Genomic DNA, 57,671 nt, shown 5'->3' with positions numbered 1-57,671 from the left:
ATGACCGTAAAATATAAGCTTAATACCATGGCAAGTGAACCCTCAGTTCTTCTAAATTTTAAATGGCAGGCTTATGATCCAGACAATGATAATTGCTTATCTAAAGAAGCTTTTGAAATGTTCATTGAAGTACAGGTGGATGGTAAATATGTTTATATACCAACAATTGGCGTTTTAGGGGCAACACCTAAAGGAAATAATACTTGGGGATATAACCCTTTTGCGTCTTCACCTACTTGGGATAAACTTTTTCTATTATCGGTAAACGGAATTAAAGCAGGAAGCACCGAAGGCAGGGTGTATGTTGAAAGAGATATTGCAAAAAACTATTGGAGCTCGGGTATTATGGAAGTAACCAGTATTCTAATAATAGATCGATCCGGAAAGAAAAAATCTATACAATAAAGAGATTAACCACAAAGTAAGTTAACGTCTCAAGAAGTAATTTACTCCACGCAACACTGAGCGAACTCGTCAAATCTCCCGCTCCTTAAATTACAGCTAGAAGTAACCATCCTAGTCCCCCTATCTGCCTGCAGTCATACCGTACGGGCCTGGCTAGGCTGTGATTCCTAACGGGACACAGCATGAGTTTGCTTTGATGAGTGTGAGTTGAATGACTGTTTGGATGGTCGATATCTGATTCTTAATCTGTGAATTATGTAAGATTTTACTGTCAAGGTGTAATATAAGCCGACTTTGGAACCTCATCTTTGGCTTAGTGAAAATTGGTTCACTATTTAAATTTACACTCAAATATGAATACCAATCAAAATGACAACAATAGCCAAAACACTGGCCGTCAATCAAATCAAAACAGCACAGAGGAGACTCTACAACAGCAACGAGCTCAAGGCAATTCAAACGAAGAACAGCCTAATCCGGGTACTACCCGTGAAAGAGGTCAGTTTCCAAACGAAGAACGTAAAGACCAAGGTCAAAGAGGACATCAAACCGATCCAAATAAACAACAGCCTAATCAGGATACTACCCGTGAAAGAGGTCAATTCCCAAACGAAGATCGTAAAGACCAAAGTCAAAGAAGTTATCAAACAGGTCCAAATGAAGATAAGCACCATTCTAATATTCCACAACAGGATGAAGAGCGAAATGATGTAGATCAACAGGATCAACCATTTGATGAACAAACAAACGATAAACGTGAGGTTGAAGTAGAAGAAAGTCAAGAGGTTCAGCACGAAGAAAAATCAAATCGTCAAGGATTCGAACCTCACAATAAAAATTAAGGAGAGCAATTATGCAAAATATAACAAACGGCAATTCTCAAACTGCGAATGCAAAGGGAACCGCTAAAGGAGGAATGAAATCTTCCCAACTTATGCAATTGTTTGAAGATGAATTGAAAGATATTTATTGGGCAGAAAAAGCTTTAACAAGTGCAATACCCAAAATGATTAAAAATGCAACTTCAGCAGAGCTTGTAAAGGCGTTAGAAAAACATCTGCTGGAAACTAAGGAACAGGTTACCCGTGTGGAACAAGTATTTGAAGCAATTGGAAAAAAAGCAGTTGCTAAAAAATGTGAGGCCATGGAAGGACTGATAAAAGAGGCCCAGGAAATCATGGACTCTTGTGAACCCGGTGCAATGTGTGATGCAGGTATAATTTCAGCCGGACAAAAAGTTGAGCATTATGAAATAGCCTCATATGGTACGCTTAGTCAGTTTGCAAGCACCTTAGGCTTATCAGCCGCAGCAAAATTACTTGGCGCTACTTTAGTTGAAGAAAAAGCAGCGGATGAAAAATTATCGCAGGTAGCCATGAGTGCTGTAAATATTGAAGCAGCAGAAAAAGTAAATTAACCCCGGAAAAGAGTGGAGCTAATTAACAAGTTAAGATGTTTAAACGCTTAGGGCTAACATACGGCAATTGGATTGTTAAATTAATAAACACCTCTTTTTTTTTAAATAAAGTAATATGAATAAAGATCCGAAAAAAGCTCAAGCTGATCGTAAATCAGTTTCGCATATAAAAGAAGATAGCAAATCAAAATCTGACAATAAATCAGAAGATAAAAAGGATACTGCAAAAAAAGAAAGCAAAAGGTAATCTAATACATGGTATCGTTTTCATTTTAAAGAAGCGTAACGGAGAAATTCAGTACGCTTCTTTTGCTATGTAAGGGCTCCTTATTTTGGTAAGAAAAATTGATTCTAATAAAACCACAAATGTTAGGAGGCGAAAAGGGAAGGGATCCAAAGGTGTAATTCCTGGAATTATGCCTGCGTTTATTAAAATCCACTATCCTAAACACACAACATGAAGAAGGATGTATGGACCGCTGCCTGCAAAAGTCGTTACCCCGCCGGCCAAATGCTCGGCTGTAGAACGACTTTGGACGGTTTCTTTTTCCAAATCCAGGATCGTATCTATGTTTTTTTGAACTGGAACTGCCGCGTATGTAAGGGAGTTTTTTGATGCTTCTTTCTCATTCACATCCAATTTTTTTATTACAATAGGGGTAGGCCTAATGAAATGGATATTTAACAGTATGTCATCAAAGGTTGGCTGGTATAAGATCTATTTAAAGGAAAAAGAAAAAGGACTTACTAATAGTAAATCCCTTTTTATGTTAACCATCATTTATGGCATTATTTCATCTGACTCAATTTATCGCTGAAATCTTTAGTTTTTGAGGAGTAACTATTTATCAACGGACTGATTTCTGTAGCCCATTTCTTTATTTCAGGATCGGAAACTTTACTTGAAAGCGTTGTTAACGCGTTGCTTAGGTCTGTCTGCGTAGCGTCTACTGTTTTCGCATATTGTTTATCATAGTCACTACCTGATAATTTAGTTAAATCAGTATTCATGCTTATCATTTCAGTGGTTAGATCTTCATTCAGGGTGATATTTTTTTGCTTAGCAAATTTTCTGAATTCTTCTCTAAGAGTCCCATAATCAGCTTTTAAATCTTTTGAATATGCCTTAACCTCTGTGGAAGTAGAGTTAGTAAGAGCATTTGTTGCTGATTGCTCATTTATAATTAGATAGCTATACGCTTTGTTGTATAATTCAGCATCTGACATACTAACACTATCTGTTTTACTGATTGATTTAGAGGTAGACTGAGCCGGTTTGCAGCTCATCTGGGAAAATATTGTAATGCAAACTGCTACAGCTGCAAAACCTTTTATAATTTTTTTCATGTTACTGATTATTTGACATCTAACCACAAGGGAAAGATTATGCCACAACCTCCATAATCATTTGAAGCGGTTAGGATTTGTATATAAATCATTCTTTATGCTGTAATTAACTGATATGTAATGATTTAAATATTATTTACCGGTTGGAATATATTGTAGATAAACTGACGTTTAATGAGATTAATAGAGCGTTTAATACGCTATTTCAGGCATCAAGCGTGGTTGAGAGAAGCAGGCCCAGCGCATTTAATGAACATTAACCAATTTTTTGGTTTACAGTCTAATTGTAGATTAAGTAAGTAAGTTCTTGTTTTTCAGGTTTTTGTGTGCGTATTCCATTGCCTATGATGTGCACTAAAATGCTGTAAAAGGGATTTGTTAAATGTTAAAAATGTTTAAAACCGGTTGTGGGCACTGGCATCATTTTTCTACTATATGACTTAAAATCAACAAAATGGATAATTCAAATGGAAATGAACTTACCATGAAAATACCTTCAGGGAATTATAAAAAAGGAAGGGACAACTCCAATTCCTTCAATAGTTTATTAGGTGTGCCTAAAGCTACCATTTTCAATGAGATGCTAAAAAAAAGTTTAGTGATCAAAAAATTGCTTTTAAAACTTAAACAAAATTTAGCCTAATGGTTTATCTAAGATCTGTGTTATTCCGGTTCCATTATAGGTGCTATTCAACCATTGAAAAGTATTGGGATTGTTATGAAATAATTGAGGGAGATCTAAGAAAGGGGATTATTCGATGAAACTTTTTATAAGAAATATGGTGAGTTTGCGTTGCAAACTGTTGGTGAAACAAGAGTTGGATAATCTTAATATTTCCTATTCTAAAGTTGATCTGGGGGAAATTCAACTATTGAAGAGTCTTCCAGATAAAAAAATGAATCTTCTCAAGGACGTGTTGTTAAAATCGGGACTGGAATTGATAGAGGATAAAAAAGTAATGCTCATTGAAAAAATTAAAAACATTATTGTTGAAATGATTCATTATGCCGAAGAGTTACCCAAATCTACATTTTCAGCATATCTGAGTGAGAAATTGAAATATAACTATACCTATATGTCTAATATTTTTTCAGAAATAAAAGGTATTACCATTGAGCAATTCATAATGCTGCATAAAATTGAAAGAGTAAAAGAATTAATTATTTATAATGAATTGACCTTAACGCAAATTGCCTATAAACTTCATTATAGTAGTGCCGCCCATCTCTCAAATCAATTTAAAAAGATGACCGGATCAACTCCCTCATTTTTTAAGTCGCTTAAACATCAACTACGCATACCTCTCGAAGATGTGTAAACAAATCATGTATATCTTGCCTCAATTATTGGCATAGATAACTACTTGTAAGTTTTTATTTTATTGATTATTAATTAATTAAGTGATTGTTTGGCTTAGTAGTGGTATGTGTTTTGACTTTATTAATATATGAGTCAACCTTCAACTAATAAAATAACAGCTGCGGAAATAATAGCGGAATATTTGCCGACTTCCTTTCAAAATTTTCTTATTGAGTTAGGATCAATGCTTCAGTTTTTTATAGATTTTTTTAAGAATCTATTTAAAAGAGGATTTGAATGGAATGCATTTATAAGGCAATGCTTTGAAGTGGGATATCGTTCCATTGGGCTGGTTTCATTAACAGCATTTATAATGGGCTTGGTAATGACGTTGCAATCTCAACCCACCTTAGCCAACTTTGGGGCAGAGTCGTGGTTACCTGGAATGGTTTCCATTTCCATCGTTCGAGAAATCGGTCCAGTAATAACTTCATTATTGTGTGCTGGTAAAATTGCCTCGAGTATTGGTGCCGAGTTAGGGAGCATGAAAGTAACAGAACAAATTGATGCGATGGAAGTATCAGGTTCAAACCCAATGAAATATTTAGTAGTAACACGCATTTTAGCTACTACCCTCACAATTCCACTTTTGGTCATACTCTCAGATGCTGTTTCGTTTTGCGGAAGTTGGGTGGCCGTAAATATAAACTCTACGATGAGCGCAATGCTTTTTTTTAACAAAATATTTGCGACGATAGAATATGAAGATCTGATTCCCTCCTTTATCAAAAGCATTCTATTCGGATTTGCTGTTGGTTTTATAGGCTGTTATAAGGGATATAATTCAAATAAGGGAACGGAAAGCGTTGGAGTGGCCGCCAACTCTGCTGTTGTTACCTCTTCCATTTCTATTTTCTTAATAGATATGTTGGTTGTTCAAATCACTAATTTATTGTATTAACAAATGGATAGCGCGATTAAAACTGGGAATAAAACCCTTGAAAATAATGTTAATTCGCCCGAATACGTTCTCGAAATTGAACATTTAAAGAAGTCATTCGATGATAAGCAAGTGCTGAATGATATCAGTTTAAAACTGAAAAAGGGTGAGAACTTGGTGGTGCTGGGGAAATCTGGCCATGGTAAGTCGGTATTAATTAAGTGTATAGTAGGATTATTAACCCCAGACGCAGGGATCTTGAAAGTTTTCAATAAAGAAATTACTGACCTAAATAAGGATGAATTAACTGAATTACGTAGACGGATAGGCTTCTTGTTTCAGAACTCGGCATTATATGATTCGATGTCGGTTAGAGAAAACCTTGAATTTCCTTTACAACGTCAGGATGAACCACTAAGTAAAGAAGAATTAATCCCATTAATTGAAGAGGTTTTGGAGGCTGTTGGATTGCTGGATGCTATTGATAAGATGCCATCCGATCTTTCGGGCGGGATGCGGAAAAGAATAGGCTTGGCTCGCACCTTAATATTGAAGCCAGCAATAATGTTGTATGACGAGCCTACAACCGGGTTAGACCCCATTACATCCAGTGAGATCAGTTTGCTGATTCTCGATATTCAAAAGAAGTATAATACCTCATCTATCATTATTACTCATGACATGGCTTGTGCTAAGGTTACTAATGACAGGATAATGGTGTTGAAAGAGGGTGAATTTATAGCGGAAGGTTCTTATGAAGCGCTTGAAAATTCAGAGGATGAATTTGTAAGATCCTTTTTTGAGAGTACTAATTAAAAAAATATGGAAACCATTAAGAAAATAAAACTAGGTGCTTTTGTATTAGTCACCTTGGTCTTGACAATAATCGCGGTGTTTCTGATCGGGCGGAAAAAGAAACTATTTAGCAATACCTTTTATGTATCAGCTTATTATAAAAATATTGGTGGATTGCAGGTTGGGAATAATGTGCGCTTTTCGGGAATATTTGTGGGAATAGTAGAAAAAATAGAGCTGGTAACTGATAGTACGGTTCGGGTAGATATGCAAATAGAAGAAGGTGTGAGAAAGTTCATAAAGAAAGATGCGCTTGCCAGTATAGGTTCTGAAGGTTTGATGGGTGATAAATTAGTGATTATCAGCCCCGGTAAGAATTCACTACAACCTATTGAGTCGGGTGGGAAAATTGCAACTTCTGAACCCATGGATATGGATAAGGTAATTAACCAGTTAGGAAACATTACCGCCAGCGCCACAGCTATTACCACAGACCTTGCTAAAATTACCAATCATATAAATACGGGGAAAGGTTCTTTGGGCCGATTGATATATGATAATCAAATTGCTAATAACCTGGAGGGAACAGCTAAAAATGTTGAGAAGGGAACTAAGGGGTTTGCAGAAAATATGAACGCTTTAAAAAGTAATTTCTTGTTCAGAGGTTATTACAAAAAACAAGAGAAAGAAGCGGAGAAGCGCAAGGAAGAAAAAGCTGATAGTATAAAAAAGGCCAAAAAGAAAAGTTAATAAAGTGTATAGATGAAAACCGGCTCTTTTCTTTGTTTATTCCTTTGTTGGGTCAATTTTTTAAATGCTCAATCAAAGCAGGGTGATACACACGATACCACTTATTATACTTCGTTTACGGATAAATTGGTGAGTCGTGGTTTCCTTGATCAGCGTTATACCAAGCTTCGGCTTTCAGATAGCGAGGACGGTTCTAATTTAACGTATAAACCCGATAATGTTTTAAGTTTAGGAACAGGGGTGAGCTACGGTTGGTTTACCTTCAATCTGTCATATGGATTTGGGTTCTTAAACTCTTCAAAAGATAAAGGAACTAAGTATTTCAATCTTCAATCACATAGTTATTCTCAAAAAAATATAGTCGATTTGTTTGCTCAGTTTTATTCAGTCAAACCAAGTTTCAAAACACAATTTTTCGGCGGATCTTACCAATATGTATTTAACAATAAGCGCTTTTCTTATCGAGCGGCTTTTTTGCAAAATGAATGGCAAAAGAAATCCAGTGGAACATTTTTACTTGGAGCAGAAACTTATTTTGGAACGGTGAAGGGAGATAGTACTATAATTCCTGTCTCCAATCCGGGGTCGGCCGGCGAATTAAAGAACCATACGGTACGTTTTTATGAATTTGGCCCCAACATAGGTTATACTTATACCCTTGTTATAAAGCAGCATTTTTCTGTAACCGGCTCTTTATCGGTAAGTATGGACTATGGAAGAATCATCTTTGAAAGTGATGTGGGAAAAAACCATAAGGATGGATTTAACCCTAACTTTTTCACCAGGGTTTCGGGAGGATATACCACCAATAAGTGGGCCCTTAACGCTATTTGGTTAAATGATAATATTCGAATGAAGGGTAAGGATAATAGCAGGAAGTTGAATATTGATAATGGCAACGTCCGAATCGTTTATACCTACCGTTTCAACACAGGGCCAAAATTCAAAAAGAAATTAAGGTTTTTAAACTAAAGAAGGTCTTTATGCTTACTGTTTTCTACCCATAAACATTCTTAAAATAAATATTAATACCCCAATAATTACAGCCACCATCAATACTCCCGCCCAAACTCCAGCTTTAAAAATACTTTCAATGACTTGACAGCCTGTTAATAATGCTGATAAACAAACGGTTAACAGCAGATAAATCTTAGATAGTTTCATAATAATATGATTTTAAATCGTGTAATCACTAGTTAATTATTCACTTTGTTAGTTTTTTATTGTTGGGGGTTGAAGAAGTTAAAGACTGCTTAGGTCTACTTGTTGATTTGATTGAATCTTTTTCCGTAAGAGGTTTTTTATCTTTTATTACTTCTGATTTCTTCATCTTTGATTGATGATTTTGCATTGCTTCGTCTATCGAGTGAGAAAGATGGACTCCATTCTCTTTTTTTGCCATTTCAGCCAGTTTCCCATAGTATTTTTCAAGGATCCTTAATTCATCTTCACTCAAATCCTCCGCCGCAATAACCCTATTGCTGGTTAATTCATTGGCTGCCACCAACTCATTTAGTTTAATATGGATGGCCAACGAATCTTTATTCTGCGTTTTTTGAATAAGGAAAACCATTAAAAAAGTGATGATCGTTGTACCTGTGTTTATAACCAATTGCCACGTATCGGAATATCCGAAGATTGGTCCCGTAATAATCCAAATTAGTATTGTTCCAAAAGCCAGTAAAAATGCTGCAGTACTACCTGTAGCTTGAGTAGCCTTAGAAGCCATTCGCTCAAAAACTGATTGTTTATTTTTCATATTCATCAATCTTATTTGTTTCAATAACTCATTGATTATGAATATGCAAACAACTGGCCAAAGGGGTGAGTAATGATTTTCCCAATGGCTAAACTCGACTGCCGTTTTCAGGCATAATAAATGAAATGAGAAAAATGAAGGAAACAAATTACCAATGCATTAAATTAGAACTCTAGCACCTATTTTGCCTATATATATACTTATGTATTAACAACAGTTGAAGAATACGTTAAGGCTTGTTTTAAAGATCATGCTATGGATATTTTCTGTAGTTGCCTTTTTATTGCTTTTAGTTTCCCTGGTGCTATACGTTCCACCTGTACAGAATTTTGTTAAGGATAAATTAGTAAGCTATCTTAAAAAGAAAACCCAAACCGAGATCCAGCTAGCAAGCATTCATTTAAAATTCCCCAAAGCAATTGAATTACAGGGATTGTATATCGAAGATCAACAGAAAGACACCTTGCTATATGCGGGAAAGCTTTATGTAGATATCAGTATGCTGCAATTGTTCAATAATAAAATAGATGTGCAGCATGCTGAACTGGAGAATGTTACTGCTCATATTTACCGGAAACTGCCAGACACTGTTTACAATTTTGCTTTTATACCGAAAGCATTTAGTTCACCGGCAGATACCATTGCAGATACAACTAAAAGTGAGTCCCTATCATTTAGTTTAGGAAAAATGGAGCTGCGTAAAATATACCTTACCTATTTTGATGAGGTTAGTGGCGATAGCGCCTTACTTTCATTAGGTGAGTTGCAAACAACGATTGATAAGTTCGACCTGGCTAACCCAACCTATAAGATTGATCAATTTAAACTCTCCAATGTTAAAGGTTACTACTATGAGCGTGAAGGTTTAATAAAAGCATCGGCTGAACCCATTAAAGAAAAAGAAGCGGCTAGTAAATTACCGGATATCGGCCTTCATTCAATCGCCCTTGAGCATATTGATCTGCTCTATAAAAATGCCATAAACGGCACTTATGCAGCTTTAAAGCTTAATGATTTTAATGCGAAGGTTAAATCAGTTGATTTGAACACACAAGCTGTTGAAATTAAAAGCCTTCAATGGGATGGGCTTTCAGCAATAGTTGCTTTAGATAAATCTGCCTCAAAACCTGATACAGCTACTATAGCTGATACCACGCAAAATAACTGGCATATTTCCCTCCATCAGTTGAATGTAAATAACACATCCATTAAGTACGATAACAATTTGATAAAGCCTCTTCTTAGTGGTATCGACTATAACCACTTAGCCCTAGAAAACGTGTTGATAACTGCAAGTGATATACTTTATTCACCCAAAGGTACCTCTGCCAATGTTGCCAACCTGCGTTTTAAGGAAAAATCAGGGTTCGAACTTAAAAAGTTAAAGGGTTTATTGACATATGATGATAAAGGCGCAAGCTTAAAAGAGTTCGAATTGATAACCAACCATAGCGCAATTAATAGTGAATTGGAAGTTACTTACCCTTCATTAGCGGTCGTATCAAAAGACATTGGTTTACTGGGGATCAATGCTCAAATAAAACAATTAGATCTGGGAACAGAGGACCTGGCCTATTTTCAACCTGAATTATTAACGAATGTATATGTTAAGAAACTGAGGGGTAAAACGTTTCATCTGCAAGGTGATATTAATGGCCGGGTAAATGATCTTAAAATTGAAAATCTGTTATTAACCACCTCTGCTACCAAATTATATGTAAGTGGCTCATTAAAAGGTTTACCCAATGTAGAGAAAGGAATTTATGATATTCAGTTGCATGAACTCTCTACCACCAATAACGATATTGCTTCATTGGTCCCTCCGAATCTGTTGCCTCCATCCATTAATTTACCTGGCCGGTTGCTATTAAAAGGTGATTTTAAGGGCTCTGTTAAGAACTTTAAAACAAATGCTACTTTAGCCAGTACGCTGGGAACTGTGCAACTTAATGCCCAAATGATTGAGGGAAATAAACCTGGGTATGAGCAGTATCAGGCTTTAGTAAACGTAAAGGAATTAAATGTGGGGAAATTACTTAAGCAGGAGCAGCACCTTGGAAAAGTTAGCCTAACAGCTGCCGTTAAAGGTAGGGGAACTAAAGTTTCTACTGCAAATGCATGGGCAAAGGGCTTGATCAGATACATAGATTATAAGGGTTACCGTTATTCAAACCTTAATCTCCGGGGATCTCTCCATTCGCAGCTGGCCGAACTACAAGCAGAAATGACCGATCCAAATTTGAGTTTTACTTTAAATGGCGCCGCCAACCTTGGTCAAAAATATCCTTCGGTGAATTTATCCCTGGTGGTTGATAGTGCTAACCTAACTGCACTAAACTTAACAACCGATCATATAAAGTTTAGGGGAGAACTTAAGGCAAATCTGCCAACCGCTGACCCTGATTATTTGAATGGCCGTGTTGATCTCTTCAATTTTCTTATTACAAAAGAGAAACTGCAATTTCCCATCGACTCGGTACAAATGGTGGCCATCACCACGGCCGACAGCAGTAGTTTATTTTTAAAGTCACCGATAGTTAATGCTTCTTTAAAGGGGAAATACCAATTATCGAATATAGGATCAGCACTCAATCAGATTATTAACAGCTATTATAAAAACGAATTAGTGAAGAAAAATGCATTTCCACCTCAGCAAATGGAGCTGAAAGCGACCATCAGTTCCCCTAAATTTGTACAGGAATTTTTTCCGGAACTCAAGCGTTTTGAAACAGCCACCGTTAACGGAACGCTCAATAGTGCCTCGAATCAGTTTTCTTTAAAAGCCAGTTTGCCTTCTATCGTTTATCAGCAAATGGAGGTTGATAGCCTGCAATTAGCTATTAATACTGACTCTTCTAAACTGGCCTACAGGTTATCTTTCGACAAATTCGTTCATCCGGAGCTGACCATGTATGCCACCCAGTTAAAAGGTAAAGCTTTCGATAACCAGTTGACACTTGACTTTAGCGTGGACGATAATGATCATAAGGAAAAATACTTTTTAGAAGGAAACCTGAAATCAGAGAATAATGTAACCGAGTTTAGACTCGGCAAACACCTGCTATTGAACTATGAGGATTGGCAGGTTCCGGATGATAATTACTTAAAATATAGTGCTAAAGGGATAATAATAAATAAGCTGGAAATTTCGGATGGTCATCAGCAGCTTAAGATCAACAGTAAAACCCTTAATGAAAAAGCGCCAGTTGTTGTGCTGCTTAAAGATTTTAATCTCGAAACACTGACCAAATTTGCAGAGCAGGATAGCGCTTTTGTAGGAGGTACCATTAATGGAACTGCTACCATTGAAAATGTAACCACTAATGCACTTTTTGTTACGGATCTTTCGGTTGATCGCTTTCGTTTTAAAACAAGTGTGGTAGGTGATATACGGATTAAGGTAGACAACCGGCAGACTAATGCTTATAATGCCGATGTCTCCATTTCGGGAATGGATAATGATGTTAAGCTGAATGGAGTTTATTTTACCAAGCCTCAAAGCGCCTTCGATCTGAACTTAGTGATCAATAAGTTGAACCTTAAATCCATTGAGAGCTTCACTTTTGGCCAGATCAAAAACTCCACCGGGTTCATCAATGGTAAAACTGCCATAAAAGGAACCGTTGACAAACCAGATATTAACGGTGAGATAAATTTCAACCAGGCAGGATTCCTGCTCAGTTATCTCAACTCTTATTTCTCGCTGCAAAATGAAAAAATTAGTATCAATCAGGAGGGAATTCATTTTAATGAGTTCACTATTCAGGATTCAGCAAAGAACGAGGCGGTTATAAATGGTTCCATTTACACCAAAGCATTTACCGATTATAGTTTTGGGTTAACAGTTACCACCGATAATTTCAGAGCCTTAAATACCAAGCAGAACAATAATGATTTGTACTACGGTCCGGTTTATATCGACAGTGATATAAAAATTACCGGAACCCTTGATCAGCCTAAGGCAAATATCAATGCCAAGCTGAGGGAAAAATCAGTATTTACAGTGGTGCTTCCAACAGCAACGGCTAGTGTTGTTGACAGGGAAGGGGTAATTGAATTTGTTGACATGGATTTGGTAAGGAAGGGAATTACGCTTACCTACGAGGATATGCCATCTGCCACGTCAAAAACAACATTTAAGGGTTTTGAACTCAGCGCAACCATTGAGATTGATAAAGACGCCGAACTGCACATCATTGTTGATCAGCAAAGTGGCGATAATTTGCGGGTGAAGGGTGCTGCTCTAATGAATGCTACTATGGACTTAAGCGGTAAACTAAGTTTGACCGGAACCTACCTGATTAGTGAAGGGTCCTATGAATTATCCATGTCGGGACTGATACGACGAAAGTTTAACATCAAAGAAGGTAGCAGCATTACCTGGACGGGTGAGCCTACTTCTGCCAATGTTGATATTACCGCTGTTTACAGCCTGGAAACTTCCGCTATGGAACTTTTCGAAAACCAGGTAAACAGTGCCAGCGCAACCGACCGGAATAAGTATAAGCAGAAACTTCCTTTTGAAGTGAACCTGATCATTAAAAACGAACTGCTGCATCCTGAAATATCATTTCAATTGGATATGCCTGAGGAGGAGAGAAGCCGGTATGAGATCAGCAGCAATGTCTACAACCGAATCAAACAAATTAATACTGATGAGTCGGAATTAAATAAACAGGTGTTGGGCTTGCTGGTGATGAATCGGTTTATTGCGAGCGATCCGTTTAGCAGCCTGCAATCATCAGGTGGAGGTGGAGTTGAAAGCCTTGCAAGACAAAGCGCCAGTAAGTTGCTCAGCGAGCAATTGAATAACCTTGCCGGCGATCTTATCAAAGGTGTTGATCTTTCATTCGATTTGGCCAGTGAAGAAGACTATTCAAGTGGAAAATTGGAGAATCGTACCGATTTAAATGTGGGGGTTTCGAAAGAATTATTTGGTGGACGAACATCGGTTTACGTGGGTAGCAATTTTGAATTAGAAGGGCAGGATACACCTAATAAAAAAAGCACAAATATCGCTGGAGATGTGGCCATTGAATATAAACTTTCGAGAGATGGAAGGTATAAACTAAGGGCTTACCGGAAAGATGAATATCAAAGTATTATTGAAGGCCAGGTCATTGAAACGGGATTGAGCTTTATCTTAACCATGGATTATGATCATTTTAAAGAGTTATTTCATAAGAGCAAGGATAGATCACTTATCAAATCAAAAAAGAAAAATAAAAAAGCTGCTAATTCAACAGCAGATACCGGTGTTAAACAATAGCTGAACTATGCAAAAAAATGCCCCACATAAGGTTTTTAGTTTGGTATCCATTTTTCATAAGCTGAGCTTAATGGTGGTATTGTATGTTTTGTCGGTTTCTTGCAGCAATACCAAATACCTACCCAAAGGTGAAAAGTTATATACCGGTGCTGAAGTGAAATTTGATAAACATTATAAAAGCAAGATTAAAGCATCAGCCCTCGAAAAGATGATCAGGCCGTTACCTAACAGTAAGTTATTAGGATTAAGAGTAAAGCTGTATGCCTATAATATTGCCAAAGAACCCAAAGGGAAAGGCTTGAATTATTTTCTAAAACGGAAATTTGGAGAACCTCCGGTGCTTTTCAGTACGATGAATATAAATAGGAATATTGATCTATTGACAAACTACCTGGAGAATCAGGGTTATTTCAATGCCACAGTTAGTGCGGATACCATTGATAAAAACCGTCGGGTTAAAGCCATGTTTAAGGTGAATGTTGGCAATCGCTATCGTATCAACAACATTGTTTTTCCTTCCGATTCCGACTCTTTGAATACCTACATTCGGTCGACCAGTAAGGAAACGCTTTTAAAGAAAAATCAACCATTTATTTTTGAAACAATCAAAGAGGAACGGATAAGAATTGATGCCGCGTTGAAAGAATTAGGTTATTTCTATTTCAATCCTGATTATTTGATCATGCAACTGGATAGTACTAACAAGAACAATACGGTTGATATCTACATAAAACTTAAAAAAGACGCCCCCGATAAAGCCTTGCATGTATACCGCTTAAACAATATCAATGTTTATCCGAATTATTCCCTTGAAAAAGATAGTACCTACAACCTGTCAATGGCCGTTAAATACCATGATTACTCAATTGTTGATGTAGACAATTTGTTTAAGCCTATCACTTTCGACCGGGCCATCTTCTTCGAGAAGGATAAAGTTTATACCCGAACAAATCATAACCTTTCGCTGAACAGGCTGGTGAATTTAGGCGCATTTAAATTCGTTAAACTTCAGTTAACAGACGCAGACAGCCTTTCGAGGCATTTGAATGCTGATTTTTATTTAACGCCTTATCCCAAACATTCTTTAAGGTTTGAAGCCACCGGTACGTCTAAGTCGAATAATTTTGTTGGGTCGGAGTTAAAGGTTCTCGACCGTAACCGTAATTTTTTGCGGGGAGCAGAGCAGTTTATCTTAAGTGTAGCCGCAGGTTTTGAAACCCAGTTGAATGGCAGCGCACCGGCATTGAATTCTTATTCATTAACTCCGGAAGTCAGCTTAACATTTCCTCGGTTTGTTACCCCTATCTCAAGGATCAATAAAGCAGGAGCACTGGCGCCCAAAACCAAAATAACGGCCAACTACCAAATTTTAACCCGTAGCGACTATTATACCCTTAATTCGGCAGGGTTGTTTTATGGTTATAGCTGGAAAGAGTCACTACGGAAAGACCATGTCTTTAATTTGGTGGCTATTAATTTTGTTAAGCCCACCAACACCACCGCAAAGTTCGACAGTATGTTAGTTGCTGATCCAACCTTAAAAGCCAGCTTTCAGCAACAGTTTATTATCGGAACCAATTACAATTTTGTCTATACCAATCAGTTGGAATCAAAACGGCCGAACAATTTTTACATTAATGCGAATATTGATTTTTCAGGAAATTTCATAGGCTTATTAATGCCGGGTAAAGAATCGGTGGATAATCCTTCAAAGATCTTCGGAACACCTTTCTCTCAATATGCCCGTGGTTATGTAGATGGGCGCCATTATTGGAACTTTAATCGCAATACCACCTGGGCAAACCGCCTGTTTATGGGAATTGGCTACGCTTACGGCAATTCTTCTGCCTTGCCTTACTTAAAACAGTTTTATGTAGGTGGCAGCAATAGTGTTCGTGGTTTCAGGGCACGCAGTTTGGGGCCGGGAACTTATCCTCCGGTTACGGATAATACAACCTTCCCTGATCAGGCAGGCGATGTGAAGTTTGAATTCAATACTGAACTTAGGGCCAAACTGGTGGGTATTGTTAAAGGGGCCGTATTTATGGATGCGGGTAACATTTGGTTAATTCGTGAAAATCCGCTATTACCCGGTGGTAAATTCAGGTTCGGGCAAGTGTTTAATGAATTGGCGGTAAGTACCGGTGCGGGCATCCGTATTGATGCCTCTGTATTTGTTATTCGTTTTGATGCGGCATTTCCTGTTCGTAAACCCTGGTTGCCTAATGGCGACCGTTGGGTTGTTGATCAAGTTGACTTCGGCAGCAAGCAATGGCGAAAACATAATCTTATCTTAAATATTGCTATCGGTTATCCATTCTAATCAGCCTGTTTAAGCATAAAATTGGCATGGTATGTTTTTTGAAACCATATGTATATATGAAAAATTTCGCTCCTGCTTTTACAGAAACGGTTTTGCATATCCCCCAGACAGTATTAAGTAACTGAAAAGGAAAAAAGTGAAAGCATGTGATAAAACTAATTATGGAAGATGATAAAATCCCCCGGTTAAATTACCTAATTGAGCGACTGAAGGTTCAAATGGAATTAAAGATTGAGCTTTTGATGCTGAAAATAGCTGAAAGCTGTGGCCGGACAATTGGCAATGTGATAACTAATCTGGCTGTGTTGATAATGGTTGTCATAGGTATAATTCTTATTTCAGTTGGCGCGGCTTATCTGCTGGTTCCCTATTTGGGGGCATTGTGGAAAGGCTTTTTGGCAGTAGCAGGCGTCTATCTTTTATTAGCAATAGTGCTTTACTTAATCAAGGACAGCGTTATAGAAAAGCCGTTGCTAAACGCATTTACCAAAATAATTTTAAAGAAAGAAGATCATGGTAAGGAAGAAGATTGAAAGTTTGGATGATCTGTTATTGGAAAGAGCTCGGCTCGAGTCATTAAAGGAGCAAAATGAACTGTTAATAAAACAGGAAATAGCTATTTACAAGGAACGGCTTAGGCCAGTGACCGAAATTATCAGCTTGTTTTCTAAAGCAAAATCAGAGGAAGAAAAGAAAACTAAAAGAGCTTTAATCCGAAGCTATTTTAAATCAACCGTACCCTATTTATTACCTTTAATTGGAGGACCTAAAGTGGGTATTTTAAGTTCCATCTTTTCGACTGTTAGAGGGATTTTAAAGAAATAAATTTGGATGTTTTGATATATTATTAGAAGTGACATTACGTTGAACAATGTAGACTCAATAATTTAACTTAAATTTGAATTTATGCGTCTGAAAAATGGATGACACTTCTCCCATCAAAGTCTTACTTGCCGATGACGATAAGGACGATTGTTTTCTTTTCAAAGAAGCATTAGAAGAAGTTTCGTTAGCTACTCAACTTAAAGTAGTGAATAATGGCGAGCAACTTATGCACTATCTTACAAAAGAAGCAGTTGAGTTTCCAAACGTTCTATTTCTCGACCTTAACATGCCGCGCAAAAATGGCTTTGCTTGTTTAGAAGAAATAAAGTCTAGTGAGAATTTAATGCATATCCCCGTAATTATTTTTTCTACCTCTTATGATGAGAATATTGCTGACCGGCTTTTCAAAAAAGGGGCACAACATTACATTTGCAAACCTGCTGAATTTTCACAACTGATAAAAATAATTGAATGTTCCCTTAAACTTATTTTAAAGGAGAAGACTTCATCACCATTAAAAGAAAACTTTTTGCTCAGTACTCTGAAATTAACAACATGAAACAATCTTCTTCCTATAAAAAAGAGTTCCATCCTTTGAATTTGCCTAAAAATGATTTTCCCATTGTTGCAATTGGTGCCTCGGCTGGAGGATTAGAGGCCGTAAGCGAATTACTGAAAAATCTTCCTCCTGATACAGGTATGGTTTTTTTGTATGTACAACATCTCAGTCCCGACCATAAAAGTATTCTCAGCTCGCTTCTTGCAAAAACTACTTCAATGAAAGTACAGGAAGCAACCAACAAAGAGTTGATGCATCCCAATAATGTGTATGTAATTCCGCCAGATAAGGAAATGAACATTGTAGACGGTGAGATTAGAATCACACCGCGCCCCGAAACTCCTAAAGTCAATTTACCGATCGATATTTTATTTGCTTCTTTGGCCGAAACACACAAAGAAAATGTGATAGGAGTAATTCTTTCAGGCAGTGCAACTGACGGTACTCGTGGAATGAAAGCTATTAAGCGCGAAGGCGGTTTAACTTTTGCTCAGGACGACACGGCAAAATTCTCCAGCATGCCCAAAAGTGCCATTGCAGCGGGGGTAGTTGATTTTGTTTTGTCACCCCAAAAAATTGCACAGGAAATATCGCATCTCAGCAAACATCCATTCATCAATTCTAATGGCAACAAAATAGGAGAGAATCTACATAAGGCAGATAGCGCAGCTGAAATCGAAAACACTAACCCCGACCTGAAAACCATTCTTCAGCTGCTGCATAAAACACAAGGTGTCGATTTCAGTCAGTATAAAATGACCACTATTAAGAGGCGCATCTTGCGGAGGATGCTTCTTTACAAAATAAAATCACTGCATGAATATGTAACACTGCTTAGGGAAAAAAATGAGGAAGTTAATATTCTCTACCAGGATCTGCTTATTAATGTCACTTCTTTTTTTCGCGAGACCGAAACGCATCAGTATTTAAAAACTACGCTGCTGCCAAGGTTGCTCAAAAGCAAAAATCCCGATGAACCTTTGCGTATATGGGTGGTTGCATGTGCTACTGGCGAAGAAGCCTATTCTATAGCTATCACCCTGCTTGAAATTCAGAGCAGCAAATTCACTAACATACCTATTCAGATATTTGCGACTGACCTTGACGCAAATGCAATTGCCAAAGCCCGCATTGGAGAATATTCTATAAACGAATTGGAAGAAGTTTCTCCGAAACGACTACAACGTTTTTACACCAAGTCTCCAAACGGTTATCGAGTGGCAAAGTCAGTTCGCGATATGTGTGTATTTGCACAGCATAACGTGTTGAATGATCCTCCATTTGCACGTGTTGATTTTATCAGTTGTTGCAATCTGCTCATTTATCTCGATACGGCAGCTCAGAAAAGATCAATCGCTACTTTTCACTATGCTTTAAATGAAAGCGGTTTCCTAATGTTGGGAAAGGCAGAAACCGTTGGTCAATCTACACAGCTTTTTTCCAGCTTCAATAAAAAGTATAAAATCTATGCACGAAGAAATCACTCAGGAACGCGATCGTTACCATCTTTAACCCCGCGTTTTGCAAAGCAAGCCCAAGTTGAAGGCAATTATTTCAACGAGCGGAAAATTCAAAAAAGTAGTTTGGCCGACAACGCAGGTCTCGATAAAGCTATTGATACGGTCTTACTTTCGCGTTTCATGCCTGCAAGTGTAGTTATTAACGAGCAGCTGGATATTTTACAATTTCGCGGAACGACAGACCTATACATTTCTCCCAGCACAGGCAAAGCTTCGCTCAATATCCTAAAAATGACAAGACCCGAAATTGCTTTCGAGCTGCGTTCTGCAATTTCAAAAGCAATTAAATCGAAGCAAAGCGTACGTAAAGTAGGCATTGAAATAAACATGAATGAAGTGATGCGTAGCATCAGCATTGAAGTAGTGCCACTTAAAATTGAATGGGAGGAGCCTGTGCTTCTGATCCTATTCACCGAGCAGCAGGTGGTAGAAACCATTACAGATCGTAGTAAAGATTCAAAAAGCAGTTCGGCAAAAGACCGTAGAATTAAAAAACTGGAAGAAGAACTGGCGACAGCCCGGGCTGATATGCTTGTTCTTATTCATGAACAGGAAGCATTTAGCCAGGAATTGCAAATGGTGAATGAAGAAGTGGTCTCGAGCAATGAAGAATTGCAGGCCATTAATGAAGAATTGGAAACTTCAAAAGAAGAGATTGAAAGTGCAAACGAAGAACTTACCACCACCAATCAGGAACTGCAAACCCGCAATGAATTGTTAAATGAGAGCTATGAATATTCGGAAGCCATAGCCGCAACCATTCATGAGTCTATGATTGTGCTCGATAAGGACCTTCGTGTGAAGACGGCCAACAAATCGTTTTATAAAACTTTTGCCGTTCGCCCTGAACAGACCGAAGGAGCGCTGTTGTATGAATTAGGAAACAGGCAGTGGGATATTCAAAAGCTCCGCCAACAGCTTGAAGAAATCATCTCCGGGAATTCCCAATTCTACGATTTTGAAGTAGAGCATGAGTTTGAAACGATCGGCCCTAAAGTAATGCTGCTTAATGCCAGTCGCATTACTCAGAAAGCTCACCGCGAACAATTAATTCTTCTTTCGATTGCCGACATCACCGAAATAAAAAAACTTCAGCAGCAGCTTCAGCAAATGGAAATAGAAAAAGAAAAAACTAAATCCACGCTTCTGGAAGCAACTGTGAGGAAACGCACCACAGATTTGATAGAATCTAACACTGCCCTTGAAAAAATGAACAAAGAGCTCGAAGCCTTCACCTACCTTTCAAGTCACGATTTGCAGGAGCCGCTTCGAAAGATTCAAACCTTTACGCAAAGAATTTTAGAAAAGGAAAGTCAAAACCTATCTGATACCGGTAGAGACTATTTCTACCGTATGCAAAATTCAGTAGAACGCATGCGAACGCTCATTCAGGATTTGCTAACCTTCTCAAGAATAAGTACAGCTGATCGGGAATTTGAATTAACCGATCTCAATAAAATTATTGAAGATGTAAGGAAAGATCAGAAGGAAGTGATTGAGGAAAAAAATGCCACCATCGAAGTTAAAGAACTATGCGAATTAACTATTATCCCTTTTCAGTTTCATCAGTTATTTCAAAACCTTATCAGCAACGCACTCAAATTTTCAGTTCCCGGTATTCCACCGCACGTAATAATAAAAAGTGAGATATTATCTGCAGCTCACTCACCTTTGGCTCATAAAAACGTCTGTCATCTTACCATAAGTGATAATGGCATTGGTTTCGAACAACATTACGCTGAGCAAATTTTTGAGGTATTTCAAAAGCTTCACGGAAAAGATGAATACGAAGGCACTGGTATCGGGCTTGCCATTGTAAAAAAAATTGTAGAGAACCACAATGGCCTCATTACTGCCACAAGTGAACTCGGCAAAGGGGCCACGTTTGATATTTACCTGCCAGTAAGATAGCTGAAGTTTTAACATCTGCTAAATAAATACTGCAGCAGACAGGAAAGGATGTCTAAAATGCCATTTACGAATCGGAAGAATTTCCGGTTATGTGTTATGTTGTTGATTTAATTAGTTAAATATCAGCATATTGTAGAGTATATTCCTTTTCTTACTCCCGAAATCTATTGTAAGCCGCATAAACTTATGGCATGGTAATTCGACTCTTTATTTCACTAAATTAATTGTTATGAGATCGATATTATATGTTCTGGCAGTTATCCTGGTTGTAGGATGGTTGTTAGGTTTAACCGTATGGCATGCAGGAGGTATAATCCACATTTTATTGGTATTGGCCGTTATCTCTATACTATTTACCCTGATAAGGTCAAATACAAATGCTTAAACATTATTTTAACTAGTAGATCAGATCACCCATGCAGCAAAGGATAGAATGCTCGCAAAATATAAGGAAATGGTCAATGAGGATAAAAAACCATCGCTGATTAAGCGATGGTTTTTTGGGTTTTAGTTCTGTTTAAATTGTTTCGCTGCTTTGCTTAAATCATATCAGAAAGGAGAGCACTTCTCCATCACCGAACACCATTAAAACAATCAATTATCCTTCTTAGTTGATTCTTTCTTTTTAGAGACTTTAGCACCGGCTGCTCGCGCTTCCGATAAGCCTATTGCAATGGCTTGTTTTCGACTTGTTACTTTTTTACCTGTACCAGTTTTTAGCTTACCTTCATTCATTTCCTTTACAGCCTTTTCAACTTTTTCCTGACTTTTTTCTGAGTACTTCGTCATAGTATTATGTGTTTGATTAGTATTTAATAGCTCAAAATGCAAGCCAAGGGGATAAAGAAAATGCGATGAATAATTGGAGATAAATATGTGTAATTAGCCTGTTTAAAGGTTTTACTCCACAAACTCTAAATTAACATAAGTAAAACGATCAAGGGTTGGCCTCAGTCGTTTTTACTTATATTATGAATTTAATACCAATGGTTGAATGGAATTGAGAAGCTCCTGAATTTCGAGATAGGTTTTGCTGATTGTGCTTTTCTGATTTTCCAATATTTTTAAACAGTTGGTATTGAGCATTTTAATATCCTCATTCTGCAAGAAATCTTCGTATAGAGCCAGTGTTTTTTTTTCGGCTATTTCGCACATTCTTAAAATACTTTGTAAGTCAGAATGAAGAAGCCCGTAATGTAATCCAACCCATACCCGATAAGCTTTCACTAATAAATTAGACTTGTTGATCTGACCACCCATCGTTTTAATGATTGATGATAATTGAACAATAAATCTTAAGCTCTTCCGACTGCATTTTGTAAAGTAACGCTTTAGATAGTTGTCGTCAATTTTATTGGAGGCATTTTTAAAGCCCTCGTACCTGTCGTGGCAAATTTCAATTAAACTATTTAACAGTGAAATCTGCTGGTGATACATGTTATCCATTTTCATTAATTCTTACTTCTGAAACAAGTGAAAAAGTAATACCATGATATTGATTGATAATTACAAAATTATAAAGTAGGATGATGAATTTCAATTACTTAAGAGTAAAACAAAAGGGGAGTTTTTACCATGATTTCCCCCTTTTGTCATTATATAACCACTAAGCTATTGCATTTTACTTGTCATTGGAATAACTATTCATTAGCGGTGTAAGACCCTTAGCCCATTTTCTGATTTCAGATGGTGAAAGCCTCAAAACATTTAACAAGCTTTTTCATGTTATTATTTTGATTGATCTAACTTATTCTACTGAAAGATGTGTGCCATACTTCTATTTGAATGAATAGGTCATAAAGGCTTTAATAAGAGGAAAGTACACATGATTCATGAATGACGGTATGTTGTGAGAATTTTTGTAGAGATACTTACTGTTAATGGGGCGGAAGGGGGAAAAACGCTTTTCTACGTAATCAATTAACTTAAGAATGTGCGCTAAGAAACGTTTCTTATGGCAGTCTTTTTGGAAAGCCTAACAAGTGATTGTTATACACTTAGACTTGTTTTCTCATGGAAAATGCAAAGAATAAAAAAGAGGGTAAGGGGAAAGTTAATGCATTGATTAACGATACTGAAAATGCTGAACAACAGCAATTATCCACTAATCAGGGCTTATTGATCAATGATAATCAGAATTCATTAAAAGCAGGTGATCGAGGCCCTACGTTGTTGGAAGATTTCATATTCAGGGAAAAGATCATGCATTTTGACCATGAACGTATTCCCGAACGAATTGTACATGCAAGAGGAGCCGGGGCGCATGGTTATTTCGAACTGTTTGAATCATTACAGCAATATACTAAAGCAAATTTTTTAACGAATACAGCACTGAAAACGCCTGTATTTGTAAGGTTTTCTACTGTTGCCGGGTCTCGTGGTTCATCTGACTTAGCAAGGGATGTAAGAGGCTTTGCCGTTAAATTTTATACCGAAGAGGGTAATTTTGATTTGGTTGGCAACAATATGCCAGTCTTTTTTATACAAGATGCTATTAAGTTTCCAGATCTGATACATGCAGCTAAGGGTGAACCGGATAATGAAATACCTCAGGCTGCCACTGCTCACGATACCTTTTGGGATTTCATTTCTTTAATGCCCGAATCAATGCATATGATCATGTGGGCAATGAGTGACAGAGCTCTTCCGCGAAGTTTCAGTCGTATGGAAGGTTTTGGTGTGCACACTTTCAGATTGATAAACGAAAACGGGGCTTCTACCTTTGTGAAATTTCATTGGAAACCAAAATTGGGAGTGCATTCGGTTATGTGGGATGAGGCGCAGAAAATTTCGGGAAAGGATCCTGATTTTCATCGACGCGATCTATGGGATTCAATAGAGGAGGGGTTGTTTCCGGAATGGGAGTTTGGCGTACAGCTAATACCGGAAAATAAAGAATTTGATTTCGATTTTGATTTGCTCGATCCCACAAAGCTAATACCTGAAGAACTGGTGCCTGTTAAAATTATTGGAAAATTAACACTCAACAAAAATCCGGATAATTTTTTCGCAGAAACTGAACAAATTGCCTTTCATCCGGGGCATTTGGTACCGGGCATTGATTTTACCAACGATCCCTTGTTGCAGGGCCGACTATTTTCTTATACCGATACGCAGCTATCTCGCTTAGGAAGTCCAAATTTTCATGAAATACCTATAAACAGACCATTAGCACCTGTACATAATAACCAGCGCGATGGACATATGCGCCAAACTATTAATTCGGGTAAAACCAGCTATCAGCCTAATAGCCTCAGGGGAGGCTGTCCTTTTCAAACCAGCATTGAGCAAGGTGGCTTTGCCAGTTACGCCGAACGTATTGATTCAACCAAAATAAGAGAACGCAGCAAAAGCTTTTTTGATCACTTTAGCCAGGCTGCTTTGTTTTTCAATAGCCAGTCGCAAGCCGAAAAAGCGCATATTATTAATGCCTTGCGTTTTGAACTGGGAAAAGTGCTCAGTGCCGAAGTTAAAACAAGAATGCTTGGGCTTTTGTCCTGCATTAGCATGGACCTGGCAAGCGCAGTAGCTGAGGGACTAGGAATGGTGGTTCCGGAAAAACCTTTATACCCTGTGAATGAGAGTATTCCGGCCGACGGGGTGGTTGAAGATTATCAGCCGATAATCGTTACCCCTGATCTGCAAAAATCGAAAGCCCTGAGCATGGAGTTTACTGTAAAAGACAACATTAAAGGGAGAAAGATAGCTTTACTGGTTAGTAACGGTGTTAATGGTGAAGCTTTTAATTCTATTAAAACCCGACTCGTCAATGAACAAGCACTCGTAAAAACGGTTTCGTTTAACTTGGGGTTTGTATACAGCAACGATAATCAATCAATTAAGGTAGACGAGAGTTATTTAACCAGCTCGTCGGTTTTGTTTGATGCAGTAATGGTGCTGGAGGGTGAAAATTCATCACATTTATCAACATTATCAACCATTGATTTTGTAAAAGAAGCCTATTTGCATTGCAAGCCGATAGCTATACCTATTCTTATGCTCGAACAACCGGAACTGCTTAATATTAAGGTGTTTTCAGAAAATGGATTTGGTGTAATTTTAATTAAAGACGGAGATTTTGATGGTATTACAGAAGAGTTTATAAAAGCTATTGCACAACATCGATTTTGGGAACGGGAGATTTCTTAATTAAAAGTGAAAAGCGGCGAGAGCCGCTTTTTTTAATGGTAAATGTAAGCCTGAATACTTTGTTACTGAAAGCCATTTACTGTCTTCCATGCTTAAAAAATAAATACCTTTTTTTATCCAGGTAATTCAGCATAGGTAATGATGTTTAGTTCATAGAAGTCAGATAATGGAGTCAATGGAACTAAAAATCGCGGAAAAGTACCTTTTCATAATAAACCAATTAGTTGAAGGGAGTTTAGATGAAAAGTGCATTTGGGAAGTTTTTCAAATAAATAAAGCCGGAAATACCGGCTTTATTTACATCAATTACATTTTATCAGTTCTTTCTTTTATTACATCGGCCTTGGTTTTATGAGCCGTTAGTACCGGAATAGTCGCTACTGCAAAATTCTGGATGTCGGTATTATTCGCATCCTTAGTTTTCTTCTCAAAAGCATCAATGGCGTCTTTGTGGCAACTTACCATTTCTTTTATATATTTTTTATCAAACTCCAAACCTGTTAAGGCCGCCAAATCATTATAAGTACTTTGTTTCTTCTCGGGAACTGAACTAGGCAATGAGATGTTGTTTTTACTCGCCAATGCCATTATTTGCTCATTCGCTTTAATATGATCGCTCTCTATTTTTTGAGCAAGTGTTTTAACATCCGCCGAGGATGCATTTTTTTGAGCAAGCTTTGCTGCTTCAATTTCAAATAATCCATCACCATAAGCTGTTGCTAAAAAATCAGCATCATCTTTCATTTTATTATTGTCAATTGAGTTATTCAGCGTGTCGTCTCTGTCATTATGAGTCATGGAGTCTTCATGGGAGGTAACATACCCAGCAGAGTCAACGGTGCTGTCAGTAGTTTTCGAGGTTTTAGACTGGCATCCAGTAAAGGCTATTCCAACTGCTACAGTGGCAATAATCCAATGTTTAGTTTTCATAATTTATCTAGTTGTATGTTATTGATCGGTTATAAATTCAATAACGTTTGATTTAATAGTTATGAAATGTTTATGCCAGTAGTTTTTTGTTCGTAAACATTTAGCCCAGGAATGTTTAAACCTGATTTTTATGAAGGATAGAAGACGGTTGTTCAATTATTGTGTTGAGAACGGAGTTCCCTGTATTGAGTAGATACTTGCTTAGTAATTAATAGTATATACACTTAATTGAAAGTGCTTTCGGATTAAATTGGCATGCGATTTTCCTTATAGAAGCCAAAGTATTTAGCGCCAGAAAATACTTGAAAGAGAACATTTAGAATAGGCTGCGGCACACCTATCTAAATGCTCTCTTTAAAGCATCGTAGTATCCAGGTGTTTTTTGAACTAGTGACAACACTAACCTCAGAATGTTGGCGATAATAACTGCTTCTTGTAAGCTTTTTTAATAAATCAAATTTTAATTGTGTTTAACATGAGATCAACACGTTATCTAATAGCTGCAATCCTGGTAATAGGGTGGTTATTAGGATTAACCCTGTGGCAGCAGGGAATATTATTCATGTATTGCTGGTATTTGCCCTTATTTCAGTTTTACTAACTTTTTTCAATCAACTACCCGGGCTTAATAAATTTTTAGTACCAATCAATTAATTACTATGGAAACTTCAGGGAATATAACGCATGCTCAACAGGTTATTGATATTAAATTAAAATCTACTGACTTACACGATCTTTTAACAGATCATTTAAAATCGCTGTACTGGACCGAACAGTTTTTAAGCAGGAACCTGGTTCCGATAATAGCAGTGGTGTCATCTGAGGAACTGCAACATATGTTAGATGGTATTTTAAAAGAAACGGAGTTGCATATTAAAAACCTGGAGGAAGTATTTGCTGCTATTGGTGAGAAAACAGCTGTTCAAACCTCTCATGCTGTTACAGGTTTACGTCATGAAGCATTTGAAATGATCCAGAATACCGACAGGCAAAGTTTTGTACGTGATGTATCTATTGTTGCTTCAGTTCAAAAAATAACTCATTATAAGATTGCTGTTTATGGTACTCTTAGAGCCACTTGTGTTGTATTGGGTTATCTGGCAGCAGCTGATTTATTGGAGCAGGCGTTAAGAGATGAAAAGAAAATGGATGAGGAATTAACAAGAGTGGCTGAAATTTTTGTTTATAAATGTGCTGCCTCTGAATAGCAATATGTTTCATGTTTTTCAAACCCGCATTTATTTAGCTAAATGCGGGTTTTTTTGTGAATTTTATCCTAATGGATTTTCAGATGAGGTTTTAGAACTGAAGCCACTTACTTCTTTAATACCATCTTTAACAGAGTCGAGTACATCTTCCCCCGTTTGTTTTAGTTTATCAACTACTCTGTTTCTAAAGTCAGTTCCCTTTTCTGATGTAAATAATGCTCCTATTGCAACTCCAACACATAAGCCTGTGAAAAAAGCAGCGATTGATCTTGTTTCGTTCATAATTATTTGATTTTAAGATAATTGAGAAAGTAATTGCCCGTTGTGAGATTAGCAAAGAGGTGTGAATTATACGTGTATCTAAATCCACACCTTTTATCAACATTATTCTTGGCTCGCCTCATCATTTATAAAACTTTCAGCAATTACCGTTAATGCTACATCGGTAGCTTTTTCATTTTCGAGAGTTTGTTCTAACATATTAGCGACTTCTGTATGCCCCATGTTTTCGGCAAAGGTTTTTAAAGTACCGTAGGTAGCAATTTCATAATGTTCAACTTTTTGAGCTGCTAAAATCAACCCTGCATCCCTTATCATTGAGCCACTAGCGGTATCTTCAATAATAGATTCCGCTTCTGCCATCAATCCTTCCATTGCTTCACATTTCTTGGCTACAGCTTTTTCACCTAATAGTTCAAAAACTTGTTCAAGCGTGTCAATATGCATTTTCGTTTCTTCTGAATGCTTTTCAAAGGCTTTTGCCAGCTCTGGTGAAGTGGACGCCTTTTTCATTTTAGATAATGCCTGTACCAGGTGTTTTTCGGCCCAGTAAATGTCTTTTAATTCATCAGTGAAAAATGAATGGAATTCAGGGTTTTCCATTTTGCCGGTTTTGCCTCCGGGTTTTGCTTTCTTTTGCGAAGCAACCTTTGTGCTTGCAGTTTGTGACATTGCCATAGTTTTAAATTTTTAAGTTCTACTTTTAGCCGGCTAAAAACATACCTTATACTCCAATCATTAAATAAGCTTGATAGAGCTTGTTTGATGCGTTTAAATGCTGATTTTTAATTAATTAAGATGTGTTAGGCTATGAAAAGTATTGCACTTTACGGGGAAGCTATGGCAACTTTTACTAGTGAGGTTAGCGATTCCCAGCTAACAGTATAGGAAGTTAAATAGGAAAAGAACAGAAATGATAAAACTACTCAAGGGGGTGCTTTTCTTTTAGGTACAATTCTTTTAACTCGTGTGGAATTAACGTAATGGTAAAGGTAGTCCCCGTTTCAGTATCACTTTCTACGAAAATAGCTCCATTGTGATTCAATATAATATTTTGAGAGGTAGTAAGTCCTAATCCTGTACCGGTATCTTTTCCGTTTGTATAAAAGGCCTCAAATATCTGGTTGATATTTTCCGGAGGAATGCCTTTACCATTATCATTTATTGAAACCATTACTCTATTGTTTTCTGTATAACTACCAATAGATATTTCGCCGTTGGCATTATCAATGGCTTCGATACCGTTAATGATGATGTTCATCAAGGCTACTTTTATCTTTTCTCCGTCAATAAAAAAGGGCTCGATAGGAGAAAGGGCACTTTGTATTTTAACATTTTTTTGGGAAGCAAAATCCTGGGCACCTTTTATTGCTTCGCGTATTGCATTATTAATATCCTGCCTAGCTAAATTGAGATGTGAAAAACGCGTGGAATTCAGTAACTCCGTAATCAGGCTGTTTATTCGTTGACAATTACGCTCAATAATATCGATTACAACTTTTTTCTCAGGATCTTTATTATCATCCTTTAACTCATTTATGGCAAAATTCACATTGGTAAGCGGATTTTTAACCTCATGAGCAATTACTCTGGCTATACGGCCTGTGGCTGCAAATTTTTCTTCTTCCCTTCGCTCAGTTTCTTTAATCGTAATTTTAGTAACATCGTGAATGATAAATTGATAATTAAAATCATCTTGTTCAATAAAACTTACCAGGCCCGATATTTTTTTGGTCATCGGAACAGAGAAGAAAGTAAAAATCTCTCCTTCCAATTGCTTGGTAATTACTGCTTCCCAAAACTTCAATTGTTCTTTTTCGTCGACTAAATGCAGAATTTTCAGATTTAACATCTCTGGTAAACTCTTTTCGAACCTATTGATCGCCGCCGGATTGGCATCGAGTATTTTACCCGATTGATTGGTTAGCAAAATAATTTCACCCGATTTTTCGAAGATATCTTTATACTGTTTTTCCTTATTTTCAATGATTTTAAACTGATTGAAACGTTCAATACTATAACGAACCGATCGCTCAAGGATATCAGTAGAAAGTTCATCTTTAATTAAATAATCATAAGCCCCGGCACGCATTACTTCTTTATCAATGTTTAAATTTCCCTTACCGGTTACAATAATAAAAGGAGCGTTTACATCGTACACTTTGGCAATATTCAATATTTCAATACCCTTATATTTGCCCAGTTTATAATCTACCAAAAACACATCTATTCCCGGTTCATTAAAAAAAACCAGGGCTTCATCATAATTAGCAGCTCTTTTAATTAAGTATTTTTGATTGGGAACCTGCTCTAAATAATGTTTTATAAGTATAAAATCTTCTTCATCATCGTCAATAATCACTATAGTAATATAATTGATCATCAGTATGCGGTTAAAATAAATGAATAAAAATAAATGGTTGACCTTCTATGAATTTAATGGCAGAATTATGCTAAAAGAAGCTCCTATATTTAATTTTCCATGAGCTTTGATATAACCTTTATGATTTTCTACCACTCTTTTGCAAATGGCTAAACCAATGCCGGTACCATCGTACTCATTACGTCCGTGTAGACGATTAAATATTTTGAATATTTCTTTTTCATCCTTCTCTTCAAACCCAATCCCATTATCAGAAATTTCAATTTGGCAATAATCTATTCCAGCAACCGGATTAAAAGTGTCATCAACTATGGTATTTACAGGGCTATTAAAAATATGGATTTCGGGAGATCGATCTGCTGATGCGTATTTTAACGAATTGGATATTAAATTAAGGAATAATTGATTTAATTGAAATTTAATTCCAATTATAGTTGGCAGATCATCAATAGTAATTTTCGCATTCTTTTCTTTAAACGTTAATTCAAGATCTTTGAGCACAGTGCTAACGGTTTCATTTAAATTTACTTGTTCTGTTACCGAATTGCTTGTCGGAATTAATCTTGAATAATTAAGGAGATCTTCAATTAAACGTTTCATTCGTAATGACGCATTTGAAATAATGCCCAGATACACTTTGCTATCATTATTTAGCTCTTTTGGATGGTTTTTAACTAAAGTTTCACTAAAAGAAATGATTTTCCGGAGAGGTTCCTGTAAATCATGAGAGGCAATATATGCAAAACGATCCAGCTCATCATTTGATTCGTTTAACTGTTCGATTTTAGCCTCCAATTCATTTTTTAACTTGTCTAATTGCAGAAAGTTATCTTGTTTATTTGTTATTTCTTTTTGTAAACCCATGTATGCTATCACTGATATTAATATCCCTACTAATGAGGTTATTAAAATGATAGGGATTAGAATCTCAGCATTTTTAACATATAAGCGGTTACGAGCCTGCAATAATTTCTTTTGCTGATAAATGATGGTAGAAAAATCCATTTCCAAATCATTTGCCTGTTTACTGCTTTCTTTAAAACAATCTTTCTGTATAAAGCATGATGGATCATCAGCAATCTTTTGCCAAAATTCAAACCGTCCCTGTATTTTTATAATTAATAACTTAAGGTTGCTTTGATTCATATCCTGTAGCATCAGATCGTTGGATAGGATTTGTAGAATAGATTGGGTCTTTGCTTTTTGTTCATGTAGTGAAGGAATTAGGAAAATAGAGTCTCGGGATAGGGCATAAGCGCGAATATTAGATTCAGTTTCTTTTAATATTAATTTTAGTTCCTGTATATGGTTAATGGTTTCCTGCGATCGGTTTACCAGGTTAACATTGCGAAGAAATGAAGTACAGATAATAAAGGATAGGACCGATGTACAAATCAGTAGAAAAATAGATACAAAAAAACCCACCCTGATTTTATGCAAGGTATTTAGGAAATTGAACATGTTAAATTATAATTTACTATGTGCAAATGATGCTTTGCTAATAATTGAATGAGCCGAGTAATAATTTACACAATTAATTAAACTCAATTAGTAATGCACGTTATTTTATAGTGTCCTTAAGAGTGGCATAATTTTCCATTATTATCCTCCTCGAAATGAGTTATTACCTATTGAATAACTCAACTTATGTACCACATAAAAGTTGAAATAATGAGCAATCCCAAAAAGAGTGAACCGAAAGGAAGGAAACAATCAATTAAGCGATTGCAGCCTCCAATATATCCTGAAAGAAGACTACTACCAGCAAATGAGGAATAGTTACCCTTATTGTTTACCATTAATTCGAAACTCATTATAAATTCCTGTGGCATAATAATTTCATTCTTATTGATTGCACAAATCAAATCGTTGAAGTATTATGAGAATAGCTCAAATAGCCCCCCTTTATGAATCCACTCCGCCACAGTTTTATGGAGGAACCGAAAGAGTGGTTTCTTATTTAACAGAAGAATTCGTTAAACAAGGTCATGATGTAACCTTGTTCGCATCGGGAGATTCGATTACCAATGCGAAACTTATTAAAGGAAGCCCGAAAGCATTAAGGCTCGATATCGGATGCATTGATCCATTGGCGCATCACTTTGTGATGCTTCAAAAAGTATTTGAAATGGCCGATCAATTCGATGTTTTGCACTTTCATATCGACTATTTACATTTTCCCTTTTCAATAAGAAGTGATTACTGCCATATTACTACCTTGCATGGTCGTTTGGATTTGCCTGATCTTCAACCGCTTTATAGTACTTTTGATAAAGTGCCGGTGGTGTCAATTTCCAATCATCAACGTAAGCCACTTTTACAGGCTAACTGGGTGGATACTGTATATCATGGTATTCCGCATGATTTATATTCATTAAACAGTGGAGAAGGCCATTATTTGGCTTTTTTAGGTCGTGTTTCTCCTGAAAAACGGTTGGATAAGGCCATCGAAATTGCTAAAGCGGTGGGAATGCGCCTTAAAATAGCAGCAAAAATAGATAAGGTTGATATTGAGTATTTTAATCATCACATACGACATATGCTTGATCATCCGTTAATAGAGTTTATAGGAGAAATTGGAGAGACTGAGAAAAAGATTTTTTTGGGAAACGCTGCAGCTCTATTATTTCCAATTGACTGGCCCGAACCGTTTGGAATGGTAATGATCGAAGCCATGGCTAATGGAACACCAATAATAGCTTTTAATAAAGGGTCGGTTCCGGAGATAATAGACCACGGAGTAACAGGTTTTATTGTGAGCAATGAACAAGAAGCAATTGAGGCTGTTTATAATTTACCTTTAATTGACAGGGCCGAATGCCGACGTGTTTTCGAACATAGGTTTGGTGCCGATGTAATGGCGCGGAACTATATTAAAGTGTATGAGCGGGTGGCTGAAGATCATTGCACCCAAAAAAATAGAGCGAGAAAAACATCCATTAAAGAAATAATTTAGTTCCTTTTGATACCATCTATTAATACATGGTAACCGCTAATAAGTGCAACAAATGAAATAGAAATGTTGTTTGATTCTAAATAGCTCTCTTATGCCTGATGCAATTATCCAACTTGAGAATAAGTTTTATATCTCAGCAACCTCTTCATATGCTGATGATAGAATTAAGATCTTAAACCAAACCGATACCTTCGGAATATTTGATAGATGGGGAGATATAAAGCAGTTGGGAGAAGAAGTACAGGGAATCTATCATCAGGGAACCCGTTTTATCAGTGATCTTGAGTTTAAGATCAATAACAATCGTCCTTTGCTGCTAAGCTCGGCGATTAAAGAAGAGAACGAACTTCTTTCAGTTGACCTTACCAATCCATTAATTCAATTTCAGGAAAAGGAGAATAAAACGGATGTTCCGAAAGGGGTAATTTATATAGGTCGTAGTAAATTTATTCGTAATGGAATGTGTTATGAATCTATTACCCTTATTAATTACGGAGCAGAAAAATACGATTTCAATATTTCAATAAAATTTAAAGCCGATTTTAAAGATATTTTTGAAGTCAGAGGTATTAAACGGGAAAAAAGAGGTGAGATCTTTGAAATTACCCATACTCCCCAAAATGAGATCATTATTAAATACAAGGGCCTGGATGAGATTATCCGCACGGCTATTATTACCTTATATGAAAAACCCGATGACTGGGAAGATCAAACCAATGCTATTTTCCATATCTCATTAGATCCACATCAGTCAAAAGCAATACAGTATGCTGTTAAATTTATAGTAGGTGATGCGGATGACTACACCATTTCACCCTATAATAAAGCGCAGGATCAACTGATAAGTGATATAGGAAAGTCGAGAACCCTATTTGCAAATGTTTTAACTTCTAATGAACAGTTTACTCATTGGTTAAACCGTTCTCAAATGGATTTGATGTCGTTATTAGCTCAGACTCAATACGGATTGTATCCCTATGCCGGTGTACCCTGGTATAATACGGCCTTTGGTCGAGACGGCATTATAACGGCTTTGGAAACACTTTGGATAGCACCTGACCTTGCACGTGATACCATTTGTTTCCTTGCTAAAAACCAGGCATTAGTAGAAAATGCATACCAGGATGCCGAACCGGGAAAAATACTGCATGAAACCAGGGGAGGAGAACTAGTGGAGTGTAATGAAATTCCATTTAAACAGTATTATGGATCAATAGACTCAACGCCTTTGTTTGTGGTATTATGTGGAGCCTATTATAAGCGCACGGCTAATCTCAAGTTCATCAAAGAAATGTGGCCCCATATTGAGAAAGCTCTCGATTGGATAGATAAATATGGCGACGTAGATGGTGATGGTTTTGTTGAGTATCAGCATAAAAGCATTAACGGGTTGTTTAACCAGGGATGGAAAGATTCGCATGATTCTATTTCCCATTCTTCAGGCGAACTTGCTGAACCTCCTATTGCTTTATGTGAAGTTCAGGGGTATGTTTATGATGCTAAATATAAAGCGGCCGAACTAGCCGATGCGCTCGATAAAAAGGAGTTGGCCACTAAGCTCAGAAAACAGGCACAGCAATTAAAGGAACTCTTTAACCAACAATTTTGGGACGATGAAACCGGCTGGTACGTCCTTGCTCTTGACGGTCAAAAGAAAGCTTGCATGGTTAAATCATCGAATGCAGGACACGTACTTTATTCGGGTATAGCTGATAAAGAGAAAGCCATGAGAATGAAGGAGAATTTAATGAAGGATGATATGTTTAGCGGATGGGGGATAAGAACCTTGAGTGTTGAGGAAAAAAGGTATAATCCTATGTCGTATCATAACGGTTCGGTATGGCCTCATGATGTGGCTATTATTGCCTCCGGCTTTTCTAAATATTTCTTTCAGCAAGAGGTTATTAAATTGACCGGGGCATTATTTGATGCTTCAATTTTTATAGAGTTACAGCGTTTGCCTGAACTGTTCTGCGGTTTTTATAGAAGAAAAGGTGAAGGACCTACCGCTTATCCGGTAGCCTGTTCTCCACAGGCTTGGGCTGTTGGTGCGGTATTCATGCTTATGGAAGCGTGTTTAAGAATGGAAATAAATGCCATTGAAAAGAAGATTGTTTTTAAGCAACCTGTACTTCCAGATTTTCTTAATAACATCATTATCGAAGATTTAGTAGTTGGTAAAGGAAAGGCTTCGTTTGAGTTGCATAAGTATAAAAATGATACGGGTTTGATTGTTAAATCCAAACCAGCAGATTGGGAGATTTACGTTATTAAATGAAAATTGGAACGTTATTATTACTTAAAGCGATCGGTCAAGTATGTTTTTGGCCGATCGCTTTTTAAAGCTAGCTTTTCAGACTATCTGCAGCCTGATGCATTTTATCGGCTAACTGATTTTTCCCACTTTCCAGATGACCTTTGAATTTATCCATTAAGTCATCAGACGTACGTTTAAGGTTTTCTTTGGCTTTTCTTTTAAATTCCAAGCCTTTTTCGGAATTAAGCATAGCGTTCAAAGCAGCACCTGCTGCAATACCTACAACAAGAGCCATTAGTGATCTTGAGTTATTCATAACCTTGTTTATTTAAATTTATGTATGTGTTATATGCTGTATTTGGGCAATGAATTTATCAAAGCTGTCGTCCTCATAATTCGAATAAACTCCATATGCGTCGAGGGCATATCCTATTAAGCCATTATTTGCTTCAATGATATAGATGACCGCATTGTCAGATGGATCAGAATTACCTTCAAACCGATAGGTCTTACTAATATGCAGTTCATCGGGTTTAAATACCTGGTTGCTTTGAATAGCTTTAAATCCTTCATCCGTCATTCTAAACTCAGCATCCTTCTTTTCCAGTCTCAATTTTTCGAGTATTTCACTAACTGTTTTCATTTCATGAGGCGATTCCATATCTAAATACTTTAGATTAAAAAATTATGTGAGTATCTACCTATCTATTGAAATCATTGTGCCATAGCATTAAATGGGCTGCTTTTAATATATAAGAGTTTGTTTGCTGATTTTTTAAAGGGACATAAATTGCCTGATAGTCAGCTATTAGGGTAGTATGTTCCACCATCTTGTTATTTATTATGGCTTTAAGGGAACGGCCAAGAATGGTATTGTTTTTTCACACTTATAAGTAAAACCAGTTAAATAAAAATTATGATTGAAGAAAATCAAGGAATTAATACCGGCCAGGCCGGAACTAATTCACCGCAACAACCCAACATGCCTAATCCTAATCGTCCGGATACCAGACCTGAACAGGAGCCATGGAAAAATGATCCTACTCACCCGGATAGAAGAAATCCGAATGAGAACGATCCAACCAGAGAAGACCCAAAATGGAATGAGCCAATAGGAGAGGAAGATGAAGGAGCGGGTGAGGAGGAAGAAGAGGATGATGAACACAATAATCCTCAAGATCAACGAGAGGTAAATGAATTTCCTTCTAAAAAAGATCCAGCAACAATGCCGGATGTAAATCAAAATAGAGGGGATATTGAAAACGTTGATCCCGATCGAAATGAACGCACATTTTAATTTCGGGCACCACATTAAAAAAGCCACCAGGAGAATTTCCGGTGGCTTTTACTTAATTCTCATAATTTTCGTTTTTAAATTAAGCTGCCTGATCGCGTAGCTGTTTTATGGTATTATGCCCTTCAATTACGCGTTGTTTCTGCATATTTAAAACATTGAGGGTGGCATTATCCCATAAAATGTCTTTATCAGCTTCTGCTTTTCTATATGCATCGAGCGCCATATCTTCACCATGTTCACAATCTGATAAAATCTGATGCCTGCTACCACCCGTAAATAATGATTTAATATCCATCCATGCCCTGTAAAATTTACCACCAACTGACGTTGACTCAGCCGGATGCCCGTTAATTTGAAATATATGGTCCGATAATTCATTGATGTTTTTTGAACTATCCAGGGCCAATTTCTGAAACAGTTTTTTTAGTTCATTATCATTAGTAAGTTCGATAGCTTTTTGGTATCCCTGAACACGATCATTGTTAACTTTTAACAAATCGTTGAGTGCTGAAATTACATGATTTTGATTTTCCATAATTCTAGTTATTAGTGTTAAGCGAATGATTTTTAATTAACCAGAGAAGAGTAATGGAAATATCGTGCCTTTGACTTTCTATGACCGACAATAAGGTTTTTGCAAAACTGAATGTTTATAAATTTCTATAAATCAAGTGGTTACTTGCTCAATGTGTGGAATTTTTAGGAGAGTTAAAGTGCCTTGGTAGTGGTTTATTTAGATGGTTTATCAATCTTTCTTAAGAATGACAATAAAATTTTTTCGCTGATTGCTAAAGAGTTTGATTTGTTGTTGGTTTGGTGGATTAGTTTTTTTGTAAAGGGATAGAGAGAGCCATTTTCATAAGCGAGTAAAAGTTCTGGATGAACGTAGTATTTTCTACAAACTGTGCGAGTGTTTCCTAATTGACTGGCAACATAATCAAGCGTAGCATTTATATTTCGTTTTGCTTCGGTTATTGTAGAAAATTTTTCTAAACCGGACAAGAATTTCAAGGCATTTAAAGTCCCTGACCAGGTTCTGAAATCTTTGGCAGTAAAATCTTTACCGGTGTATTGCCTGATATACTCATTGATCATTCCTGAATCGATGGTCCTTTTTTCTCCCCATTGTTCATAATATTGAAACAGTTCCTGTCCAGGTAAATCCTTTAGTTTTTTAACAAGATTTACAAGATTTTTTTGCGATAGATCAACCTCATGGAAAATACCTTTTTTCCCTTTAAAACTAATTTTCAAGTGACTCCCGTTCACTTTAATATGTTTGTTCTTTAAGGTTGTTAAGCCGAAACTTCCATATTGCTTAGTATAAAAAGTATTACCAATTCTAATTAGTGTATTTTCAAGCATCTTTAACGCTAATGCAACTACTTTTTCTTTTGTGAAGGTTTTCTTTCTGAGGTCTTTTTCTATTTGCTTTCTTAAAGATGGTATAGCTTCTCCAAACTCCAGCATTCTATTGTGCTTTCTCTCATTTCTTTTCAACGACCAACTACTGTGATACCGATATTGTTTTCTGCCCTTTTGATCAATTCCGATAGCTTGCAAATGACCATTAGCTTGTGTGCAAATCCATAGGTTTGTCCATGCAGGAGGTAGCACTAGTCCATGGAGCCTATTCAGTATTTCTGGGTCTTTAATCACTTTGTTGTTAGTGTCGTAAAATAATGTTGATTTGCCTTTAATTACACGGCTATAACCCGGCAGATCGCTGCTTACATACACCAATTGCATGGAACGAGCTTCAGCCTTTAGCTCTTTTAGATCCTTGTTCATCTTTCCCAAAACATTAATACGCTACTCCAATTTGGCCCCAATTGATTTTAGGTTTACCGATGTTTTAGCAAGCTCAGACCAGGGATCGGTGTAATTTTTCAGTAAATCAGGTACATTAAAAATGGTATAGTCGTTCATTTTTAATTTGTGATTTACCTGTTTCCATTTTAATGGCCATGAAACTGTTGCTTCAGGTTTCGGTCTCAAACTAAAAGGTGCAGCGATAGTTTGACCTTTTCTATTTTGTAAAAAATCAATGTATACTTTCTTTTGCCGTTTTTGGGGGCTGCGTTCAATGCTTGTAAATGAAGGAATTCGTTGATGAATGGAGTTGGCCAACCATTCGGCAAAAATTCGGGAAGAATCAAAGCTATATTTTGCTCCTAAGTGAAGGAAAATATGCAATCCAGTAGACCCCGATGTTTTCACAAATGATTTAAGGCCTAGCTGTATGCAAAGTTCATTTGTTGCTAAAGCAGTATCAATAACATACTTAAAATCAATATTCTCAGGATCGAGGTCTATGACCAAATAATCCGGATTATCGGGTTTTGAAATTTTAGATAACCATGGGTTTATTTCAATGCAACCCAAATTAGCCATGTAGAGTAAAGAGGCCTTATTGTTACAAACCAGGTAGTCAATTTGTTTATCATTGCTTTCAGAATAAATTGGCGTTGTTTTAAGCCATGCAGGCGACGATTCAGGGGTGTCTTTTTGGTAAAAACTTTCTCCATGAATGCCATTTGGATGTCGATTGAGGGAAAGCGCCCGGTTTTTTAAGTGGGGTAGTATATGATCACTTACCTGGTCATAATAGTTTATTACATCTCCCTTACTTAGGTTTAACTCAGGGAAGTAAACTTTTCCCAAATTAGTAAACTTTAAAGTTACAGAACCTATTTTTTGGGTTTTATCTTGAGCGTGTGTTTTGGTTTCCATTTTATCATATCTTATATCCTTTAAAACAGGATGCCGTAATCGACCTTCGGGGGTTAGTTCGGTAAATTTTACCGTACACATAATTTGAGGGTTTACATAATGAATTTTCGTTCTATTCGAAAACGACTCTTTAAAGGGCTTTATTGAAACTTCAAGTGGTTGTAATAATGACCGCATTTCTTGGGCCATTTCATTATTCCATCCTGTACCGCATTTTCCCCGAAATGTTATTTCATTTCCTTTTTTCTCTACCAATAACAACGCACCTATAAAATCATTTTTATTTTGAGGTTCAGTGTATCCAGCAATCAAAAATTCATCGTCGTTTTCGTTTTTAATCTTTAACCATTCTGAACTTCGTTTACCCAGATAGTACTTGCTGTTAATTTGCTTGGCCAAATATCCTTCGGTACTGATATGCATTTCCTTTTCCAGTTCTTTTAAACTTTTTGCAAATGGTGTGAAGACAATCTGAGGGTTATTAAGTTGATCAATAAAGGTTTTTAAGAGTTCTTTTCGTTGCAGTAGCGATAGTTCGGTTAAAAAGTGACCATTCAAGTAAATGAGGTCAAAAACATAATAGTAAATTTTGCCGGTGGGCTTTTTGTTGAAATTTTGGAGTGCATTAAAATCAACCACTCCTTTTGCATTTAGTTTTACTATTTCTCCATCAAGTATAGCTGTGTGACCTACTTCTCTTAATACATCTGCTATTTGTCCATATTTAACAGTATAATTTTGAGCATTTCTACTGAACAATTCTGTTTCTCCATTTTTTATAACCGATATAATTCGATACCCATCGAGCTTAGGCTCATAAATCCATTCATCCTTTTCATTAATAGCATCCGCCGAAGTGGCAAGCATGGGTTTTTGAAAACCTATTTTATGCGTTTCTTTTGTTTTAGGTTTTGTTGTGGAAGAGGAGCTGGTCACGTTCTTCTTTTTCTTGATGGAAGCAGGTACTTCGTCTTCACTATTATAAGCTTTATTAACAGCGAATTTGTCTTTATGCTTAATTAGCAGCCAGGCATTTTCTTCAGCATTCTGGAATTTAACCAATGCAAATTCGCCCTTTAACTTTGAGCCTTTAAGTACAATTTTAAGATCTCCATTATGTAGCTCCCGCTTAATTTCTTTTTGAACATCGGCCGAAGGTAATAAGGGTTCATAGTAACCTTTGTCCCAAATCAGCACGTTACCTGCCCCATAATTTCCTTTTGGGATTTCTCCTTCAAAACGCTGATAATCCAAGGGATGGTCCTCAACCATAATGGCCAGTCGTTTATCAAGGGGATTTAATGAAGGCCCTTTGGGAATTGCCCAGCTTTTTAATACACCATCCAGTTCAAGCCTGAAATCATAGTGCAACCTTGAGGCATGATGCCGCTGAACAACAAAGGTTAGTTTCTTACCAGTTTCTTTTCCTCCCTTAGGTTCTGAGGTATGGGAGAAATCTCTTTTTTGGTAATATTTCTCCAGTTTGCCCATTTTATGTTATGAGGTTTGTTTTTTCTTGGTTGACAAACTTTCCATTAGCTGCGACATCAGATCTTCGGATTTTTTAGAAACCACCTTAAGTTTTCTTATAGAAGGTCTTTTGCCAGTAGCCTTCGCTTTAATAATTTTCAGCAATGACTCGGAATAAGAGTCATGATAGTTAGAAATATCAAAAGGGCTGGAGTATTGTTTTATTAATGCCACCGCCATGTCTAATTCTTTTTTCGAAATAGCCGTGGTTTCTACATTAAGTTCTGATGGATCCCTGATTTCTTCAGAAAATCTTATTTTTTGGATTATAATAGTATTGTCAACAGCTCTGATAAGACATAAGTTTTCAGAAGTGCGCAATACAAATCGGGCTAACCCAGCTTTTTTGGTTTTTTCAAGAGCTTCGTAAAGTAAGGAATAAGCTTTAATGCCACCTTTTTCGGGTTGTGTGTAATAGGGCATTTCATAATAAATGGCATCTACTTCATTCAAATCCAAAAAGTTTTCAATTTGAATAATTTTATTTTTTTCAGGAGCTGCTTCTTCAAAGTCGCTTTCTTCTAAAAGTACATAGTCATCATTATACTTGTAACCTTTAACAATATCACCCCAATTAACCTCTTTGCCGCTATGTTCATTAACTCGCATATACTTTATATGCGCATGATCTTTTCTGTCGAGCATATCAAGATCGAGTGAACTGGATTGTGTGGCACTAAAAAGTTTAATTGGAATGTTTACCAATCCGAAACTTATACTTCCTTTCCAAATTGCTTTCATAACCTACAGAATTGATGAGTGAAAAATGCCATTGTTATGCCATTTTAAAATAAACAGTATTGGTTTTCAGTTGATTACAAATTTTGGAAATATTTATTAAACAAACAGGGAAATAGTTAATTAATCATTTCCCTGTTACAGTATATTAATTGGTAAATAAATAATATTGATATATCTCAGGGTCTTCTATGGTTAGGAGGAGAATAGGAACCTTGCTTTTATAAAGTATTCGTAGTCTTACCTTAAACAACTTTGACTTTAGTATCGGAAACCCACCTTCATTTTTCGAACCTGGTTCCTTAAATGACTTTTTCTTGTTATACATTTCATTGTCTTTTTTGTTGCTGTTTTATATAGTTAGAAAATTATACCATTTTATAAAATCTGTATTATTGATACTTGTAGTTAAAATAAGGTGGCGTTTCAAGGTTTTAGAAGTTATGTATTGGGGAAATAGATGCTCATTCTATAAAAGATTCTGATGAGGTATTGAATAAATTCGCCCTCCTTTTTTATAAACTTAATTAATTCTTGTTGTTTCTTTCTTTGCATTCTACTACCTCAAATAAGTTGAATTGATATTGTTGCTTTGTTTAACTAACTTAGTTACAGTTGTTTATGGTTTTCAGGTAAACGGCTAAACTAATAACCCGTCTTCGGGACTTATATGTGGCGCACTATATTATTTCTCGCCTTTTTACTAATCTACCCTCTACTACTTGATGCTCAAAAAGTAATTGTTTTAAGCATTGATGAAACAATCAATCCAGTTGCTGCTGGATTTATTCATAAAGGAATCAATAAAGCAAAAGAAGAAAGGGCCGAATGCCTTGTTGTTCAGTTGAATACTCCTGGAGGATTACTGAAATCAACACGGGCTATTGTTAGTGACATATTGGAATCGCCGGTTCCAGTAGTGGTATTTGTTTCACCTGCCGGAGCTCATGCTGGTTCAGCCGGTGTTTTTATTACCATGGCAGCACATATTGCCGCTATGGCACCGGGAACCAATATCGGAGCGGCTCATCCGGTAGATATGCAAGGAAAGGTTGATTCTGTAATGAATGAAAAAGCCACTAATGATGCGGCTGCCTTTATTCGTTCTATTGCTGAAAAACGAAATAGAAACTTTCAGTGGGCCGATGAAGCAGTGCGAAAAAGTTCCTCTATTACCGAATCTGAAGCACTGAAAAAGAATATTGTTGATTTAGTAGCGATTAATCTCAACGATTTACTCGGAAAAATTGATAACAAAAAAGTAGAAACAGGTACCGGGAACAAGGTGCTTCATACCAAAAACGCCAGCATTGAATCATTGGAGATGAGCAGTTTTGAAAAAATGCTGAACATGGTAAGTGATCCCAATGTAGCCTATATAATTTTAATGCTTGGTTTCTATGGGATATTGTTTGAGTTTTATAATCCCGGTGCTATTCTGCCCGGAATTATAGGTGTCATCAGCTTGATCCTTGCTTTTTATGCTATGCATACATTGCCTATTAATTATGCAGGGCTGGCCCTGATCATTTTTGCAATTATTCTTTTTTTGCTGGAGATCAAAATTGTTAGTCATGGGGTTTTGGCAATAGGAGGAGGGGTTTCACTATTGCTAGGGTCGATGATGCTTATTCGAAGCGATTCATCCCTGGAACTCGCTAAAAAATCGTGGAGTGTTATCTTTTCATCAGTGGGTGTTACTACGCTCTTTTTTCTTTTTGTAATTGGTTTGGGATTGAAGGCACAACGGCTGAAGCCAGTAACGGGTATTGAAGGAATGATAGGCGAAACTGGAGTTTCTCTCGAAACGCTTGATCCGGTTGGCAATGTAAGAATGCATGGTGAGATCTGGAAGGCTGAATCAGTGAGTGGAAGAATTGATGTAAACAGTAAGGTGAGGGTGGTAGCACTTGAAAAAATGCGATTACGAGTTGAGCGTTGTTAAAATTTCTATCGGCATTAAATAAATAATTATGATAGCAGTACCTGTTTTTTTTGCTGTTCTTGTTCTTTTTGTAGTGGTTATATTAGCCAATGCAATTCGTATTCTGCGTGAATATGAACGGGGTGTTATATTTCGGTTAGGACGCTTAATCGGAGCCCATGGTGTTAAAGGTCCGGGAATTATCTTTTTGATTCCAATTATTGATAAAATGGTGCGGGTAAGTTTACGCACTGTTGTTATGGATGTACCTCCCCAGGATATCATTACAGAAGATAACGTTTCCCTTAAGGTAAATGCAGTGATCTATTTTCGTGTTATTGAGCCTCAAAAGGCTGTTGTGGAGGTTGAGAATTATCTTTTTGCTACCTCCCAGCTATCTCAAACTACCTTAAGAAGTGTTTTAGGACAATCCGAGTTGGATGATCTCCTTTCACAGCGTGAAAAGATCAATCAAAAGCTACAACAGATCATTGATGCACATACCGAACCCTGGGGAATAAAAGTGTCGAATGTTGAAGTAAAGCAAATTGATTTGCCACAGGAAATGCAGCGTGCAATGGCCAAGCAGGCCGAAGCAGAGCGCGAGCGGCGATCGAAGATCATTGCTGCAGAAGGTGAATTTCAAGCATCGCAGCGTTTAGCCGATGCAGCCAAAATATTGAGTGATCAGCCAAGTGCATTAACTTTGCGTTACCTTCAAACCCTGCGTGAAATTGCTACAGAGAATAATTCAACAACCATTTTCCCTGTACCAATTGATTTACTTAAACCTTTTTTAAAAGCAGGATTTAAAGAAGGTGATTCCTATTGAAAGCAATATCCCAAGAAATAATTCTGGTTATGCCTAGTAAAGCTTAATTATGCCAATTAAATTTTGGCCGGTTTAAAAGTTTTAATTTGAATTAAACTTTTTTAATGTAACCTTTAAGTAAGTATTTACGTCAAAAATTACAAAACCTAAAAAATGAAATTCAAAAGTTACTTTGTTTTACTTGCTCTTCTTGTAGTTGTTTTCTCATCATGTAAAAGAATGTGCATTGTTGGTTCAGGCAATGTGATCACTAAAGAACGTGTGTTAACCCATTTTACCGGTTTGGATGTGAGTGGAGCATATTCGGTTGAGCTTACTCAAGATTCAGTTCAGAAAGTGGAGATTATTGCCGATGATAATTTGCATCCTCAGATTTTAACATCGGTTAATGGAAATGTTCTTAAGATCCATAATAAAAAGGATTTTTGTGTCACACATTCTATCGTAGTTAAAATTCACATGAAAGATTTAAGTAAAGTTGATGCATCAGGAGCTGTTAATGTGAAAATGATGAATCAATTTAAGATAAATGAACTCCTGTTTACTTCATCCGGAGCAACTGAATCGGAACTAAATTTAAATGCGAATAAATTGGTAACAAAAATCAGTGGAGCCGGAAAAGTATCTTTTTCCGGACAAGCTGCAGAACATTCAATTGACATATCTGGAGCCGGAAAAATTCGTGCATACGATATGGTTACCAATAAATGTACAATTGATGTTAGTGGAGCATCTGATTCAGAAGTAAATGTTCTTTCTGAACTAATTGTTTCGGCAAGTGGTGCTAGTAAAGTACGTTATAAAGGTACACCTGCTAAAGTGGTTGATAATGCCAGCGGTGCTTCGTCAGTAGAAAAGGCTAACTAGAAGATACTTTCAGTACAAATCATTGATAAGTACACATAAATGGGGATAAGTGCTTAATTGCATCTTATCCCCATTTAAATTATAAATGTTTCTATTTCTCCCGAACACTAACCGAAACCCGTCTGTCTTTTATCCGGTCTTCTTCAGGTGCCTCGGCTGGGAATTTGGCAAACTCAGAACCATAGCCTTCAGCTCCTACCACCTGATTGCCAACACCCGCAGTTTTCAAAGCTTCCAAAATGGCATTTGCACGGTCTTGAGATAACTTCTTGTTTGTCGCTTCATCACCAACTTTATCGGTATATCCCCCAATTTTAATTTTAACTTTTGGATAGGCTTGCAAAATTTTCACAATGTTATTCAGCTCCGATTCACTTTCAGGTATTATTTCAGCAGTTCCAAATTTGAAATTCAGCTCATTAAAATCAAACCAGTTGTCTTTAGTTATAGTAGCCGTAGAATCATTGATAAACGCGATCAATAGATCTTCTATACCACCTTTATAAGCTTCAAGCTCAATGCCATCGGGTAACATAAGCCTAACAGGTTCTTTATTGATAACCACCGCCTCGGTTTTGATTGTACTAGCTGTATCGGTTGTAGTAGTAGTTGGAGCTACTGGAGTGGTTTCTTTATTACAAGTTCTCATCAACCATACCAATATAAATACCACCAGGAATGCAAGAAGAGTTGGAATGATCCAGCGGTTTCTCTTTTTTATTACACCTTGATTAGTGAATACTTCTTGTGGCTTATCCTTTAATTTTATACCTAAATCAGCAGGGATAGCCGACAAAATTGAGCTCTTTTGTGATGATAGCAATGCTGATAACTCACCAGCAGAAAGGTTGTTCTCTTGAGCATGTTTACCTAATAATGAAAGAGCAAATGGCAAGATTATTCCGAATAGTGAAGCTGTGCTGGAGCCCTTTAAGCCGGCAAAACTTGATATCGAATTAGCTGTTGAACCAAATTTATCACCCAAAATATTATTTATCAGTGTTGGGCCGATAGACGGAATTCCACCACCACCAGGGGTGAAGCATTCGTACAATCTGTTGCTAATTCCACTGTTGGAAGCCTCCCTTGCTAAACTCAGAACCGATTCAGGGTCTGTTTCAGCTTCTTTAACTATTCCATTCAGCGAAACAGGAATAATCGCCTCCAGTCCTTTTTTTACACTAACAGTTCCTTCGTTAAGATAGATTTCTGCTTTACCAATTAACTCATTGCCAAAATAGCTGTATACAGTATCAATAAAATTGAAAGCCATAAGAATAAAATTAGATGTGGTTTATAATTTATTAGGTCTTTTAAAAGGTCATTATGGTGAAGTTTGGGTTGGATATAGGAAACCGGTGTTTTCTTTCGTTTTGATGGGGCGAACTTCAATTCGGGAACCTTCATTGAATTGAAATTCAGGATTAGCCCTTGCAATTTCAATAGCATCAATTAAACTATCGGTAGTAATATGGTAATAACCACCAATTATCTCTTGGGAAGTATCAATTGTTGTTTCTTTCCATTTATTTTCCTCATTCGAGATAATACAACCAGACCATTCTATCGGTTGAGCAGAAATGAGCTTTCCATCATTTTTAAGTTTGTCGATATAATTTTCACAAGCTTTAAGAAATTCCTGGTGTTTTTCTTCAGACAGTACTTCTTTGCTATTACTTTGTTTCCTGATAAAAAACATGAACTCTTTCATGGTTATGATTAAGTTAATTCGGCCAATCGGGTTAATTGGATAAGAGAAGAGTGATATAGCTTTAATTTAACAAAAAACAATTTATGAAACCAGCGCTGCATTAAAATAACCTGTCCAGCTTGTTTTAAGGGCTATTGCTAGATCTTTAAACTTTAAAATCGCTACTTTAAAATTTCTCGAATATTAAGTCTACATTAGTTTTATAAAAGCGCTCCTTAAATTTCCAACTCATAAGTTTTACTTGTTTCTAAAAATTGTTAAGGTGAGAGCATGTAATTGCTTGAATTGAATGTACTATGAATAAATATTTATTGAGCTGCTTACTTCTTTTGCTATGTTTTGGAGCTCAAGGGCAAAATCAACTAGCTTCTCCTCAAATAGTTAATTATATAAGTGATGATTATAAAGCCGGAATTCAGAATTGGGATGTGGCCCAGGATCAATGGGGAAGGCTTTATTTTGGCAACAATGAAGGCCTGCTTACATTCAACGGTCATTTTTGGAATTTATACCGCCTTCCTAATTTTACAGTTGTTCGTTCTGTTGAAATTGATTCCAAAAACAGGATTTACATTGGTGGACAGGATGAGATAGGATATTTTTTACCTGATGAAAGAGGAGAGCTGAAATATCATTCACTTGTATCATTGATTCCTGAAAGTGAACGGAGCTTTTCAGACATCTGGAACATTTCAATTATTAATGATGAAGTGTTTTTTAGAGCCATCAATAAGATCATTCATTATAAAGAAGGTAGCATAAAAATATACAGAACTGATACCGAGTGGGTGTTTTTGGGACAGGCACATAACCAGCTTTTTGCCCAAGCCAAACAGGTTGGCGTACTAAAATATAGTAACGGCATTTGGCGACCGTTTTGTAATTCACCATTGCTAAATGGAGCAGCTATTACTTCCATTACCGAATATGGCGGAGATACACTTCTGGTTTCGACACTTAAAAATGGTTTATTTTATCTTATTAATGATCAATTGATCAGTAAGAAAACAAGTCTTGATAAAACCTTTTATAACGACCGTATTTATTGCTGCAAACAGGTTAATACGCAATGGTTTGCTATAGGAACAACATCTGCAGGTGTAATTATTATTGATAGGCAAGGACGATTGGTGCAGAAATACGCCTTTCAGGATGGACTGCAAAACAATAATTGCCGGGGTTTACTGATTGATCAGCATAAAAACTTATGGCTGCCTTTGGATGATGGAATTGACTTTATTGCACTTAATAGTTCAATAAAATCAATTCATCCTGATAAGAGTCGGCAAACCACCAGCTACGCTATGAATGTTTTCAATAATCGACTGTTTATTGGTTCCTCAACTGGTTTGTACGCTTGTCAATTGGAAACCGGACAAAATGATTTGAGTTTATCAAAAAGTGTTTTGTTCGAGGTAAATAATACAAAGGGGCAGGTCTGGAATCTTGATGAGGTGAATAACCATCTTTTGATGGGTCATGAAGATGGTTTTTTCGAAATCTCTGGTACTACTGCTAAGCAAATTTATTCAACACCCGGAACATGGCTGGTTCAACCTGTATCCAATGTTTTCCCTTCACAATCAATTATCGCCGGAACCTACAAGGGGCTGCAACATATTAAGTACTCCAACGGAACTTTTTCTGATTTAAAACACATAGACGGATTGTATGAATCATTGCGTTTTATTGCTTTTGACAATACAAGTAATACCATTTGGGCATCTCATCCTTACAAAGGTGTATTCAGGCTGGAGCTATCTGGCGATTTTAGTAAGATTATTAAAAGAACCATTTACACAAAAAAGAATGGACTGCCCTCTGATTTAGGAAACTACATTTATCGAATTAAAAACAGGATTGTTGTTGCCTCTGAAAAAGGGATTTATGAGTTTGTTGCCGTTAAAAATAGATTTGTTTTATCAACTGTTTTAAATGACGCATTAAGTGGTTATACAGTTAGGTATTTAAAAGAGGATCCTGATGGAAATGTATGGTTCGTTAGCGATAAAGATATTGGAGTGGTTGATTTTCAGCATCCATCAAAAGGGAAACCTTATACCCTGTTTTATTTTCAGGAGCTTAAAGATAAAGTGGTAAAAGGATTCGAATGCATTTACCCTTTCAATAGCGAGAATATTTTTGTTGGTGCAAGCAAAGTGGTGTATCACCTTAACTATAAAAAATACCTGCAAAATATTAGTAAGCCAACTGTGGTATTGGGTAAAGTTAGACTATTGGGCGAAGAAGATAGTGTACTTTTTGGAGGTTATAATGCTTCCTCGAAGCAAGGAGCTATTAATAAACTAGCGCATAAGTATAATTCGGTTCGCTTCGAATATTCTTCAACATTATTTGAACAACTTAAAAACACAGAATTTAGTTATCAGTTAGTTGGATTTGACAAGGACTGGTCACAGTGGACCGACAAGTTTGAAAAAGACTATACCAATCTGCCGGCGGGTAAATATTCGTTTAAAGTAAAGGCTAGAAATAATCAGGGTGCTGATTCTGTTCCTGTATTTTACACTTTTATTGTGTTGCCGCCTTGGTATCAAACCTGGTGGATGTATTGTTTGTATGTAGCGCTCTTTTTGGGGTCAATGTATTTTATTTATAGATGGCAACAAAAGAAACACAAAGAGGAACAGCAGAAAATGCAATACTTGCATCAACTGGAACTCGACAGAAATGAAAAGGAGATTGTTCGTTTAGAGAAGGAGAATTTGGAGGCTGATATTAACTATAAGAATAAAGAGCTTTCAATTATGACCATGCACTTGGTTGAAAGAGGTAAGGTGCTAGCAAAGGTTAAAGAGATGCTCGTAAAAAAGCCGGAGGCGAATGAAAAATCAACCAGTTTTAGGCAATTACTTCGGTTGATCAGAGATGTAGAGAACGGTGAGCAGGATTGGAATCAGTTTACCATGCATTTTAATAATGTAAATGATCATTTCTTTAACAAACTTAAAACCGCTTATCCTGATCTAACCTCAACTGAGTTGAAGTTGTGCGCTTATATTAAAATGAACCTGTCGACCAAAGAAATCGCCCAATTGATGAATATTACCAGTAAGGCGATTGAAGTTGCACGATATCGTTTAAGAAAAAAACTCCGATTAACCCCCGAAACAAATCTTTATGATTTTTTGACCAAAGTTTCAAAAGAATAAACCTATCCGAATTAGCTCTAAGAAGAGCATAAAGTCCGATTTTAATCGAACTTTATATTTGCTAAGGTTTGTCTGCTTAAATAGCTGTAGATTAAATGATTGATGCCTATCTGTAGTGCTATTGTAGGGCTGTTTTTTCAGATGTTTAGTGGTTTTGTATGGTTTCTGTAGGGGTATGTAAATTACCTTCGTTTTCATTTCTGCTTTACATTTAAAAAAATAATTACTGCCTCCTTTTGCAGTAATAGTCAACCAATTTATCAGGTAATAATTTTGACTTATTGAATGGGTAAGATGAGCTTTGGCTATGATAATTTAATAAGTCGTTATTAAGTCCTGTTAAGTATTGCATAAAATCGATAGGAAAGTTTTGCATTTGAAATATTAATAATTGGTTATGTAAGCTGCCGGATTTCCGGCAGCTTCTTATTGTTTGCTTACATCCATTTTATATTATGAAAAAAATACGAATGACTACCTGGTCTGTTCTTTTATTAGGTGTTTTGGCTTGCTCCGGTAAGAAAAAAGAAGAAAAGGCTGACTATCCAAACTTACCACAAGCGCCAACTGATAAGCAATGGCAATTTGAAGCAACACCAATGTGGGCTGATGAATTTGATTATGAAGGATTGCCTACTCCTGATAAATGGGGATATGATTTAGGCGGTTCGGGTTGGGGAAACAATGAACTAGAATATTATACCAATTCTATTGAAAATGCCTCGGTTGCTAATGGTAAGCTCACCATTACTGCTAAAAAGCAATCGATGGGAGGTAAAGATTATACTTCTTCCCGTATGATTTCAAAAGGTCAAGGGGATTTTTTATATGGAAGAGTAGAGATTAAAGCCAAACTGCCAGCAGGTAAAGGTACATGGCCAGCATTGTGGATGCTGCCTACCGATTGGGAATACGGAGGTTGGCCCCAATCGGGTGAGATTGATATTATGGAACACGTAGGATTTGATCCCAATGTGGTGCATATTTCTGCACATACCGAGGCTTATTATTTTAAAATAAATACCCAAAAAACAAGTACGAAGACCATTCCTACAGCCACAACCGATTTTCACCTATATCGTCTTGATTGGACTCCCTACGCATTAAGAGGCTTTATTGACGATGTACAAGTGTTCGAATTTGTAAACGAAGGTAAAGGTTATAAGGTATGGCCTTTCGATAAGCGTTTTCATATACTTATGAATGTGGCTGTTGGAGGCGATTGGGGAGGTGCACAAGGTGTGGATGAATCTGCATTCCCTGCAGCAATGGAAGTAGATTATGTAAGAGTTTACAAAATGATTGATAAATAACCTCAATTGATAATATAAGCTTATCAGCCATTAAAATATGAGAAAATCAGTTTTAACCTTTTCGATACTTGCACTAACTGCCTCAGTACAGGCTCAGCAAACCTATTCAACCGATGGTAAAAAAATATCGGTTTATACCACAGCACAACAATCGGCTTTGCGATTATCTCCAAATGGAACAGCTGAATTTAAACCTCACGGCCAACCGTTTGAAACTGAAGTGACCATTTTTGTTGATCCAACAAAAACATTTCAAACCATTCAGGGGATTGGAGGAGCAATAACAGACGCTGCGGCTGAAACCTTTGCTAAACTATCTAAAGAGAAACAACAGGAATTTTTAACTGCTTGTTACGATAAAGATAAAGGAGCTGGCTATTCACTAGCTCGTACACATATTAACAGCTGCGACTTTAGCAGCGACACTTACACGTACGTTAAGGACAATGACAAGGAGCTGAAGAGTTTTGACGTTAGTCACGACAAAAAATACCGCATTCCGTTAATTAAACAAGCCATTGCAGCTGCGGGCGGTCAATTAACCACTTTTGTGTCACCATGGAGTCCTCCGGCCTGGATGAAAGACAACAACAACATGTTACAAGGTGGTAAATTATTACCTGAATATCGTCAGGCCTGGGCCAATTATTATGTGAAATTTATTCAGACATACGAAGCATTAGGAATACCAATTTGGGGCTTAACAGTTCAAAATGAGCCGATGGCTAAGCAAACATGGGAATCGTGTATTTATACTGCAGATGATGAGCGCGATTTTATTAAAGGCTATTTAGGTCCAACGCTTAAAAAAGCAGGTATGGATAATAAGAAACTGATTGCCTGGGATCATAACCGCGACCTTATTTACCAGCGTGCAAGCACTATTTTAGATGACCCTGAAGCGGCTAAATACGTTTGGGGCATTGGTTACCACTGGTACGAAACCTGGACCGGTAGTGGTATGCAGTTCGATAATGTGAAAAGAGTGCACGAAACCTATCCAGAAACTAATTTGATTTTTACTGAAGGATGTAAAGAGGTGTTCAACTTAAAGAAAGTTGATGATTGGACATTAGGCGAACGTTATGGCTATTCGATGGTAAACGATTTTAATAATGGCACCTGCGCTTGGACTGACTGGAATGTATTGCTTGATGAAACTGGAGGTCCAAATCATGTTGGCAATTTATGTTATGCCCCGGTTCATGCGGATACTAAAAATGATAAACTGATTTATACAAATTCGTATTATTATTTCGCGCATTTTTCAAAGTTTGTTCGTCCTGGAGCGAAACGCATTATCGCATCCTCTAATCGTGATAAATTGTTAACCACTGCTTTTATCAATACAGATGGTAAAGTGGCGGTAATAGTAATGAACCGCTCTGACGATGCCTTGCCGTTTAATATTTCAATTAAAGGAAATAATGCTTCTGTCAATAGTCCTGCACATTCAATCAGTACATTAATTATTAAATAGTTAATAAGTCAATATTGGTTTTAGCTCAACTTTGCACTTGGTAGATAAATTTTATGGTTTTTATCAGGGTAAGATTGTTAGAAAAGAAATGAAAGCATTGTTAAAAAGCAGTTTAGTAAGTGCACTGTTGGTAGCTTATTCCGGTTTTGCTTATGCTCAGAAAGGCGCTAGTATTGAATGTTGGATAACCGATCCTGCTAAATCTGTTTTATTTCAAAAGCAGGCACAGTCGATAAGATTTAGGAGTACTAGCTCAGGCATCAACAGTACTATCGATGTAAACCCCAAAGAAACTTATCAGTCGATAGATGGATTTGGTTACACACTTACAGGAGGCAGTGCCGATCATTTAATGGGCATGAGCAAGTCAGCCAGAACTGAATTGCTGCATGAACTTTTTGGAACAGAAGGAAATCAGATTGGAACCAGTTACTTGCGCTTAAGTGTAGCTGCATCTGATTTGAATGATCACGTTTTTTCATACGATGATTTGCCAGAAGGTGAAACGGATGTGGAAATGAAAAAGTTCGATTTAGGTCCTGATAAAAAGAATTTAATTCCGGTTATAAAAGAGATTCTGGCAATTAATCCTCAAATCAAATTCTTAGCATCTCCATGGTCTCCTCCAAAATGGATGAAAACCAATAACGATACACGTGGAGGTAGTTTAAAACCGGAGTTTTATGATGCTTATGCGCTTTATTTGATGAAATATATTCAAGCCATGAAAGCAGAGGGTATTGCAATTGATGCACTAACCGTTCAAAATGAGCCCTTGCATCCGGGGAATAATCCGAGTTTACTGATGTTGGCTACGGATCAGGCTGTTTTCGTGAAAAATCATTTAGGTCCGGCATTTAAAAAGGCAGATATAAAAACCAAGATCATTGTTTATGATCATAACTGTGATCGCCCTGATTATCCGATTTCTATCTTAAATGATCCTGACGCCAAAAAATACGTTGATGGTTCTGCTTTCCACTTATACGGAGGTAAAATTGAGGCATTAACAGAAGTTCATAACGCACACCCTGATAAGAATGTTTATTTCACGGAGCAATGGTTTGGTTCTCCTGGTAACTTACCCAAGGACTTTGCCTTCCACATGAATGATCTGATCATTGGAGCAGCACGTAACTGGAGCAAGACCGTTTTAGAATGGAACCTTACAAGTAATCCTCAGCTAACTCCATTTACCGATAGGGGTGGATGCGATAAATGTTTAGGGGCGGTAACTATTGATGGAGATAAAGTGACCCGCAATCCGGCTTATTACACTATTGCACATGCTGCAAAATTTGTTCGTCCGGGCTCGGTTCGTATCGCTTCAAATACATCGGCTGACTTGCCAAATGTGGCTTATAAAACACCTCAGGGCAAATATGTATTAATCGTATTTAACAATTCACAAACAAGCCAATCGTTTAACATCAGGTTTAACAACCAAACGGTTACCCTAAATCTTGATGCACAAGTAGGTGGCACCTATGTTTGGTAGCAAGCATAAAATGAAACAACAGACTATATATAAGAGCATGATTGGTATTATGCTCTTTTTTTTACCATTAAGTTTATTAGGTCAAGGGTTTTTAAAAACCAAAGGGAAACTTATTGTTAATGAAAAGGGCGATAAGGTAATTCTTAGAGGTATGGGTCTTGGTGGCTGGATGTTGCAGGAAGGGTATATGTTTAAGCTGGGCCATATCGGTCAGCAATATAAGATCAGACAGGGTATTGAATCCTTAATTGGCAAGGTTAAAACCGATGATTTTTACAATACATGGCTAACTAATCACACTACAAAAAGAGATATTGATTCGTTAGCTGCCTGGGGTTTCAATTCGGTTCGTTTACCCATGCATTACAATTTATACACTTTACCCGTTGAGCAGGAACCGGTAGCGGGTCAAAATACCTGGCTCGAAAAGGGCTTTACAATGACAGATAGTTTACTAAGTTGGTGTAAGTCCAATCATTTATACCTGATTTTAGATTTACATGCAGCACCTGGTGGACAGGGAAATGACCTGGCAATTTCCGACCGTGATCCTTCAAAACCATCTATTTGGGAGAGTGAAGCTAACCGACAAAAAACGATTGCTTTATGGAAAAAACTGGCGCAGCGTTATTCCAATGAACCTTACATTGGAGGCTACGATATTATCAACGAACCTAACTGGGGCTTTACTGATCCAAATGATAGAATTGGCAATCAGGAGAAGGAGAATAAACCGCTTCGTCAGCTAATGGTTGATATTACCACGGCAATTCGGGAGGTGGATACCAAGCATATAATTATTATTGAGGGCAATGGCTTTGGAAATAACTACAATGGCATTATGCCTCTTTGGGACAATAATATGGCGGTAAGCTTTCATAAGTATGGTAATTTTAATAATCAGGCGAGTATACAAGGCTTTCTTGATCTGCAAAAAATCAACAATATGCCTTTATGGATGGGGGAGTCGGGAGAGAATTCAAATACCTGGTACACTCAATTGATCAGTATGGTGGAAGCTCACAATATTGGCTGGGCTTGGTGGCAGTTGAAAAAGATGGGTTCAAACAATCCTCTGGAAATAAAACTTACACCTGGGTATCAGAAATTGGTTGATTATTCGAATGGAAAAGGAGAGAAGCCAACTGAAGCTGAAGTACAGGCAACTTTAGATGAGTTGGCTGAAAATCTGAAAACAGAAAACAATGTGTATCACCATGATGTGATCGATGCCATGTTCCGTCAAATAAGATCAACAGAGACCATTCCATTCAAAAATCATTCAATAGGAACCAATGCAACAATTAATGCAGTTGATTATGATTTGGGCCGTCAGCGTTATGCTTATTATGATACGGACTCGGCAAGCTACCATTATACTCCAGGTGTAAACACCGTGGGTAACATCGGTCGTCTTTATCGAAACGATGGAGTGGATATTCAGCAAGATGAAAATGGATTTTATGTTTTTAAAATTGAGGATGGAGAATGGCTTCAGTATACAATAAATGTTAAAGATCGGGGAAAATATTCCCTGAATCTGAAGGTTTCTGCTGATTCTTCGGCAGGGAAAATTTCAGTTTTTGTGAATAATGAGTTAAAAATTGATGGTCTGGAAATTCCAAAGAAGCTAAATTCAGATAAATGGTTAGTGGTTAAAACTGCTGGAACTGACTTAAAATCAGGAGTTAACAGGCTGAAAATTCGATTTGATAAAGGAGGATTTAATTTTAGTTCACTTCAATTTGCTAAAATTAAATAAGGTGAAATAATAGATTTTCAATATAAATAAATTGTAAACAAAAGGTTTTGTAATTATTAATAAAGCCTTATATTTAACGCTTCAACCAATTTATCAATTAATTATGTTTAGCATCAGACCTTTCCGGGTCTGGTGCTTTTTTGTTTCTAGAAAAACATGATCCACATCATAGAATAGCCCTATTTCTGGTTATTAATTTCCCCACCAAAAATTGATGCCCCTAATGCGTATTACACCACTGGAATCGGAATTTAAACTCTTCCGGTAATGCATGTTGAAGATCTGATCGTTGATTCGCCATTCTTTTTTGAACAGCTGTTTTTCGTCCCAGACCCACCGCTTTTTTAATTCACCCAACTTCTCTGAAGTTATGTTTATTATCTCATAATCATTGAAAAGATGATTTATATCAATTTTTTAACAATCGAATTCATTTAGTTTCGTCCGCTTGAAATAGTTGATATAAAACATATTAAGGGAGGAGTAGTGCAAATGAATCGAAAAAACATTTCAATCGTATTATTTACAATGCTGGTTATCGGTTCCTATTTGTTTATTAACGTTGGGAACTTTAAAGAGCATAATCGATCAAGTTCATTATCCTTAAAACAAATAAACACATTAAAAGAAATTAACTACGAGTTTTTGTCTACGGCATTTTTTGTACGAGAATCTATTATTCGGGGCGATTATTCGGTAAATGAGAAAGTAAAGAGTCTTCACAGCTCGATAGATAAAAAGTTATTTTTTTTAAAAAGCACGATGGTAGATCAAGAAAAAACGCTTGATACCATCTCAAACTTATTTCAAAAAAGAAAAAAAATACAATTTGATCTGTTAGCTAAACCTGGAAAAGGATTACAGAAAGAACTTCTTAAGCAAACAGATTCAAACACTACGGCGTTTTATAAGGTCACCAATTCGCTTCTTAGCAGATGGGAAAAATTGGAACACAAAAAGGCACTAGCCATCAACTTTTACTCATCATTATTCCTCGCTGTATTAGCCTTTATTTCTGCAATTATTTTTATTAACAAATCTGTTTTACTTTTTCGTACCCAAAAACAATTAAAACAAACACGGGTAAACGAAAAACAGTATTTAGAATTCGTTGAAAACCTGGCCGATGCTGTAGTCGCAACAGATATAAATCGATACATTACATTCGCCAGTTCCAAGTTTTCCAAAATGTTTGGCTACACTACACAAGAATTGATTGGTAAAAATATCATTGAATTGGGGTCCTCAGATTCTATTCAAGAAATGAAGGCTCATAAACATGAATTAAAAACTTCTCAAGTGCCTATAGTGTCCGAAGTGCTATTTATTTCTAAAAATGGAAAAATGGTATGGGTAGAATTAAAATCAACAAAAATAGACCCCGATCGAAGAGAAAGAGGCTTTTTGCATACAGTAAAGGATATTACAGAAGCGAGAAGTATAAAAGAAGAATTGAAAGCATCTGAAAAGGAACGTAAAAAAACCTTGAATTTATTATTAGATATCTTTCAAAACTTGGAATCTACCATAG

Annotated in this window: 49 protein-coding genes (2 of these 49 cut by a window edge); 31 read left to right on the top strand and 18 right to left on the bottom strand. The window is 36.8% G+C overall.

Features of this window, described 5'->3' with window-relative positions; genetic code table 11:
• The 4 genes from NF867_RS17560 to NF867_RS18350 all read left to right on the top strand — a co-directional run.
• Positions 1–405 carry the 3' portion of a hypothetical protein gene (locus tag NF867_RS17560; RefSeq protein WP_252589703.1) on the top strand. It extends 150 nt beyond the left edge of the window, so 405 of the gene's 555 nt are visible here — the last part of the coding sequence; the start codon falls outside the window, past its left edge; it ends in the stop codon at positions 403–405.
• Between the two features lie 353 nt (positions 406–758).
• Positions 759–1,247, top strand: coding sequence for a hypothetical protein (locus NF867_RS17555; RefSeq protein ID WP_252589702.1), 489 nt, complete (start codon positions 759–761; stop codon positions 1,245–1,247).
• Between the two features lie 11 nt (positions 1,248–1,258).
• Complete coding sequence (locus NF867_RS17550; RefSeq protein WP_252589701.1) at positions 1,259–1,822, top strand: YciE/YciF ferroxidase family protein; 564 nt, start codon at positions 1,259–1,261, stop codon at positions 1,820–1,822.
• A 115-nt stretch (positions 1,823–1,937) separates the two neighbouring features.
• On the top strand, positions 1,938–2,069 hold the full coding sequence (locus NF867_RS18350; protein ID WP_256471437.1) for a hypothetical protein: 132 nt from the start codon (positions 1,938–1,940) through the stop codon (positions 2,067–2,069).
• Positions 2,070–2,611: 542 nt separating this feature from the next.
• Here the strand turns inward: NF867_RS18350 and NF867_RS17545 are convergent.
• Positions 2,612–3,169, bottom strand: coding sequence for a DUF4142 domain-containing protein (locus NF867_RS17545; RefSeq protein ID WP_252589700.1), 558 nt, complete (start codon positions 3,167–3,169; stop codon positions 2,612–2,614).
• 454 nt (positions 3,170–3,623) lie between these two features.
• On the opposite strand from NF867_RS17545, the gene NF867_RS17540 reads away from it, so the two are divergent.
• The 6 genes from NF867_RS17540 (at position 3,624) to NF867_RS17515 (ending at position 7,926) form a co-directional block, all read left to right on the top strand.
• Entirely contained in the window at positions 3,624–3,812 is a 189-nt protein-coding gene (locus NF867_RS17540) for a hypothetical protein (protein WP_252589699.1), read from the top strand.
• Positions 3,813–3,927: 115 nt separating this feature from the next.
• Positions 3,928–4,488, top strand: coding sequence for a helix-turn-helix domain-containing protein (locus tag NF867_RS17535; protein WP_252589698.1), 561 nt, complete (start codon positions 3,928–3,930; stop codon positions 4,486–4,488).
• A 129-nt stretch (positions 4,489–4,617) separates the two neighbouring features.
• Positions 4,618–5,430: an MlaE family ABC transporter permease gene (locus NF867_RS17530; RefSeq protein WP_252589697.1), complete on the top strand. Its 813-nt coding sequence runs from the start codon at positions 4,618–4,620 to the stop codon at positions 5,428–5,430.
• A gap of 3 nt (positions 5,431–5,433) precedes the next feature.
• Entirely contained in the window at positions 5,434–6,225 is a 792-nt protein-coding gene (locus NF867_RS17525; RefSeq protein WP_252589696.1) for an ABC transporter ATP-binding protein, read from the top strand.
• A 6-nt stretch (positions 6,226–6,231) separates the two neighbouring features.
• Positions 6,232–6,954 (top strand): MlaD family protein, encoded by a 723-nt coding sequence (locus NF867_RS17520; protein ID WP_252589695.1) that lies wholly within the window; start codon positions 6,232–6,234, stop codon positions 6,952–6,954.
• 12 nt (positions 6,955–6,966) lie between these two features.
• On the top strand, positions 6,967–7,926 hold the full coding sequence (locus NF867_RS17515) for a DUF4421 family protein (protein WP_252589694.1): 960 nt from the start codon (positions 6,967–6,969) through the stop codon (positions 7,924–7,926).
• A 15-nt stretch (positions 7,927–7,941) separates the two neighbouring features.
• Here the strand turns inward: NF867_RS17515 and NF867_RS17510 are convergent, their stop codons facing one another.
• Both NF867_RS17510 and NF867_RS17505 read right to left on the bottom strand, forming a co-directional pair.
• The gene (locus NF867_RS17510; RefSeq protein ID WP_252589693.1) at positions 7,942–8,118 is read right to left on the bottom strand and encodes a hypothetical protein; all 177 of its coding nucleotides are present in this window, start codon (positions 8,116–8,118) and stop codon (positions 7,942–7,944) included.
• A gap of 40 nt (positions 8,119–8,158) precedes the next feature.
• Entirely contained in the window at positions 8,159–8,713 is a 555-nt protein-coding gene (locus NF867_RS17505; RefSeq protein WP_252589692.1) for a low affinity iron permease family protein, read from the bottom strand.
• A gap of 250 nt (positions 8,714–8,963) precedes the next feature.
• Here NF867_RS17505 and NF867_RS17500 point away from each other — a divergent pair, with 250 nt between their 5' ends.
• The 7 genes from NF867_RS17500 to NF867_RS17470 all read left to right on the top strand — a co-directional run bounded on the left by NF867_RS17500 (position 8,964) and on the right by NF867_RS17470 (position 21,505).
• Positions 8,964–13,982: a translocation/assembly module TamB domain-containing protein gene (locus tag NF867_RS17500; RefSeq protein WP_252589691.1), complete on the top strand. Its 5,019-nt coding sequence runs from the start codon at positions 8,964–8,966 to the stop codon at positions 13,980–13,982.
• A gap of 7 nt (positions 13,983–13,989) precedes the next feature.
• Entirely contained in the window at positions 13,990–16,305 is a 2,316-nt protein-coding gene (gene tamL / locus NF867_RS17495; RefSeq protein WP_252589690.1) for a translocation and assembly module lipoprotein TamL, read from the top strand.
• A gap of 161 nt (positions 16,306–16,466) precedes the next feature.
• A complete protein-coding gene (locus NF867_RS17490) occupies positions 16,467–16,838 on the top strand; it encodes a hypothetical protein (protein ID WP_252589689.1) in 372 nt (123 codons plus the stop codon).
• Positions 16,819–17,130: a hypothetical protein gene (locus NF867_RS17485; RefSeq protein ID WP_252589688.1), complete on the top strand. Its 312-nt coding sequence runs from the start codon at positions 16,819–16,821 to the stop codon at positions 17,128–17,130. The genes NF867_RS17490 and NF867_RS17485 overlap by 20 nt, the downstream gene beginning before the upstream one ends.
• 94 nt (positions 17,131–17,224) lie before the next feature.
• On the top strand, positions 17,225–17,689 hold the full coding sequence (locus tag NF867_RS17480) for a response regulator (RefSeq protein ID WP_252589687.1): 465 nt from the start codon (positions 17,225–17,227) through the stop codon (positions 17,687–17,689).
• Positions 17,686–21,120, top strand: coding sequence for a chemotaxis protein CheB (locus NF867_RS17475; protein ID WP_252589686.1), 3,435 nt, complete (start codon positions 17,686–17,688; stop codon positions 21,118–21,120). Before NF867_RS17480 ends, NF867_RS17475 begins: the two co-directional genes overlap by 4 nt.
• A 229-nt stretch (positions 21,121–21,349) precedes the next feature.
• Positions 21,350–21,505 (top strand): lmo0937 family membrane protein, encoded by a 156-nt coding sequence (locus tag NF867_RS17470; protein WP_252589685.1) that lies wholly within the window; start codon positions 21,350–21,352, stop codon positions 21,503–21,505.
• Positions 21,506–21,714: 209 nt separating this feature from the next.
• Here NF867_RS17470 and NF867_RS17465 read toward each other — a convergent pair whose 3' ends face one another.
• Positions 21,715–21,909, bottom strand: coding sequence for a DUF6496 domain-containing protein (locus tag NF867_RS17465; protein ID WP_252589684.1), 195 nt, complete (start codon positions 21,907–21,909; stop codon positions 21,715–21,717).
• A gap of 180 nt (positions 21,910–22,089) precedes the next feature.
• Positions 22,090–22,572, bottom strand: coding sequence for a PA2169 family four-helix-bundle protein (locus NF867_RS17460; RefSeq protein ID WP_252589683.1), 483 nt, complete (start codon positions 22,570–22,572; stop codon positions 22,090–22,092).
• Between the two features lie 561 nt (positions 22,573–23,133).
• Between NF867_RS17460 and NF867_RS17455 the strand changes: the two genes are divergently transcribed.
• Positions 23,134–25,269, top strand: a complete 2,136-nt coding sequence (locus NF867_RS17455) for a catalase (RefSeq protein ID WP_252589682.1) — start codon at positions 23,134–23,136, stop codon at positions 25,267–25,269.
• A 306-nt stretch (positions 25,270–25,575) separates the two neighbouring features.
• On the opposite strand, the gene NF867_RS17450 is transcribed toward NF867_RS17455, so the two are convergent.
• Complete coding sequence (locus NF867_RS17450) at positions 25,576–26,199, bottom strand: DUF4142 domain-containing protein (protein ID WP_252589681.1); 624 nt, start codon at positions 26,197–26,199, stop codon at positions 25,576–25,578.
• A gap of 659 nt (positions 26,200–26,858) precedes the next feature.
• On the opposite strand from NF867_RS17450, the gene NF867_RS17445 reads away from it, so the two are divergent.
• On the top strand, positions 26,859–27,407 hold the full coding sequence (locus tag NF867_RS17445) for a YciE/YciF ferroxidase family protein (RefSeq protein WP_252589680.1): 549 nt from the start codon (positions 26,859–26,861) through the stop codon (positions 27,405–27,407).
• A gap of 63 nt (positions 27,408–27,470) precedes the next feature.
• Here the strand turns inward: NF867_RS17445 and NF867_RS17440 are convergent, their stop codons facing one another.
• The 4 genes from NF867_RS17440 to NF867_RS17425 form a co-directional block, all read right to left on the bottom strand.
• Positions 27,471–27,689: a YtxH domain-containing protein gene (locus tag NF867_RS17440; RefSeq protein WP_252589679.1), complete on the bottom strand. Its 219-nt coding sequence runs from the start codon at positions 27,687–27,689 to the stop codon at positions 27,471–27,473.
• Between the two features lie 102 nt (positions 27,690–27,791).
• On the bottom strand, positions 27,792–28,358 hold the full coding sequence (locus tag NF867_RS17435; RefSeq protein WP_380725857.1) for a YciE/YciF ferroxidase family protein: 567 nt from the start codon (positions 28,356–28,358) through the stop codon (positions 27,792–27,794).
• 250 nt (positions 28,359–28,608) lie between these two features.
• The gene (locus NF867_RS17430; protein ID WP_252589677.1) at positions 28,609–30,069 is read right to left on the bottom strand and encodes a hybrid sensor histidine kinase/response regulator; all 1,461 of its coding nucleotides are present in this window, start codon (positions 30,067–30,069) and stop codon (positions 28,609–28,611) included.
• A 45-nt stretch (positions 30,070–30,114) separates the two neighbouring features.
• Positions 30,115–31,215 carry a sensor histidine kinase gene (locus NF867_RS17425; protein WP_252589676.1) on the bottom strand — a complete coding sequence of 367 codons (1,101 nt, stop codon included), beginning with the start codon at positions 31,213–31,215 and terminating at the stop codon, positions 30,115–30,117.
• 733 nt (positions 31,216–31,948) lie between these two features.
• Between NF867_RS17425 and NF867_RS17420 the strand changes: the two genes are divergently transcribed.
• Positions 31,949–33,025 (top strand): glycosyltransferase family 4 protein, encoded by a 1,077-nt coding sequence (locus NF867_RS17420; protein ID WP_252589675.1) that lies wholly within the window; start codon positions 31,949–31,951, stop codon positions 33,023–33,025.
• A 91-nt stretch (positions 33,026–33,116) separates the two neighbouring features.
• Complete coding sequence (locus NF867_RS17415; RefSeq protein ID WP_252589674.1) at positions 33,117–35,303, top strand: amylo-alpha-1,6-glucosidase; 2,187 nt, start codon at positions 33,117–33,119, stop codon at positions 35,301–35,303.
• Between the two features lie 67 nt (positions 35,304–35,370).
• On the opposite strand, the gene NF867_RS17410 is transcribed toward NF867_RS17415, so the two are convergent.
• Both NF867_RS17410 and NF867_RS17405 read right to left on the bottom strand, forming a co-directional pair.
• Positions 35,371–35,598 carry a YtxH domain-containing protein gene (locus NF867_RS17410; protein ID WP_252589673.1) on the bottom strand — a complete coding sequence of 76 codons (228 nt, stop codon included), beginning with the start codon at positions 35,596–35,598 and terminating at the stop codon, positions 35,371–35,373.
• An 18-nt stretch (positions 35,599–35,616) separates the two neighbouring features.
• On the bottom strand, positions 35,617–35,943 hold the full coding sequence (locus NF867_RS17405) for a hypothetical protein (RefSeq protein ID WP_252589672.1): 327 nt from the start codon (positions 35,941–35,943) through the stop codon (positions 35,617–35,619).
• Between the two features lie 255 nt (positions 35,944–36,198).
• On the opposite strand from NF867_RS17405, the gene NF867_RS17400 reads away from it, so the two are divergent.
• Entirely contained in the window at positions 36,199–36,579 is a 381-nt protein-coding gene (locus NF867_RS17400) for a hypothetical protein (RefSeq protein ID WP_252589671.1), read from the top strand.
• Positions 36,580–36,658: 79 nt separating this feature from the next.
• On the opposite strand, the gene NF867_RS17395 is transcribed toward NF867_RS17400, so the two are convergent.
• From NF867_RS17395 to ku, 4 genes are all read right to left on the bottom strand, one after another.
• Positions 36,659–37,114, bottom strand: a complete 456-nt coding sequence (locus NF867_RS17395) for a ferritin-like domain-containing protein (protein ID WP_252589670.1) — start codon at positions 37,112–37,114, stop codon at positions 36,659–36,661.
• A gap of 194 nt (positions 37,115–37,308) precedes the next feature.
• Complete coding sequence (locus tag NF867_RS17390; protein ID WP_252589669.1) at positions 37,309–38,370, bottom strand: DNA topoisomerase IB; 1,062 nt, start codon at positions 38,368–38,370, stop codon at positions 37,309–37,311.
• A 21-nt stretch (positions 38,371–38,391) separates the two neighbouring features.
• A complete protein-coding gene (ligD, locus tag NF867_RS17385) occupies positions 38,392–40,803 on the bottom strand; it encodes a DNA ligase D (protein WP_252589668.1) in 2,412 nt (803 codons plus the stop codon).
• Positions 40,804–40,809: 6 nt separating this feature from the next.
• The gene (gene ku, locus NF867_RS17380) at positions 40,810–41,583 is read right to left on the bottom strand and encodes a non-homologous end joining protein Ku (protein ID WP_252589667.1); all 774 of its coding nucleotides are present in this window, start codon (positions 41,581–41,583) and stop codon (positions 40,810–40,812) included.
• A 667-nt stretch (positions 41,584–42,250) separates the two neighbouring features.
• Here ku and NF867_RS17375 point away from each other — a divergent pair.
• The 3 genes from NF867_RS17375 to NF867_RS17365 all read left to right on the top strand — a co-directional run bounded on the left by NF867_RS17375 (position 42,251) and on the right by NF867_RS17365 (position 45,203).
• On the top strand, positions 42,251–43,525 hold the full coding sequence (locus NF867_RS17375; RefSeq protein ID WP_252589666.1) for an NfeD family protein: 1,275 nt from the start codon (positions 42,251–42,253) through the stop codon (positions 43,523–43,525).
• A gap of 28 nt (positions 43,526–43,553) precedes the next feature.
• A complete protein-coding gene (locus NF867_RS17370; RefSeq protein WP_252589665.1) occupies positions 43,554–44,336 on the top strand; it encodes a slipin family protein in 783 nt (260 codons plus the stop codon).
• Positions 44,337–44,489: 153 nt separating this feature from the next.
• On the top strand, positions 44,490–45,203 hold the full coding sequence (locus NF867_RS17365) for a head GIN domain-containing protein (protein ID WP_252589664.1): 714 nt from the start codon (positions 44,490–44,492) through the stop codon (positions 45,201–45,203).
• Positions 45,204–45,294: 91 nt separating this feature from the next.
• Here the strand turns inward: NF867_RS17365 and NF867_RS17360 are convergent, their stop codons facing one another.
• Positions 45,295–46,476, bottom strand: a complete 1,182-nt coding sequence (locus NF867_RS17360) for an OmpA family protein (protein ID WP_252589663.1) — start codon at positions 46,474–46,476, stop codon at positions 45,295–45,297.
• Positions 46,477–46,527: 51 nt separating this feature from the next.
• Positions 46,528–46,914: a YciI family protein gene (locus tag NF867_RS17355; protein WP_252589662.1), complete on the bottom strand. Its 387-nt coding sequence runs from the start codon at positions 46,912–46,914 to the stop codon at positions 46,528–46,530.
• Between the two features lie 296 nt (positions 46,915–47,210).
• Here NF867_RS17355 and NF867_RS17350 point away from each other — a divergent pair, with 296 nt between their 5' ends.
• From NF867_RS17350 to NF867_RS17325, 6 genes are all read left to right on the top strand, one after another.
• A complete protein-coding gene (locus NF867_RS17350; RefSeq protein WP_252589661.1) occupies positions 47,211–50,087 on the top strand; it encodes a triple tyrosine motif-containing protein in 2,877 nt (958 codons plus the stop codon).
• Between the two features lie 455 nt (positions 50,088–50,542).
• The gene (locus NF867_RS17345; RefSeq protein WP_252589660.1) at positions 50,543–51,400 is read left to right on the top strand and encodes a glycoside hydrolase family 16 protein; all 858 of its coding nucleotides are present in this window, start codon (positions 50,543–50,545) and stop codon (positions 51,398–51,400) included.
• A gap of 37 nt (positions 51,401–51,437) precedes the next feature.
• A complete protein-coding gene (locus NF867_RS17340) occupies positions 51,438–52,880 on the top strand; it encodes a glycoside hydrolase family 30 protein (protein WP_252589659.1) in 1,443 nt (480 codons plus the stop codon).
• A gap of 88 nt (positions 52,881–52,968) precedes the next feature.
• The gene (locus NF867_RS17335; protein WP_252589658.1) at positions 52,969–54,378 is read left to right on the top strand and encodes a glycoside hydrolase family 30 protein; all 1,410 of its coding nucleotides are present in this window, start codon (positions 52,969–52,971) and stop codon (positions 54,376–54,378) included.
• A gap of 10 nt (positions 54,379–54,388) precedes the next feature.
• Positions 54,389–56,140, top strand: coding sequence for a cellulase family glycosylhydrolase (locus NF867_RS17330; RefSeq protein WP_252589657.1), 1,752 nt, complete (start codon positions 54,389–54,391; stop codon positions 56,138–56,140).
• A 492-nt stretch (positions 56,141–56,632) separates the two neighbouring features.
• Positions 56,633–57,671, top strand: partial view of an ATP-binding protein gene (locus NF867_RS17325; protein ID WP_252589656.1) — the 5' end (the start) only. Its footprint extends 1,832 nt past the window's final position; only the first 1,039 of its 2,871 coding nucleotides appear in the window; its start codon is at positions 56,633–56,635; its stop codon lies off the right edge, out of view.

Origin of the sequence: Solitalea agri, from assembly GCF_023914155.1 — a bacterium.
Lineage (GTDB): Bacteria > Bacteroidota > Bacteroidia > Sphingobacteriales > Sphingobacteriaceae > Solitalea > Solitalea agri.
The sequence above is the reverse complement of the archived record's forward strand: the minus strand, read 5'-3'. Positions and strand labels throughout refer to the sequence as shown.

What these genes read in the sequence shown, in the direction of transcription:
- NF867_RS17400 (WP_252589671.1), top strand. Translation starts at nt 36,199, where the DNA reads ATGATTGAAGAAAATCAAGGAATTAATACCGGCCAGGCCGGAACTAAT.
- ligD (WP_252589668.1), bottom strand. Translation starts at nt 40,803, where the DNA reads ATGGGCAAACTGGAGAAATATTACCAAAAAAGAGATTTCTCCCATACC.
- NF867_RS17390 (WP_252589669.1), bottom strand. Translation starts at nt 38,370, where the DNA reads ATGAACAAGGATCTAAAAGAGCTAAAGGCTGAAGCTCGTTCCATGCAA.
- NF867_RS17510 (WP_252589693.1), bottom strand. Translation starts at nt 8,118, where the DNA reads ATGAAACTATCTAAGATTTATCTGCTGTTAACCGTTTGTTTATCAGCA.
- NF867_RS17535 (WP_252589698.1), top strand. Translation starts at nt 3,928, where the DNA reads ATGAAACTTTTTATAAGAAATATGGTGAGTTTGCGTTGCAAACTGTTG.
- NF867_RS17360 (WP_252589663.1), bottom strand. Translation starts at nt 46,476, where the DNA reads ATGGCTTTCAATTTTATTGATACTGTATACAGCTATTTTGGCAATGAG.
- NF867_RS17395 (WP_252589670.1), bottom strand. Translation starts at nt 37,114, where the DNA reads ATGGAAAATCAAAATCATGTAATTTCAGCACTCAACGATTTGTTAAAA.
- NF867_RS17375 (WP_252589666.1), top strand. Translation starts at nt 42,251, where the DNA reads ATGTGGCGCACTATATTATTTCTCGCCTTTTTACTAATCTACCCTCTA.
- NF867_RS17405 (WP_252589672.1), bottom strand. Translation starts at nt 35,943, where the DNA reads ATGGAATCGCCTCATGAAATGAAAACAGTTAGTGAAATACTCGAAAAA.
- NF867_RS17500 (WP_252589691.1), top strand. Translation starts at nt 8,964, where the DNA reads ATGCTATGGATATTTTCTGTAGTTGCCTTTTTATTGCTTTTAGTTTCC.
- NF867_RS17460 (WP_252589683.1), bottom strand. Translation starts at nt 22,572, where the DNA reads ATGAAAATGGATAACATGTATCACCAGCAGATTTCACTGTTAAATAGT.
- NF867_RS17520 (WP_252589695.1), top strand. Translation starts at nt 6,232, where the DNA reads ATGGAAACCATTAAGAAAATAAAACTAGGTGCTTTTGTATTAGTCACC.
- NF867_RS17490 (WP_252589689.1), top strand. Translation starts at nt 16,467, where the DNA reads ATGGAAGATGATAAAATCCCCCGGTTAAATTACCTAATTGAGCGACTG.
- NF867_RS17445 (WP_252589680.1), top strand. Translation starts at nt 26,859, where the DNA reads ATGGAAACTTCAGGGAATATAACGCATGCTCAACAGGTTATTGATATT.
- NF867_RS17515 (WP_252589694.1), top strand. Translation starts at nt 6,967, where the DNA reads ATGAAAACCGGCTCTTTTCTTTGTTTATTCCTTTGTTGGGTCAATTTT.
- NF867_RS17430 (WP_252589677.1), bottom strand. Translation starts at nt 30,069, where the DNA reads ATGATCAATTATATTACTATAGTGATTATTGACGATGATGAAGAAGAT.
- NF867_RS17340 (WP_252589659.1), top strand. Translation starts at nt 51,438, where the DNA reads ATGAGAAAATCAGTTTTAACCTTTTCGATACTTGCACTAACTGCCTCA.
- NF867_RS17545 (WP_252589700.1), bottom strand. Translation starts at nt 3,169, where the DNA reads ATGAAAAAAATTATAAAAGGTTTTGCAGCTGTAGCAGTTTGCATTACA.
- NF867_RS17345 (WP_252589660.1), top strand. Translation starts at nt 50,543, where the DNA reads ATGAAAAAAATACGAATGACTACCTGGTCTGTTCTTTTATTAGGTGTT.
- NF867_RS17505 (WP_252589692.1), bottom strand. Translation starts at nt 8,713, where the DNA reads ATGAAAAATAAACAATCAGTTTTTGAGCGAATGGCTTCTAAGGCTACT.
- NF867_RS17550 (WP_252589701.1), top strand. Translation starts at nt 1,259, where the DNA reads ATGCAAAATATAACAAACGGCAATTCTCAAACTGCGAATGCAAAGGGA.
- NF867_RS17450 (WP_252589681.1), bottom strand. Translation starts at nt 26,199, where the DNA reads ATGAAAACTAAACATTGGATTATTGCCACTGTAGCAGTTGGAATAGCC.
- NF867_RS17435 (WP_380725857.1), bottom strand. Translation starts at nt 28,358, where the DNA reads ATGTCACAAACTGCAAGCACAAAGGTTGCTTCGCAAAAGAAAGCAAAA.
- NF867_RS17465 (WP_252589684.1), bottom strand. Translation starts at nt 21,909, where the DNA reads ATGACGAAGTACTCAGAAAAAAGTCAGGAAAAAGTTGAAAAGGCTGTA.
- NF867_RS17470 (WP_252589685.1), top strand. Translation starts at nt 21,350, where the DNA reads ATGAGATCGATATTATATGTTCTGGCAGTTATCCTGGTTGTAGGATGG.
- NF867_RS17425 (WP_252589676.1), bottom strand. Translation starts at nt 31,215, where the DNA reads ATGAATCAAAGCAACCTTAAGTTATTAATTATAAAAATACAGGGACGG.
- NF867_RS18350 (WP_256471437.1), top strand. Translation starts at nt 1,938, where the DNA reads ATGAATAAAGATCCGAAAAAAGCTCAAGCTGATCGTAAATCAGTTTCG.
- NF867_RS17370 (WP_252589665.1), top strand. Translation starts at nt 43,554, where the DNA reads ATGATAGCAGTACCTGTTTTTTTTGCTGTTCTTGTTCTTTTTGTAGTG.
- NF867_RS17410 (WP_252589673.1), bottom strand. Translation starts at nt 35,598, where the DNA reads ATGAATAACTCAAGATCACTAATGGCTCTTGTTGTAGGTATTGCAGCA.
- NF867_RS17415 (WP_252589674.1), top strand. Translation starts at nt 33,117, where the DNA reads ATGCCTGATGCAATTATCCAACTTGAGAATAAGTTTTATATCTCAGCA.
- NF867_RS17350 (WP_252589661.1), top strand. Translation starts at nt 47,211, where the DNA reads ATGAATAAATATTTATTGAGCTGCTTACTTCTTTTGCTATGTTTTGGA.
- NF867_RS17525 (WP_252589696.1), top strand. Translation starts at nt 5,434, where the DNA reads ATGGATAGCGCGATTAAAACTGGGAATAAAACCCTTGAAAATAATGTT.
- NF867_RS17475 (WP_252589686.1), top strand. Translation starts at nt 17,686, where the DNA reads ATGAAACAATCTTCTTCCTATAAAAAAGAGTTCCATCCTTTGAATTTG.
- NF867_RS17480 (WP_252589687.1), top strand. Translation starts at nt 17,225, where the DNA reads ATGGATGACACTTCTCCCATCAAAGTCTTACTTGCCGATGACGATAAG.
- ku (WP_252589667.1), bottom strand. Translation starts at nt 41,583, where the DNA reads ATGAAAGCAATTTGGAAAGGAAGTATAAGTTTCGGATTGGTAAACATT.
- NF867_RS17420 (WP_252589675.1), top strand. Translation starts at nt 31,949, where the DNA reads ATGAGAATAGCTCAAATAGCCCCCCTTTATGAATCCACTCCGCCACAG.
- NF867_RS17440 (WP_252589679.1), bottom strand. Translation starts at nt 27,689, where the DNA reads ATGAACGAAACAAGATCAATCGCTGCTTTTTTCACAGGCTTATGTGTT.
- NF867_RS17365 (WP_252589664.1), top strand. Translation starts at nt 44,490, where the DNA reads ATGAAATTCAAAAGTTACTTTGTTTTACTTGCTCTTCTTGTAGTTGTT.
- NF867_RS17455 (WP_252589682.1), top strand. Translation starts at nt 23,134, where the DNA reads ATGGAAAATGCAAAGAATAAAAAAGAGGGTAAGGGGAAAGTTAATGCA.
- NF867_RS17530 (WP_252589697.1), top strand. Translation starts at nt 4,618, where the DNA reads ATGAGTCAACCTTCAACTAATAAAATAACAGCTGCGGAAATAATAGCG.
- NF867_RS17335 (WP_252589658.1), top strand. Translation starts at nt 52,969, where the DNA reads ATGAAAGCATTGTTAAAAAGCAGTTTAGTAAGTGCACTGTTGGTAGCT.
- NF867_RS17485 (WP_252589688.1), top strand. Translation starts at nt 16,819, where the DNA reads ATGGTAAGGAAGAAGATTGAAAGTTTGGATGATCTGTTATTGGAAAGA.
- NF867_RS17355 (WP_252589662.1), bottom strand. Translation starts at nt 46,914, where the DNA reads ATGAAAGAGTTCATGTTTTTTATCAGGAAACAAAGTAATAGCAAAGAA.
- NF867_RS17330 (WP_252589657.1), top strand. Translation starts at nt 54,389, where the DNA reads ATGAAACAACAGACTATATATAAGAGCATGATTGGTATTATGCTCTTT.
- NF867_RS17555 (WP_252589702.1), top strand. Translation starts at nt 759, where the DNA reads ATGAATACCAATCAAAATGACAACAATAGCCAAAACACTGGCCGTCAA.
- tamL (WP_252589690.1), top strand. Translation starts at nt 13,990, where the DNA reads ATGCAAAAAAATGCCCCACATAAGGTTTTTAGTTTGGTATCCATTTTT.
- NF867_RS17540 (WP_252589699.1), top strand. Translation starts at nt 3,624, where the DNA reads ATGGATAATTCAAATGGAAATGAACTTACCATGAAAATACCTTCAGGG.